This window comes from Microtetraspora sp. NBRC 13810 (assembly GCF_030268685.1).
GTDB lineage: Bacteria > Actinomycetota > Actinomycetes > Streptosporangiales > Streptosporangiaceae > BSRQ01.
Genome location: NZ_BSRQ01000012.1, coordinates 57672 through 114960, shown reverse-complemented (window position 1 = coordinate 114960; position 57289 = coordinate 57672). Strand labels below are relative to the sequence as shown.

52 protein-coding genes and 1 tRNA gene (2 of these 53 only partly in view) are annotated in these 57289 nt (G+C 69.9%); 22 read left to right on the top strand and 31 right to left on the bottom strand.

What is annotated here, in order from left to right:
• Positions 1-57, top strand: partial view of an HAD family hydrolase gene (locus tag QSK26_RS23755; protein WP_285777444.1) — the end only. Its footprint begins 594 nt before the window's first position; 57 of the gene's 651 nt are visible here — the last part of the coding sequence; its start codon lies beyond the left edge, outside the window; its stop codon occupies positions 55-57.
• A 46-nt stretch (positions 58-103) separates the two neighbouring features.
• On the opposite strand, the gene QSK26_RS23750 is transcribed toward QSK26_RS23755, so the two are convergent.
• Positions 104-2770: a DUF7824 domain-containing protein gene (locus QSK26_RS23750; protein ID WP_285777443.1), complete on the bottom strand. Its 2667-nt coding sequence runs from the start codon at positions 2768-2770 to the stop codon at positions 104-106.
• 254 nt (positions 2771-3024) lie between these two features.
• On the opposite strand from QSK26_RS23750, the gene QSK26_RS23745 reads away from it, so the two are divergent.
• On the top strand, positions 3025-4011 hold the full coding sequence (locus QSK26_RS23745) for an outer membrane protein assembly factor BamB family protein (RefSeq protein WP_285777442.1): 987 nt from the start codon (positions 3025-3027) through the stop codon (positions 4009-4011).
• Between the two features lie 79 nt (positions 4012-4090).
• Here the strand turns inward: QSK26_RS23745 and QSK26_RS23740 are convergent, their stop codons facing one another.
• The 8 genes from QSK26_RS23740 to QSK26_RS23705 form a co-directional block, all read right to left on the bottom strand.
• Positions 4091-4432 carry a hypothetical protein gene (locus tag QSK26_RS23740; RefSeq protein ID WP_285777441.1) on the bottom strand — a complete coding sequence of 114 codons (342 nt, stop codon included), beginning with the start codon at positions 4430-4432 and terminating at the stop codon, positions 4091-4093.
• 165 nt (positions 4433-4597) lie between these two features.
• Positions 4598-5269, bottom strand: a complete 672-nt coding sequence (locus QSK26_RS23735; protein ID WP_285777440.1) for a response regulator — start codon at positions 5267-5269, stop codon at positions 4598-4600.
• Positions 5270-5278: 9 nt separating this feature from the next.
• The gene (locus QSK26_RS23730; RefSeq protein ID WP_285777439.1) at positions 5279-6586 is read right to left on the bottom strand and encodes a sensor histidine kinase; all 1308 of its coding nucleotides are present in this window, start codon (positions 6584-6586) and stop codon (positions 5279-5281) included.
• A 1-nt stretch (position 6587) separates the two neighbouring features.
• On the bottom strand, positions 6588-7736 hold the full coding sequence (locus QSK26_RS23725; protein ID WP_285777438.1) for an acyltransferase family protein: 1149 nt from the start codon (positions 7734-7736) through the stop codon (positions 6588-6590).
• Positions 7729-8706 carry an alpha/beta hydrolase gene (locus QSK26_RS23720; protein WP_285777437.1) on the bottom strand — a complete coding sequence of 326 codons (978 nt, stop codon included), beginning with the start codon at positions 8704-8706 and terminating at the stop codon, positions 7729-7731. Before QSK26_RS23720 ends, QSK26_RS23725 begins: the two co-directional genes overlap by 8 nt.
• A 742-nt stretch (positions 8707-9448) precedes the next feature.
• Positions 9449-9952 carry a profilin gene (locus QSK26_RS23715; protein ID WP_285777436.1) on the bottom strand — a complete coding sequence of 168 codons (504 nt, stop codon included), beginning with the start codon at positions 9950-9952 and terminating at the stop codon, positions 9449-9451.
• Between the two features lie 613 nt (positions 9953-10565).
• On the bottom strand, positions 10566-11912 hold the full coding sequence (locus QSK26_RS23710; protein WP_285777435.1) for an aspartyl protease family protein: 1347 nt from the start codon (positions 11910-11912) through the stop codon (positions 10566-10568).
• 759 nt (positions 11913-12671) lie between these two features.
• Complete coding sequence (locus QSK26_RS23705) at positions 12672-13337, bottom strand: hypothetical protein (protein WP_285777434.1); 666 nt, start codon at positions 13335-13337, stop codon at positions 12672-12674.
• Positions 13338-13511: 174 nt separating this feature from the next.
• Between QSK26_RS23705 and QSK26_RS23700 the strand changes: the two genes are divergently transcribed.
• From QSK26_RS23700 to QSK26_RS23685, 4 genes are all read left to right on the top strand, one after another.
• Positions 13512-17027 carry a DEAD/DEAH box helicase family protein gene (locus QSK26_RS23700; protein ID WP_285777433.1) on the top strand — a complete coding sequence of 1172 codons (3516 nt, stop codon included), beginning with the start codon at positions 13512-13514 and terminating at the stop codon, positions 17025-17027.
• Positions 17024-18457, top strand: coding sequence for a restriction endonuclease subunit S (locus QSK26_RS23695; RefSeq protein ID WP_285777432.1), 1434 nt, complete (start codon positions 17024-17026; stop codon positions 18455-18457). Before QSK26_RS23700 ends, QSK26_RS23695 begins: the two co-directional genes overlap by 4 nt.
• A complete protein-coding gene (locus QSK26_RS23690; RefSeq protein ID WP_285777431.1) occupies positions 18454-20013 on the top strand; it encodes a class I SAM-dependent DNA methyltransferase in 1560 nt (519 codons plus the stop codon). The genes QSK26_RS23695 and QSK26_RS23690 overlap by 4 nt, the downstream gene beginning before the upstream one ends.
• Positions 20014-20122: 109 nt before the next feature.
• Positions 20123-22249, top strand: a complete 2127-nt coding sequence (locus QSK26_RS23685; RefSeq protein ID WP_285777430.1) for an AIPR family protein — start codon at positions 20123-20125, stop codon at positions 22247-22249.
• A 1123-nt stretch (positions 22250-23372) separates the two neighbouring features.
• Here the strand turns inward: QSK26_RS23685 and QSK26_RS23680 are convergent.
• The 5 genes from QSK26_RS23680 to QSK26_RS23660 form a co-directional block, all read right to left on the bottom strand.
• Positions 23373-23448: transfer RNA gene (locus QSK26_RS23680), tRNA-Ala, on the bottom strand.
• 198 nt (positions 23449-23646) lie between these two features.
• Positions 23647-24486: a carbon-nitrogen hydrolase family protein gene (locus QSK26_RS23675; RefSeq protein WP_285777429.1), complete on the bottom strand. Its 840-nt coding sequence runs from the start codon at positions 24484-24486 to the stop codon at positions 23647-23649.
• A 399-nt stretch (positions 24487-24885) separates the two neighbouring features.
• Complete coding sequence (locus tag QSK26_RS23670) at positions 24886-25614, bottom strand: HAD family hydrolase (protein ID WP_285777428.1); 729 nt, start codon at positions 25612-25614, stop codon at positions 24886-24888.
• A 59-nt stretch (positions 25615-25673) separates the two neighbouring features.
• Positions 25674-25793, bottom strand: coding sequence for a DLW-39 family protein (locus QSK26_RS23665; RefSeq protein ID WP_218061633.1), 120 nt, complete (start codon positions 25791-25793; stop codon positions 25674-25676).
• A 171-nt stretch (positions 25794-25964) separates the two neighbouring features.
• Complete coding sequence (locus QSK26_RS23660; RefSeq protein ID WP_285777427.1) at positions 25965-26450, bottom strand: methylated-DNA--[protein]-cysteine S-methyltransferase; 486 nt, start codon at positions 26448-26450, stop codon at positions 25965-25967.
• 166 nt (positions 26451-26616) lie between these two features.
• Between QSK26_RS23660 and QSK26_RS23655 the strand changes: the two genes are divergently transcribed.
• The 3 genes from QSK26_RS23655 (at position 26617) to QSK26_RS23645 (ending at position 29917) form a co-directional block, all read left to right on the top strand.
• Positions 26617-27576 carry a sporulation protein gene (locus QSK26_RS23655; RefSeq protein ID WP_285777426.1) on the top strand — a complete coding sequence of 320 codons (960 nt, stop codon included), beginning with the start codon at positions 26617-26619 and terminating at the stop codon, positions 27574-27576.
• A 274-nt stretch (positions 27577-27850) separates the two neighbouring features.
• Complete coding sequence (locus QSK26_RS23650) at positions 27851-28834, top strand: alpha/beta hydrolase (protein ID WP_285777425.1); 984 nt, start codon at positions 27851-27853, stop codon at positions 28832-28834.
• A gap of 69 nt (positions 28835-28903) precedes the next feature.
• Positions 28904-29917 carry a helix-turn-helix domain-containing protein gene (locus QSK26_RS23645; RefSeq protein WP_285777424.1) on the top strand — a complete coding sequence of 338 codons (1014 nt, stop codon included), beginning with the start codon at positions 28904-28906 and terminating at the stop codon, positions 29915-29917.
• On the opposite strand, the gene QSK26_RS23640 is transcribed toward QSK26_RS23645, so the two are convergent.
• The 3 genes from QSK26_RS23640 to QSK26_RS23630 are packed head-to-tail and all read right to left on the bottom strand — an operon-like array spanning position 29864 to position 32519.
• Positions 29864-30691 (bottom strand): alpha/beta fold hydrolase, encoded by an 828-nt coding sequence (locus tag QSK26_RS23640; protein ID WP_285777423.1) that lies wholly within the window; start codon positions 30689-30691, stop codon positions 29864-29866. The genes QSK26_RS23645 and QSK26_RS23640 overlap by 54 nt on opposite strands.
• A 20-nt stretch (positions 30692-30711) precedes the next feature.
• Complete coding sequence (locus QSK26_RS23635; protein ID WP_285777422.1) at positions 30712-31371, bottom strand: response regulator; 660 nt, start codon at positions 31369-31371, stop codon at positions 30712-30714.
• Positions 31368-32519, bottom strand: coding sequence for a sensor histidine kinase (locus tag QSK26_RS23630; RefSeq protein WP_285777421.1), 1152 nt, complete (start codon positions 32517-32519; stop codon positions 31368-31370). The genes QSK26_RS23635 and QSK26_RS23630 overlap by 4 nt, the downstream gene beginning before the upstream one ends.
• A 196-nt stretch (positions 32520-32715) precedes the next feature.
• Between QSK26_RS23630 and QSK26_RS23625 the strand changes: the two genes are divergently transcribed.
• The 3 genes from QSK26_RS23625 to QSK26_RS23615 all read left to right on the top strand — a co-directional run bounded on the left by QSK26_RS23625 (position 32716) and on the right by QSK26_RS23615 (position 35944).
• Entirely contained in the window at positions 32716-33144 is a 429-nt protein-coding gene (locus QSK26_RS23625) for a hypothetical protein (RefSeq protein WP_285777420.1), read from the top strand.
• The gene (locus QSK26_RS23620; protein ID WP_285777419.1) at positions 33141-34682 is read left to right on the top strand and encodes a multicopper oxidase family protein; all 1542 of its coding nucleotides are present in this window, start codon (positions 33141-33143) and stop codon (positions 34680-34682) included. Before QSK26_RS23625 ends, QSK26_RS23620 begins: the two co-directional genes overlap by 4 nt.
• Before the next feature lie 71 nt (positions 34683-34753).
• Entirely contained in the window at positions 34754-35944 is a 1191-nt protein-coding gene (locus QSK26_RS23615; RefSeq protein WP_285777418.1) for an acyltransferase family protein, read from the top strand.
• A gap of 28 nt (positions 35945-35972) precedes the next feature.
• Here QSK26_RS23615 and QSK26_RS23610 read toward each other — a convergent pair whose 3' ends face one another.
• On the bottom strand, positions 35973-36812 hold the full coding sequence (locus QSK26_RS23610) for a fumarylacetoacetate hydrolase family protein (RefSeq protein WP_285777417.1): 840 nt from the start codon (positions 36810-36812) through the stop codon (positions 35973-35975).
• Between the two features lie 76 nt (positions 36813-36888).
• Here QSK26_RS23610 and QSK26_RS23605 point away from each other — a divergent pair, with 76 nt between their 5' ends.
• From QSK26_RS23605 to QSK26_RS23595, 3 genes are read left to right on the top strand one after another with little or no spacing between them, the layout of a single operon-like run.
• Positions 36889-37671 (top strand): FadR/GntR family transcriptional regulator, encoded by a 783-nt coding sequence (locus QSK26_RS23605; protein ID WP_285777416.1) that lies wholly within the window; start codon positions 36889-36891, stop codon positions 37669-37671.
• Between the two features lie 21 nt (positions 37672-37692).
• Positions 37693-38919 (top strand): acetate/propionate family kinase, encoded by a 1227-nt coding sequence (locus QSK26_RS23600; protein WP_285777415.1) that lies wholly within the window; start codon positions 37693-37695, stop codon positions 38917-38919.
• On the top strand, positions 38916-39914 hold the full coding sequence (locus QSK26_RS23595; protein WP_285777414.1) for a DNA topoisomerase IB: 999 nt from the start codon (positions 38916-38918) through the stop codon (positions 39912-39914). The genes QSK26_RS23600 and QSK26_RS23595 overlap by 4 nt, the downstream gene beginning before the upstream one ends.
• On the opposite strand, the gene QSK26_RS23590 is transcribed toward QSK26_RS23595, so the two are convergent.
• Entirely contained in the window at positions 39885-40877 is a 993-nt protein-coding gene (locus QSK26_RS23590; protein WP_285777413.1) for a GlxA family transcriptional regulator, read from the bottom strand. The genes QSK26_RS23595 and QSK26_RS23590 overlap by 30 nt on opposite strands.
• A 99-nt stretch (positions 40878-40976) precedes the next feature.
• On the opposite strand from QSK26_RS23590, the gene QSK26_RS23585 reads away from it, so the two are divergent.
• Complete coding sequence (locus QSK26_RS23585) at positions 40977-41378, top strand: hypothetical protein (RefSeq protein WP_285777412.1); 402 nt, start codon at positions 40977-40979, stop codon at positions 41376-41378.
• 16 nt (positions 41379-41394) lie between these two features.
• On the opposite strand, the gene QSK26_RS23580 is transcribed toward QSK26_RS23585, so the two are convergent.
• Positions 41395-41859, bottom strand: coding sequence for a hypothetical protein (locus QSK26_RS23580; RefSeq protein ID WP_285777411.1), 465 nt, complete (start codon positions 41857-41859; stop codon positions 41395-41397).
• 7 nt (positions 41860-41866) lie between these two features.
• On the opposite strand from QSK26_RS23580, the gene QSK26_RS23575 reads away from it, so the two are divergent.
• Positions 41867-42787: a helix-turn-helix domain-containing protein gene (locus QSK26_RS23575; protein WP_285777410.1), complete on the top strand. Its 921-nt coding sequence runs from the start codon at positions 41867-41869 to the stop codon at positions 42785-42787.
• Here QSK26_RS23575 and QSK26_RS23570 read toward each other — a convergent pair.
• From QSK26_RS23570 to QSK26_RS23555, 4 genes are all read right to left on the bottom strand, one after another.
• Entirely contained in the window at positions 42715-43086 is a 372-nt protein-coding gene (locus QSK26_RS23570; protein ID WP_285777409.1) for a DUF4345 family protein, read from the bottom strand. The two genes, QSK26_RS23575 and QSK26_RS23570, sit on opposite strands and share 73 nt — an antisense overlap.
• Before the next feature lie 195 nt (positions 43087-43281).
• Positions 43282-43512, bottom strand: a complete 231-nt coding sequence (locus QSK26_RS23565; RefSeq protein ID WP_285777408.1) for a DUF6343 family protein — start codon at positions 43510-43512, stop codon at positions 43282-43284.
• A gap of 243 nt (positions 43513-43755) precedes the next feature.
• The gene (locus QSK26_RS23560) at positions 43756-43968 is read right to left on the bottom strand and encodes a DUF397 domain-containing protein (protein WP_285777407.1); all 213 of its coding nucleotides are present in this window, start codon (positions 43966-43968) and stop codon (positions 43756-43758) included.
• The gene (locus QSK26_RS23555; protein WP_502888736.1) at positions 43965-44261 is read right to left on the bottom strand and encodes a DUF5753 domain-containing protein; all 297 of its coding nucleotides are present in this window, start codon (positions 44259-44261) and stop codon (positions 43965-43967) included. The genes QSK26_RS23560 and QSK26_RS23555 overlap by 4 nt, the downstream gene beginning before the upstream one ends.
• Positions 44262-44374: 113 nt before the next feature.
• Between QSK26_RS23555 and QSK26_RS23550 the strand changes: the two genes are divergently transcribed.
• The gene (locus QSK26_RS23550; RefSeq protein ID WP_285777405.1) at positions 44375-45754 is read left to right on the top strand and encodes an acyltransferase family protein; all 1380 of its coding nucleotides are present in this window, start codon (positions 44375-44377) and stop codon (positions 45752-45754) included.
• Here the strand turns inward: QSK26_RS23550 and QSK26_RS23545 are convergent.
• The 3 genes from QSK26_RS23545 to QSK26_RS23535 all read right to left on the bottom strand — a co-directional run bounded on the left by QSK26_RS23545 (position 45741) and on the right by QSK26_RS23535 (position 48246).
• Positions 45741-46664, bottom strand: a complete 924-nt coding sequence (locus QSK26_RS23545) for a GlxA family transcriptional regulator (RefSeq protein ID WP_285777404.1) — start codon at positions 46662-46664, stop codon at positions 45741-45743. The two genes, QSK26_RS23550 and QSK26_RS23545, sit on opposite strands and share 14 nt — an antisense overlap.
• A gap of 7 nt (positions 46665-46671) precedes the next feature.
• A complete protein-coding gene (locus tag QSK26_RS23540; RefSeq protein WP_285777403.1) occupies positions 46672-47253 on the bottom strand; it encodes a cysteine hydrolase family protein in 582 nt (193 codons plus the stop codon).
• 69 nt (positions 47254-47322) lie between these two features.
• Positions 47323-48246 carry an AEC family transporter gene (locus QSK26_RS23535; RefSeq protein WP_285777402.1) on the bottom strand — a complete coding sequence of 308 codons (924 nt, stop codon included), beginning with the start codon at positions 48244-48246 and terminating at the stop codon, positions 47323-47325.
• 217 nt (positions 48247-48463) lie between these two features.
• Here QSK26_RS23535 and QSK26_RS23530 point away from each other — a divergent pair, with 217 nt between their 5' ends.
• Positions 48464-49564: a sialidase family protein gene (locus tag QSK26_RS23530; RefSeq protein ID WP_285777401.1), complete on the top strand. Its 1101-nt coding sequence runs from the start codon at positions 48464-48466 to the stop codon at positions 49562-49564.
• A gap of 4 nt (positions 49565-49568) precedes the next feature.
• Here the strand turns inward: QSK26_RS23530 and QSK26_RS23525 are convergent, their stop codons facing one another.
• Together QSK26_RS23525 and QSK26_RS23520 are read right to left on the bottom strand one after the other, a co-directional pair.
• Positions 49569-50564 (bottom strand): DUF742 domain-containing protein, encoded by a 996-nt coding sequence (locus QSK26_RS23525; protein WP_285777400.1) that lies wholly within the window; start codon positions 50562-50564, stop codon positions 49569-49571.
• Between the two features lie 86 nt (positions 50565-50650).
• A complete protein-coding gene (locus QSK26_RS23520) occupies positions 50651-51427 on the bottom strand; it encodes a TetR/AcrR family transcriptional regulator (protein WP_285777399.1) in 777 nt (258 codons plus the stop codon).
• Between the two features lie 76 nt (positions 51428-51503).
• Here QSK26_RS23520 and QSK26_RS23515 point away from each other — a divergent pair, with 76 nt between their 5' ends.
• On the top strand, positions 51504-52484 hold the full coding sequence (locus tag QSK26_RS23515) for an ATP-binding cassette domain-containing protein (protein WP_285777398.1): 981 nt from the start codon (positions 51504-51506) through the stop codon (positions 52482-52484).
• Between the two features lie 231 nt (positions 52485-52715).
• Positions 52716-53309, top strand: a complete 594-nt coding sequence (locus QSK26_RS23510) for an ABC transporter permease (RefSeq protein WP_352244379.1) — start codon at positions 52716-52718, stop codon at positions 53307-53309.
• 6 nt (positions 53310-53315) lie between these two features.
• On the opposite strand, the gene QSK26_RS23505 is transcribed toward QSK26_RS23510, so the two are convergent.
• On the bottom strand, positions 53316-54005 hold the full coding sequence (locus QSK26_RS23505; protein WP_285777397.1) for a hypothetical protein: 690 nt from the start codon (positions 54003-54005) through the stop codon (positions 53316-53318).
• 739 nt (positions 54006-54744) lie between these two features.
• On the opposite strand from QSK26_RS23505, the gene QSK26_RS23500 reads away from it, so the two are divergent.
• The gene (locus QSK26_RS23500) at positions 54745-55572 is read left to right on the top strand and encodes a hypothetical protein (RefSeq protein WP_285777396.1); all 828 of its coding nucleotides are present in this window, start codon (positions 54745-54747) and stop codon (positions 55570-55572) included.
• Between the two features lie 200 nt (positions 55573-55772).
• On the opposite strand, the gene QSK26_RS23495 is transcribed toward QSK26_RS23500, so the two are convergent.
• Positions 55773-57289, bottom strand: partial view of a DUF5682 family protein gene (locus QSK26_RS23495; protein ID WP_285777395.1) — the 3' portion only. Its footprint extends 1270 nt past the window's final position; 1517 of the gene's 2787 nt are visible here — the last part of the coding sequence; its start codon lies off the right edge, out of view — the gene reads right to left on this strand; it ends in the stop codon at positions 55773-55775.

The following is a 57289-nucleotide window of genomic DNA, read 5'->3' as shown; positions in this document are numbered from 1 at the left end:
CCGGATCACACGGCAGCCGACGCGGCCGAGGCCATGGCGATTCTCCTGCGGTCCTGAGACGCTTGATCGTGCGTGCGGACTGCACCCAGCAGGCGGCGGGCCTTCATCTCGTGTTGATCGTCCGCAGGAGACGGCGAGCTTCCTCGACCACGCGGCTGCCGCCCTTGCGCGCGGCCGTCTCCGCCAGTCCTGGGACATCGGCCTGCGCCCCCGCGAGCGCGGCGGCCTTGACCGCGACGGCCAGGAGGGCCGCCAGGCCGGTCAGCGGCCGTTCTCCGGCGGCGGGCAGCAGAGCGGGAAGCGCGTCGGCCAGGACGGCCCACGTTTCGTGATGCGCCCCTGACAGCGCGAGGTCCTCCAGGGCCGGTGCGACCCGGTTGAGCTTCACGACGTCCGCGCGGACCAGTCGCCCCAGCGCCCAGCCGAAATCGCCTCCGACGAGTTCTCCACGCACGGCGAGGATCTTCGCCGCGTCGACGGCCAGTGCCCGCTGTGCGGGTTGCCTGTGCCCCAGCACCGTCACGATGGCGCTCGCAGTCGCCCGCCCTACCGGGCCCTCACCCTGAACCAGTGGGATCAGCACCTCCGGTTGGGCGCGATTGACCTGGAGGCCCACGGCGAAGCATTCAAGCACATGGGCGGCGATCACCTCCCGGTGCGACGGCATGGTCACCGGCCACCACTCCGTCTCGTCCGAATGCCCCGCCCACCACTCCTTCGGCTCCAGGACACACAGGTCGCCGATCGCTTCCGGCAGATCCTGCGCCGGTGGATTCATGCGGACGTGCATCGCGGGGATCCGGGCGTAGGTCTGGTACGACACGCTACGGCTCGTCGCCTCTATGCCGTACTCCATGACCGGATCGGCCAGACCGCCGTCCCGCAGCCACGCGGCCAGTCGCCGGCCCGCCGGCGAGGTCAGGTTCTCGGCGCGGGCGACAACCTCGGGGGCGACGGATCGGGGCAGGCGGAGCAGAGCCTGACAGAAGTCGAGGGGAAGCGGTTCACTGTCTCCCAGGAGTTCCAGGCGGCTGACCAGCGTTCCGGGGTCGAGGTGCCCGGTGGGAGCGGTCGGGGTGGCCAGCAGCACCGGGATCGTCCGGCCGGACTCCAGCAGGGCGATGACCTCGCGCAGCCGGTCCCGGACCAGCCAGTCGAGCACCGTGCGGTATGGCGGATTCTTGTCCAGATATTCAGTGATCTGCCCGGAGCACCGGACACTGTCCGCCGGGGACACGATCGCGAGCGCGCAGTGGCGCAGCAACGAGTAGGGACTGTAGGCGACGTGGCTGTCCACGTAGGGGTAGGCCGTGCGGCCCCATCGCGCCCAGCTCTCCTCCCACCAGGGTCGCAGGGCTTCGGCGGTCGCGGCGCGGTCGCGGTGGGTCCACTCGACCATCGCGGCCAGGATCCGCTCGATCTCCATGGGTCCGTACGAGAGCCGGCCAGGGGATATCTTGCCGGCCAGCTCGGCCACGGAAACGATCTCCGGCGGCAGATCGGGAAGCGAGACCGTCGCCGGCAGGGTGCCGGCCACCGGTGACTCGGGCAGCGCCGGAACGACCTCGCCGAAAGCGCCGGCGATCTGACCGAGGAGTTCCGCCGGGAGAGCCGCCGCAGCCTCGCGGATCACGTCGGCGGTCGCCGGGCTCGCGTGCGGCGCCAGCTTGAGCGCCAGCCGTACCGCCCGATCGCGCAACGCAGGCGTTTCCTGGCCGAAGATCAGCGCGAGCGCGGCCAGGGAGCCGTCGGCGCGCTCGGGCGCCGCCCCGGCGATCCACTGCAGCGCGGTCGTGACGAGTTTCTTCTCCGGCCGGAACGCCAGCGCTCCGACCGCCTCGGCGAACAGATCCTGGTCCAGTCCGGCAGCGTCGTCGACGCGGCGCAGCTCGTCGGCGGCCAGCCGGGCCAGCGGGGAGGCGGCGACCGGCAGCACCCGGACCAGGTCCACCACGGGCACCTCGGTGAGTGCCGGCCGCAGCTCATTCCACAGGATCACGAACGGCTCGATGTCCCGGGCCTGGCCGGCGGTCAGGAACCGTGCCGCGCAGCCGTTGAGCAGGCTCCGCCGGTCCACCCGGCCCTCGGCCGCCAGGTCGGCCAGCGCACCGATGACGGAGAGGCTGCCGTCTCCGTTGTTCCATCGCCAGTCCTGGGTCAGTGCGACGGCGACGCCCTCGGCGTGGAACAGCCGGGGAACCATGGCGTCCAGGAGGGGATGCTCCCGGACCACGTCGATCTTCGCGCCCACCCGCAGCTTGCGGTGAAGGTCCCAGACCCAGCCCACGACGAAGGCGTCGTTCTCCGGAGGCGCGATGCCCGTCTCGATCACCAGGGAGGCGGCCAGTTCCCAGCCGGGCTCTCCCTCCGCATTCGACCAGCCCCCGCGTGTGCTTGGCCGCAAACCGGCGACCAGCCGGTGGGCCAGATCCCGGCGCCACTCCTCCTGCCGGTCGCGAACCACGCGCAGGATGCGCTCGGCGTCCACCTTCGGCGCACGCGGGTCACGGAACTCGCGGCGATTGAGCCACGCCGCGACCTGAGCGGCACCGGACAGGCAGGCGGCTCCCACGATACGGAAGGCGGGGGCCTGCTCGACGACCTCCCAGCGGGACGCGCCCTCGCCGCGCAGCCGCTCGGCCAGGTATCCGGGCAGTTGCACAGCGATCGCCTTACGGCCCAGATCACTGAGGCCCGCCAGGAAGGCCGGCAGTCCGGCGTTGTTCTCGCCGGTCTCGATCCAGTCGCGGACATGCTGCCACGGGTTCACGCCGATACCTCCGCCGAACCGCGAGCCCGCCGGGCGGCGGGCGCGTCTTTACAGGGACCACGCGTGCCCCGGCAGTCCGTCCACCACGTCCAGGCGCACACGAGACCGGCGACGACACCGCACCAGCCATGCGCGGGACAGTATCGATGGGTACCGACAAACCAGTACGACGCAGATCCTGCAGCCATCGGGTCGCGTTGGTCGCCCCGCGCCTGCGGTTGATGGCACCGGCGCCTGCCTGGTGCACTGGTCAGATGATCGGGACGACACTGTGGGAGCGGCAGCTCCATCAAAGGGGTGACGCCGGCGCGCTGGCAGCCGGGGAAGACTGCGTCGTCGTCCACGAACGCCACACTCGGCTTGTCTGCCTGAATCGCCATGACGGCTCGGTCCGCTGGGACGTACCCATGGGAACGTGGCCACGTGGCGTGGCGGTCACCGACGAGCGCTGTCTCTGTCTACCCCAGAACAGCGACCAACTGTCCTGCGTCGATCTCACGACGGGATCATTGATGTGGCGCGCCGGCCTGCGAGCGTACTCGGGGCATGTCGTGGCGACCCCGGAGACGGTCATCGTGGGCGGCTGGCGCGGGTACACGCCCATGACCGGTTTCAACTTGGACGACGGACGGCTGCTGTGGTCGACACAGCGCGCCACGGACACGGTGCTTCCTGTGCCGTGGAGCGGCGGCGTGCTGCTGGGAAGCGGCACGGACGCATGGCTGATCGATCCGCGAGAGGGCCGGGAACTCGCCCGCTGGCGACTGCCGGAACCACTGGCGTGGAGCGACAACCACTCGCCGTTCACTCTCATCGATCATGACCGTTGCCTGGTGTTGTGCGGCTCCCGGTCCGTCGCAGTCATCCGGCTCTCATCGGATCTCGTACATCCCCTCTTCCGGCATGACGCCGACCTCGTGACCTCGGCTGCCGAGTTCACCGGTGGCGTGGTGTTGTTGAGAGAGCGGAGGGGCGGTTATGTCGCCGTCGACCCTGAGGACGGATCGGCGTTGTGGAAAATGGATGCCGGGCAGCCGTTTGCCGAGGGGGTCGGTCACGACGACAAGGGTTTTGTGCTCGTCAGCCAACCTGGCGTGCTCTTCCGGCTGCGACCCGACGGCCACCTCGTGGAGCGGTCCTCTTTGCGCTCCAGGGTCAGCGCACTGGTCGACCTTGGCATGGGGGAGATGATCGTGGTGACGAAGGGAACCCTGAGAATGATCGCCGTCGACACGCGTTAGGCCGGTGCTACGGCGACGGACGTGGAAGGCAGCGATGATCTCCGCCCTTATCTGTATCAGCGGCTCAGGGGGCCGTCGTTCAAAGAGACATCATGGTGAGGCTCAGCGAGCCGAGCAACAGGGCCACCGAGACCAGCCAATAGGACCGTGCGGGCAATCTCAAAAGTGCCCGGACCGCGAGATTGACCACCGCCCATAGGGCGATGAAGAGTCCCACGCCGCCAAGCATGATCAGGTGGGGCAGGATTCCGTCATTGTCGGTAGGGTCCCGTTCCGTCAGGCCCAGAGCGGCCAGCGGGTAATTGGCGAGGAAGTACCAGACGAGAAACAGCGGAACAATTGCCAGGTAACCGAACAGGGCGTTGACGGCGAGCGGGGCCAACCACGCGATTCGCTTCAGGGATGCGATGGTGCCGGCCATGACCCTCCCTATAGCAGCGCACGATGGCGGAGGTTCATCTTGGACACGTCATGAAACCTCCGGTCGTGCGGGAAACCCGGAGGTTTGCAGCACTGCCATCAATATGGCCGAGAGTCTACAAGCGTCTCCATCGGCGGATCGACCCCCATCCCTCCAGGCGAGCCCTTAGTGTCCGGACGGGCGCACCAGTCCCGTTTCGTACGCGAAGACCGCGGCCTGGGTCCGGTCACGCAGGCCCAGCTTGACCAGGATGCGGCTCACATGGGTCTTCACCGTCTGTTCCGCCACCACCAGCCGCTCGGCGATCTCCGCGTTGGACAGGCCCTGCGCGATCAGAGACAGCACCTCGGACTCGCGCTCCGTCAGGTCGCCGACGCGGTCCTTGCTCGGGGTGCGGGGGGCAGCGGTCATCCGGGTGAACTCGGCGATGAGGCGCTTGGTGATGTTCGGGGCGAGCAGGGCGTCACCGGCCGCCACCACACGTACCGCCTGAGCGAGGTCGGCGGCCGAGGCGTCCTTCAGCAGGAAACCCGAGGCACCCGCGCGCAGCGCCTCGTACACGTACTCGTCGAGATCGAAAGTGGTCAGCACGAGGACCTTGACGGCGGTGCCGGCCGGTTCCGTGATGCGGCGGGTCGCCTCGATGCCGCCGAGCTGGGGCATCCGGATGTCCATCAGGACGACGTCCGGGGCGAGTTCGGCGACCTTGGCGACGGCGTCGAGGCCGTTCACGGCCTGGCCGACGACCTCGATGCCGGGTTCGGCGTTGAGCAGCACCGTGAAGCCCTGGCGGACCATCATCTGGTCGTCGGCGATCAGCACGCGGATGTTCCTCAAGAGGAGTCCTCAATCGGGTCGGCGGGGCGGTTGGGGAAGAGTGGCGGGCAGGACCGCGGTCACTTCGTAGCCTCCGCCGGGGGTGGGACCGACGGCCAGTTCGCCGCCCAGCATGGCCGCGCGCTCGCGCATGCCCAACAGCCCGTGTCCGGCGGCCGGACAGGACGGGGCGGGCGCGTCCGGCGCGGTGTTGGTGACTCGGATGGTGAGGGCGTCCCGCCGGTACCCGACCTCCACCCGTGCCTCCGTCCCGGGCGCATGCCGCATCACGTTGCTGAGCGCCTCCTGGACGATCCGGAACGCCGACAGCTCGATGCCCGGTGACAGCGGACGTGGTTCGCCGGTGATCCGGGTGGTGATCGTCTGCCCGGCGCCGCGCACATTGTCGACCAACTCGCCCAGCCGGTCGAGGGTGGGCTGCGGGGCGTGCCGTACCTCCTCCGGCTCGGCTTCCTCCGAGCGCAGCACGCCCAGCACCCTGCGCAGCTCGGTCAGCGCCTCCACCGCGTTCTCCCGGATTCCCGCGAGGTTCTCCTTCAACTCCTCGGGCGGGTCCTGGACCAGGTGCGGAGCCACCTGCGCCTGGATGGAGATCAACGACATGTGGTGGGCGAGCACGTCGTGCAGTTCACGGGCGATCCGGTTGCGCTCCTCCAGCAGGGTGCGCCGGGCCCGCTCCTCGGCCGTGAGCTCCTCCTGTTTGACCAGCTCCGTACGAGCCACCCGGCTGCCGCGCAGCGCGGCGCCCACCACCACCACGGCGGCGAGGATCACGGCGGCACCGCCGACGTTGTCGCCGTGCGCCTGGGAGATGAACGTGCTGCACACCAGGCCCGCCAGGACAGTGATCACCAGCGCCTCGACCGCGGCCCGGGAGCGGACCCGCAACGCCAGCAGGAACAGCACCCCGGCCTGCAGGGCGAGCCCGGGGCTGGTCCACGGAAACAACACGGGGACGCGGGGCTCCGAGAGTCCCGCGATGACGACCATGGCGATCGTCACCGCCCACCAGGCCGGCACCGGCTGGACGAGCGCGAGGAGAAGCGCCACCGCCTGGAGCCCGCCGAGCAGCGCGGCGTACGACATCTCAAGCCCGTACTGGTCGCCGAGCTGATTGATGTTGAGAGCGGCGAGGGCACCCGCGGGCAGCAGCAACAGCATCGCGAACGCCGGAAGCCAGTCCCGCCAGCTGGGCCGCCCCGTACGCGGCAGCGGTTCGTACGCCGTCGTCCACAGGTCGTCGCGCAGGTTACCCGGTGCCGCCCGCAGCGCCGCCTTCAGCCGCCTCATGGCGCCGATCTCCTGCACGGAAGTCACCCTAGACACGCTCCACCTCCGGCGCCCCGGCGGGCCGCCTCTCGCGTTCAGCACCTGCTCTCTGCTCGTGGACACGAAATGCGGCACAACACACCAGCAGGGCCAGCGCGAACGCCGGAAGCCAGGCCAGCCGGGCGAGCACCCAGCCGAAGTCATCGGGGACGGTGTGCAGGCCCGGCAGCGGCCCGCTCGCGACCATGCCGATCGCCGTCACCGCGATCATCGCGGTCTGGTGCCAGAGGAAGACCGTCATCGCGGACAGATTGACCAGTGCCACCGCCACCCATACGGCCGGGCGGCGCAGCACCCGCCGCAGCGGGCCGAGCAGCAGCAGGGCCGCCCCGCACTGGGCGAGCCCGAAGGTGACGACCGCGAGGGTGGGCGGGTCGAGGTTCGAGGCGGCCGCGCCGGGCACCCCGACCATGGCGGCCGGGTAACCGGCCCACAGGACGAGCCCTGAGGCGGCTGCCGCACCGCCGAGCAGCAGCGCCCACCCGGTCACCCGGCCGCACAGGCTGCCGCGGGCCCGGGCCGCGCCCAGGCAGTACGGCACCGACCAGCCGGCCACCACGTTGAGCCAGCCGAGCCAGGCGGGCCCGTCCAGGCCGTACCGGACCAGGTCGACGAGCGTGACGGCGGCGAGCGGCCACAGCGGGTGCAGCTTGGCGGCCAGCGGGGTCGCCGCCGTCAGCGCCACGAAGACCAGCAGGAACCACAGCGGGGAGTACACCAGTTTGACCAGCGTGCGTATGGTCTCCCAACTGGCCCCGGAGGCGAGCATCGCACCCGCCGCCACGCTCCACACGACCAGCACAGCGGCGACGGGCCGAACCAGCCGGGCCAGCCGGGCGCCGAGCCACCGCCCGTACCCCGTGCCCCGGGCGCGAGCCGAGGCGTGACTCGCCGCCCCCACCTGCCCGCCCACCAGGAAGAAGAGCGCGAGCGTCTGGAACAGCCAGGAAACGGGGGCGAGCTGGGGCATGTGCCGGAGCGGGCTGGTGGTGTGCAAGGTGCCGCTGTCGGAGACCAGAGCGGTCACCAGCCAGTGGCCGAGCACCACGCCGAAGACGGCCAGCGCGCGTAGTGCGTCGACGGCGCGGTCGCGTTCGGGCGGGGTCGCCGCGTCGATGCGCCGGATGAGGTCACGCACCCCTGCCCGCCTCAGAGGGAACCTGTCCGGAGACGATCCTGGCGATGTTCCGCAGCGACAGGGACCCGGCGGACAGGTAGGCGCTGTGGCCGCCGTCGCCCGCCGCGAAGACGCGGGCGCCGAACTCCGGATCGACCGGATCGGCGCCGAGCCCGATGGTGGCGAAGGGCAGGCGAAGCCGCGTGTGCGGTACTCCGCCGACCCAGTCGCCGGTGCCCCGGGCAGCCCAGACGGTCGCCCGGGTGCGCAGCGCGGCGACATTGTCGGCGGTGGTGCCGGCGCTGCCGTACAGGACGATGTCCGCGACGTCCAGCCCGGGGGCGGCCCGGGCGCAGACCGCACTCCCGTAGGAGTGGCACAGCAGCGAGATCCGGGCAGCCGGTTTGGCAGTGCGCAGCTCCCGCACGAAGGCGCGGAGCCCGGGGGCGGCCTCCTCCGCCCGATCGGGTGTCATCGCTTCGAGACTCACCGTGCCAGGTGTCCGGTAGCCCAGCCAGGCGATGACGGCCGACCGGTCGCCGAGCATGCGCAGCAGTCGCATCGAGCCGCCGCGCAGGGGTCCGTACTTGTCGAGGTTGGTGTCGGCCCCGGGGACCACCACGGCGATCCGCCCGGCCCCGGAAAGTTCGCCGAATACCTCCGCGGTACGGCCGCCGTCGCGGCCGTCGAAGAACAGGAAGTGACGCGCCGGGTCCGCCATGGCGCGCAGCATCGAGGCCCGCCATCGGTCACCGTGACGGGTGGCTGTCCGTCCGGCCGCGCGGATGGCGGCACGGCCGGCGGTGTACCGCCGGTCCAGAGCCGCGAGGGTCATGGCCGGCAGCGGGGCCGAAGCGGCAGAGGCGCCGGGAACGGGCGCGGGTACGGCCGCGGCACGGGCCGCACCCGACACCGGCACGGCCACCGACGCGGCGACGAACGAGGCGAGCAGGGTGCGGCGCAGACGACTCCCGGGCGAGTGGGACCCCATGGGGGACGGTCCTTCCGTAGTGGATCTCTCATGCTTCGGGTGCCGAAGCTATGGATCCCACTTCGTGGTCGGCGTCCTGCCGAGGAGCGCACTTCTCCTGTAGCTCTGGAGTACTACGGGTAGGGGGCACGCCTGCCCGGTCGGCGGAGGCGCGGTTCACACCGGGACCCCCGCGTACGAGCGGTCCGGAGTCTCACTGTCGCGGGCCGCACTGCCAAGCGGCCCTGCCGCTGGAGAGCTGCTGCCGTGGTATCTCCGATGATCTGTAGCGCCGATAGACAGGTGTCGTCCACACAGTGATCAGCCCCATTACCCGGCGAGCCGAGGTGAGGAACGAACCCCGGCTCGCAGATCGCCCCCGACCACGGCAGACCTGGGCCACCCCGTGGCGATCGTCGTGCTGCATGGGGGCGGCGGCGCGACCCAGGGCCCGGTGGATGGCGTAGGTACGGCGCGGCGGGCGTGCGGCGACGGCCCGAAGTCCTGCGCGCCGCCGGGACCGGCCCTCAGGCCGCACGTCCCAGATCGCCCCCAGATCGCCCTCAGCAGCACGAAGCCAAGGCCGAGCATGGCGCTCTGACCTGAGCTTATGGTCGTGGAGAGCCTAGGAGATTCGAACTCCTGACATCCTGCTCGCAAACGGGAGCCGGTCACCCAGCGCTTGACGTGATGGACCCCTGCTCTGCCGTGCCGGCTGGGGCCCTTCGTCGTTTCAGGTGGATTGGTGTTGGCGGTTTCGCTGCTATGAGTGCCAGAGGTGTTTGTCGAGCGCGAGCGCGGCGTCGCGCACCAACTGCTCACCTTTCTCAAAAAATTCCCCCGTAAGCACAGCATCCCCGGGGGTGGAGTCGATGAAGCCGGGAGGTCGGGAGTGTACCGCGATGACGCCCATTGTTCGCCTCACTTGTTCATTCCCCACGTTGGCCACCAGGCAGAAGGCTCCACCGTTATCCTCCCGGCGACCATGAAAGAGGCCGTCATCAAGCCACTCCGGGTGGTGAATGCTCCATCCGGGTAGCCAGTACGTTTGGCCGGCGATGTCGACGCTATAGGGATTTATCATAGATTCACAGGCTCTCATGATGGTGTCCACCTCCTCCTTCGAGGGAGTGAAATCGTCAGAGCTGTGGGCCCAGAGCTTAAGTCCCCGGATCGTGCCGATATGAATGGATGTGTAGTCGAAAATACCGCCACTCATGAGGTTGTCGGTCAACCACTGCCTACGCTCAGGATAAACTGCCGCCATACTCCAGCCCCTTCCCGCTCCGTCCCTCGCATTAGAGGGACTGCTGGCTTCGTGGTCCCGTGCTTCGGCTCGTGAGAGCGTCTTTGCCATCGTCAACCAAGACGGGCATGCGTTCAAGGGAGGGCCAGGACCACAGGGCTGTACCGGCCCTTTGTCAGCTCCCCGGTACTTCGCAGGTCAGGACACGGATGTAGTACGAGCACCGCGGGCAGTCTCGTACCACTGCTGACCTGGTAACTTTCGGCGAAGCTTCACCGATGCCGGCGTCCGCAAGGTACACGCCCACGCCACGCGGAAGACCTGCTCGTCCCCCTCGATGTCCACCCACGAGTGGCGTTGCAGATTCTCCGGCATAGCCGATCTCGGTAAGCATGAACATCTACAGCGAGGTCCCGTCGGAAGAGATAGCGCTTAAAGACCAGGCGATCACCTAATTCCTTGGATGCGCCCACAGCTCAGAGAGGCCGCCCAATTTTCAGGCAGGGCGGCCGCTGTGCGCACGCCGCCCTCAGATACCTGGAGAGGCCGTAATGCTGCGTTCGCCGTACAACACGTACCGCCAAACGCGGCCTACCTCCGGGGCCCATCTCCAACCCCAGGCCGCCCTCCACCCCTAGCGGCCCATGTCCGGGTTCATGGAGTCGCCGGTGATGTACAGGTTCATGTGGGCGTAGTCGAAGGTGATGGCGAACGGCTTGAAGAAGTCGTGGGTGAAGTTGGCGATCGTGTCGAACTTCATCCCAGCGCCGACCTTGGGCCTTTCCTCCGCCCACCCCTTGACCCGCCGCCGCGTCGCCTTGCCGAGGCTGATCCGCTCGGGAGCGATGGGGTAGCGCACCCCGCCCCGCCCCTGCTCGGGCTCACCAAGCTCGATGCCGGCGCGTCCGGCGAGGTCGAGCGAAGTGCCGACGCCCCGGCCGGGGCCGCCGGTGTCGAAGGTGACGACCCGGGGCCCGAAGTCGTTGAGCGAGCCCAGCGTGCAGGGGAAATGGTCCTTCGCCAGCCACAGCGGCAGGACGTCACCCTTGAGCCGTGCGGCCTCGGTACGGACCCTGCGCAGGTTGGCCTCGGTCTTGCGGCGCATGATGAACTGCTGGTGACCGTAGTCCATGGTGGTCAGGAAATGGTAGAAGTGCACGGTGCCGATGGTGCCCTGCGCCTCGGTGCCGTCGGGCAGGTCCGGCCGGTCGGCCTCGTTCCAGTGGACGGGCGCGTTGCGGACCTCCAGGTCGCCGATACGCACCGACTTGGCGATGCCGTAATACATCGTGAACTGCTGCCCGTCGGCGCTTCCCCTGCTCTCGGAGATCACCTCCAGGCCGGCCTCCTTCGCCAGTTGCATGCTGAGGCCGGCCGTCGTCGCTCCCGTGTCGAGTTGGAAGATCCTCGGCTGTGTCCCGTTGATGGAGATCATCATGTGCGGCAGGGGTTCGAGCCCGAGGAAGGGGATCCGGGTGGTCTGCGGGCCGTGCACCTGCCAGGGGGTGCCCCGGATCGTCTCGTACAGCTTGGCGAAGGCGAGGTCGGTCTGCGAACCGGTCAGCTCGCCGCGTTTGCGCAGCCAGGGCACGGCTTCCGAAAGCCTGTCCTGGCGGACGTAGCAGTCCGCGAGCTGGTAGAGGGAGAATTCGTCGTCGGGCTTCAGGCTGACGGCGCGTTTGAGGAACTTCTCGGCGTCGGCGAACCGGTTGGACAGCAGAGCGATGTAGCCGATCTGCGCGGCGGCCTGCGCGTTGTCCGCGTTCTCCTTCAGCCGGCGCCGGTAACCTTGCTCGGCACGCTTGAAATGACCGTCCTTGAACAGTTGGTCGGGGTCGTCGGCGGACCACGGAGCGGCGGCCATGGCGCTCGCGCCACCCATGCCGAGCAGCGGCAGCGCCGCACCTACTCCGGCGGCCAGCCCCGCGCGTCGCAGGAACTGTCGACGATCCAGTCCCGGAAGAGTCTCTTCGTCGTGCATGGCCGGGCTCCTGAGGGTCGTGGCGATTTCGGCGGCGATCTGCCCGGCCCGTTTCCCCGGCGGTCGCGGTGGAGGAGTCCGGGCAGAGCCTGCGTCAGGAAATCAGCTCCGCCGTTTCCTCTGCGTTTGCGCTCGCCTTCGGCCGCATCGAGCATGCGAGAGCCGCGCCGGGCACGAAGCCTTCGAAAAACCCCTGGTCAACGCCCAGACGGAGGATATGGCCTCTGACCTGAGCTTTCGTTTGAGTGGAGCCTAGGAGATCCGAACTCCTGACATCCTGCTTGCAAACGGGAGCCAGTCACACGTTGTTGAGGCATCCCCCATGCTCAGGCGTGCGCTGATGGGTGTCAGAGTGAGGCGCTGCGCGGCCCTGTTGCTGTACTTCTCTGCTGTACAGCAACCCACCTCATCAGGGGCCCTCCTCATCCTCCTCCAGGTGCCGGCGATCCTCTTCATTCGCCAGGTTGTTCCGATCGGCACCTGACTGGGCGATCCGGCCGAGGTCTCGCTGGGCGCTCGGACTGTCCGGGTCCCGCGCCACCTTGGACATGATCCGTCTCTTGGCACCTGCGTCCTCGCCTTTGCTCCTTCCCACAACACGATCTACGCGTTTGGTCGCCGTGGCCTCAAGTAGCCGTGCATCCACCATTTCGGGCGTGATCGCCTCGTACGCTGTCGACGGGACGTCCGCATCCGATCCGTACCCAGCTAGAGATCGTCCATCAGTGTCCATCACTGGAAGAAACTCCTGCTCAGCCGCTATGAAGGCGCCCCGTCGATGGCCACGAGTATTGCGGCGGCGATCATTTCGAGCGTCTCGACGGCCTCCATGGCCTGCGCGGCGTTGATGGGGCGCTTCTCATCGTTGTTGTCGTGGTCGCGATCTGACTCGTGAGCGATCTTGTTTCGCCGCCAGACGATTGAGCCGAGCAACTTGCGAACCTGGTTGACACTCAGCTTCTCGGCACCTGCCTCGCGTTCATCGTTGACGATTCGGGTGACCGTAGCCCAGAGGGAGACGTCGCTGACGATGGCGAAGCCGTCCTTGATGTCGTCAGGGCCCTGGTAGGTCTTCCGCCCGATGACCGTGCGCAGATGGCGGCGGAGGGCGACGTCCAGGGGGAGATCCGAGTGGTGCACCTTCTCAAACAGCTCCATGGGGATGCTGAATTCGAGGAACTTGCGTGGCTTGGTGATGCCGGGCTGTTGAGCGAGCAGGATCGTGCGGTGATAGACCTCCTGGTGCACCCAGTGGTCGAGCGCGGCCACGCCCTGGACCCAAGCAGCCCTGTGCAGGTCATCGACATCGCAGGATGTGACTCCCATAGCCGCCAGGTGACTGCCCGCGTGGATGAGCTGCTTGGCGTAGGCCAAGTTGCGCTCAAAATCAACAAAGGCCTGAGTCTTCTGCGGGTATTGGGGCACGCGGCGTCCTTCGGGGGTGGCTGCTCCAGCTGGGCAGTTATGCCCACGGCGACACGGGAGAACCCGTGATCAGATTGTGCCCTACCTTGCGCGCACGAGACGCGCATTTTATTGCCGGTCGCACGATGTGCGTCGGGCACACTTAAGGAGACGGGCCGGACGGAGGGTGTACGGGTGGCGGTTGATCCTCGCTTGCGGGTTCTCGCGGAGCATTCGGCGAACTTTGGCTTCCTCCTGCAGCATGAATCGCTGCTTGTGGCCTATGGCGCTGGCGCGGAGTCGATCGTCTTCACCGACCCGAACGGCGCGCTGGTTAAGTGCCGGCAGTTCATCGAAGTCTTCGCCTCGGTGCTGGTGCGAGCAACGGGGATCCCCGTTGAGGGAACTGACCTGGTCGATCAGATCCGGGCGCTGAGCCGCGCAGATGTGATCACCCCAGGTGTCGCTTCCGCCCTGCACGAGATCCGCAAGACCGGCAACGCCGCGGTGCACCGGCACATGGCTGAGGCCGCCAGCGCCCTGCGCTGTCTGGAGCGCTGCTTCCAGCTTGGGTTGCTGCTACACCGCGCCATCAGTGGTGCACGCGAACTGGTCGCGTTCGTACCACCCCAGCCGCCGTCGGCCGCCATCACCACCCCAGACCTCGCCGCCGAACTGGAGCGGCTGAAGAACGAGCTGGCTGACGCCAAGCTCGCGATGGACGGCACCCGAACGCGTCAGCAGGCCGAGGCTGAAGCACGTCAGCAAGCCGAGGCCGAGCTCGCCAAGGCACGCGCCGAACGCCAGACGGCGGCGGATCAGGTGCTGGCGATGGAGAAGCAGCTCCAAGGCCTACGCAAGGAGTTCGAGGGTCGCGAGCCGGTCAAGGTACGGCCCAGCCAGCGAGAGGCCATTGCTCAGCGGGCACGGCGGGCCGCGCCACTGACCGAGGCTCAGACCCGTACGAAGATCGACCAGGCTCTCGCTGAATCCGGCTGGGTGGTCCAGGACCTAGATCAGATCGACCACTCCGCCGGGCGCGGCATCGTGGTGCGTGAGTTCCCCGTTGGGCGCAAGCGCGCAGACTACGTCCTGTTCGTCGACCGCAAGCTTGTCGGCGTCATCGAGGCCAAGCGTGAGGGCACCTCGCTCATCGGCGTGGAATGGCAGTCGGGCGACTACGCCGGCGCGATTCCTGGTGATTACCGGATGGCAGTGTGGCGGCGCGACGAGCCGCTGCCGTTCCGCTACGAAAGCACCGGCATCGAGACCCGCTTCACCTTCAGGCTCGACCCGGACGCCGCCTCGCGCGAAGTATTCTCCTTCCACCGGCCAGAGACACTCGCCCGTTGGATGGCCGAGGCCGACGACAACCCTGAGGCTCCGACCTTCCGCGCTCGGCTTCAGGCCATGCCCACGCTGGATGAGTCGAGTCTGCGTCCCGCCCAGGCGACGGCAATTCGAAACACGGAAGGCCATCTGAGCAGCGGCCACCGCCGGGCGATGGTGCAGATGGCTACGGGCGCTGGCAAGACCTTCACAGCGGTTTCGCTGGCCTACCGGCTCTTTGAGTACGGTGGAGCCAAGCGTGTCTTGTTCCTCGTGGATCGCAACAACCTAGGCGATCAGGCAGCAGGAGAATTCGCCCGCTATGTCACCAACAGCGGGCAGACCCTGGGCGAGGACTACACCGTTCAGCGCCTGTCCTCAGGCACGGTGCTGGATTCGGCCAGCGTGGTCGTCACGACGATTCAGCGGCTGTACCGGGCGCTGTCCGGCCAGCCACTCCCCGCGGGGGATGCCGATGATGAGGCTATCGACGAGTTCGAGCCGCCGGCCCCGGTCGACGCCGTCTACAACGAGGGGCTGCCACCAGAGGCATTCGACCTGATCGTGGTAGACGAGTGCCACCGCTCGATCTTCGGCCGCTGGCGGGCGGTCCTGTCCTACTTCGACGCCCCGGTGATCGGCCTGACCGCCACGCCGAGCGTGCAATCGCGAGCCTTCTTCGGCGAGCCGGTCAGCGAATACACCTACGACGAGTCGGTGCAAGACAAGGTCAACGTCGACTTCGCGGTGTTTCGGGTTAAGACGAAGATCGGCGAGTCGGGCTCGACCATTCCAGGGCTGGATGAGGAGGGCACCCGGACGGTGGTGCCGCGCCGCGACCGCCGTACGAGGCAGCAGTGGTACGAAGAGCTCGATGAGGACCTCACGTACGGCGCCGAGGAGATCGGCCGGTCTGTTGTCGCCCGTGATCAGATCCGCACGGTGATCACCGCCTACCGGGATCGCGTGTTGCCCGCACTCTTTGAGCAGTACACCACCTCGGTGCCTAAGACGCTGATCTTCGCCAAGGACGACTCCCACGCTGATGACATCGTGCAGATGGTGCGTGAGGTCTTCGGTAAGGGCAACGACTTCTGCGCGAAGATCACCTATCGCTCCAAGGCGGCCGGCAACGACCCAAAGGAGCTCCTGCGTCGCTTTCGGACCACCTCGGAGATGCGCATCGCGGTCACCGTGGACATGATCGCGACGGGGACTGACGTTAAGCCCTTGGAGTGCGTGTTCTTCATGCGCAGCGTGAAGAGCCCGATCTACTTCGAGCAGATGAAAGGCCGCGGCAGCCGGACGATCGATCCGGACGACTTCCAGGCGGTCACTCCTGACGAAAGGGTGCTCCGCAAGGACCGGTTCGTCATTGTGGACGCGGTCGGCGTCACCGATCACCCACTGGTCGATGCCACCCCGCTCAACCGCGACCCCGATAACCGCCTCAGCCTTCGCCAACTGTTGGCACGTGCCGCCCGCATGGGTCTGGACGAGAACCAGACCGCAACCTTGGCATCTCGGCTGGATGCTCTGGATCGGCAGATCAGCGACGTTGAGCGTGACGAGCTGGCTGCTGTTGGACAGGGGACTTCGCTACGCGACCTGGTACGGCGACTCGCCTCGGCGGTGGACACCCAGACGCTCACCCTGTTGGCTGACGAGGGTGGGCAGGGCGCCGTGAGTGAACGGCTACGCCAGGCTGTTCAGCCCCTGGCCGACAACCCTGAGCTGCGCGAGCGCATCGCGGAGATCCGGACCAAGCATGATCAGACGATTGACGAGATCAGCCAGGACGAGGTCACGCACACCGTGATCTTCACCAGGGAGCAGCTGGCGCAGCAGACGGTTGAGTCGTTCCGCGCCTATCTGGCGGAGCACCATGATTCGATCATGCTTATTCGAGCCGTCGAGGGTGGCGGCACTGCCAAGTTGTCCTGGGGGGAAGTGACGGACCTGACCAATCGGATCGAGCGGCTTCCCAAGGTCGGCAACGTGACTCGACTGTGGACTTGTTACGAGGCGTCAGGCACTCCGATGGGAACGCGCGGGCATGAGGCGAAGCCCACGGACCTGGTCTCGATCCTGCGCTACGAGCTTGGACTGGACTCCGAGCTGAAGCCGTTCCGTACGGTCGTTGAGGAGCGCTACACTGCCTGGCTGACTCGTCACGAGTCGGCTCAGGGGCAGTTCTCGCCGATGCAGAAGTGGTTCTTGGACCGACTGTGCGAGATCGTCATTGGTAGCGCCGAAATTGCCGATGACACGCTGGATTGTGCGCCGTTCGACTCACGCGGGGGTGAGGACGCCTTCTACGATGCGTTCGGCGACCGCGCCACAGCACTCCTGGACGACCTGACGAAGGAACTCACCGCATGACGCCATTGCTCCCGACTCCTGACTCGTGGGCGTGGACAACTCTCGGTGAGATCGCCGATGTCGTCGGAGGCGTCACGAAGGATGCCAAGAAGCAGTCGGATCCTAATCTCCCGCTTGTCCCGTACCTGCGTGTCGCTAATGTCCAGCGAGGTCGTCTTGATCTGACGACCGTGACTGAGATCCGAGTACCCGAAGCGACTGCTGAACGGCTACAGCTGTTGCCCGGGGACGTGTTGCTGAACGAAGGGGGCGATCGAGACAAGCTCGGTCGCGGCTGGGTGTGGGACGGCGAGATTCCGAATTGCATCCATCAAAATCACGTTTTCCGAGCACGCGTCATCGACGGGATTCTTGATCCGAGGCTTCTGGCGTGGTTCGCCAACGAGTGCGCTCAAACGTGGTTCGAGACGAATGGAAAGCAGACAACAAATCTCGCCTCGCTCAGTCTCTCGCGAATCAAAGAACTTCCCCTTCCTATCCCGCCTCTGGCAGAACAACAGCGCATTGTCACGATCCTCAACGATCGCTTGGTGGAGGTCGACGCAGCAATATCAGCTCTGACGCAGGCGAATGGCCGAGTTGGAAGGTATCTGGAGGCTGTGGTTGCGCGTGAGCTTGACCATATCGAGTCAGTTGAACTGGGCACTATTCTCGCCGAGAAGCTCATCAATGGACGCTCTGTCCCTACACGTGACGACGGCTTCCCAGTCTTGAGGCTTACTGCGATGGCTTCCGGCTATCTTGACCTCTGTGAGCGAAAAGGGGGCGACTGGACGGAGCGCGAGGCACGCCCCCATTTGGTGAAGCGCGGCGACTTCTTCGTGAGCAGAGGCAACGGCTCGCTTTCGCTGGTCGGGCGAGGCGCGCTTCTGATGGATGAACCCGACCCAGTTGCCTTCCCGGACACCATGATCCGAATCCGTGCTAATCGTGAGCGTATCGATTCTGAATTCCTACGTATCGTCTGGCAGTCATATCTAGTCCGTCAGCAGATCGAAGGTGCGGCTCGAACGACTGCCGGAATCTACAAGATCAACCAGTCCATCTTGGAGGGGATCAGGATTCCCCTCCCACCGCTGGAGAAGCAGGCACAGATCGTGGCCACGATCCAGGAGGCAGAAGCCCTCGTTGGAACGATTGGTGGAGCAGCCACTGTCTCGATAAGTCGATGCCGCGATCTCCGGCGCCGCCTTTTCGGAGAGGCATTCCGAGGTCGATTGACGCAGCCAGAGGTCGGTGACGAGCCGGCGGAGGGGCTGCTCGATCGAATTCGGCTTGAGCGGGCGGCGGAGGCGATGCCTCGCAATCGCACCAAACGTGGCGTAAGTCGTACTAGGATCAAGAAGATCTCATTCCCCGCTGATGCTGGAGGGGTTGTCTCGGCCGGGGGCCAGGAGAGTCTGTTCGAGCAGGGAGAGGTGTCGTCGTGACGCAGGTGGATGTGATTGATCCGGAGTCTGTGGAGACGGCGGCGCACACCCGAGCGCTAGTGGACAAGCTGTGGAGCTACTGCGATGTCCTCAGGGATGCCGGAGTGCCCGCGATCGACTATGTCGAACAGCTCACATTCCTGCTCTTCCTCAAGATGATGGACGAGAAGGAGAAGAAGGCCAAAGAGAAGGCGGAGCGGCGCAAGCTGCCCACGCCACCGCCGATTCTCCCCGTGGGGATCAGCTGGGACCTCTTGGCCAGCAAGAAGGGTCCAGACCTCAAGGACTACTACGAGCATCTGCTGCGCGAGCTCGGCAAGCGCAAGGGAATGTTCGGCCTGATCTTCGCGGGAGCGCAGAACAGGATCCAGACGACCTCGCTGCTGGAGCGCCTGATCAAGGAGCTGATCGGCAAGATTCACTGGTCCCGGGAAGGCGTTGACGTCAAGGGTGACGCCTACGAGGAGCTCTTGTCGCGCAGCGCGAGCGACGTCAAGTCCGGTGCGGGGCAGTACTTCACGCCGAGGCCGTTGATCCGGGCCATGGTGGACGTGATGCAACCCACCCCGGACGACATGATCGTTGACCCTTCCTGCGGAACTGGTGGCTTCCTGCTGCTGGCCAACGAGTACATCCGCCGAGAGTTCCGGATGGAAGCACTCAACCCGGACCAGCGGAATCGGGTGACCAAGGGATTGGCGTTCCATGGGGTTGAGCTGGTGCGGGCGACCGCCCGTCTCGCGGCGATGAACATGCTGACGCATGGGGTGGTGCCGGACGAGCACTACGAGATCATCAAGGTCGGCGACGCCCTGGTTAACGAGCCGACAGTCCACGCGACTCTGGTCCTGGCCAATCCGCCGTTCGGGCAGAAGACCGCCATCAACGTGGTCGACGAGAACGGCAAGGTCGTCAAGGACGAGGCGATCTACTCCGAGCGCGATTTCTGGGTGAAGACGAAGAATAAGCAGCTCAACTTCGTGCAGCACATCGCCAAGCTGATGAAGATCGGCGGTCGAGCGGCGGTGGTCCTGCCCGACAACGTTCTCTTCGAGGGTGGCGCCGGGGAGAAGATTCGCCGGGAACTGCTCAAGGACTACGACGTGCACACCATGCTGCGTCTCCCCACCGGGATCTTTTACGCAGGTGGCGTCAAGGCCAACGTACTGTTCTTCGAGCGGAAGCGACCTGCGGCTGAGCCGTGGACCAAGAAGCTTTGGGTGTACGACTTCCGCACGGGGGAGCGCTTCACTCTCAAGCAGCGCCCACTCCGTCGCGAGCACCTCCAGGAGTTCGTCAACGCCTATCTGCCGGGCAAGGATCGAGAGGAGCGCGTCGAAACCGAACGCTTCAAGCCGTTCACATACGAACAACTCCTGGCACGGGACAAGGTCAACCTCGACATCTCCTGGCTTAAGGACACGTCGGCTGACCTCGATGAGGAGTTGTCGCCATACGAGATTGCCAACTCCATTGCCGCCGACCTTGAAGCCGCCCTGGAGCATATCCGAACAATAGCCGAATCCTTGTCGATACCTGCCAGGGAGGGGCAGTAGCGCCCTCGGAGCTATGGGTCGGGATGTCCGGGGATAAACATCCGGATGGTCTAGATTTGCACCCCGCCGGTGCCATGATCTCTTTGTCACGTTCCGACAAGGGGAGATCATGGCCAAGCCAGGCGGGATGCCGTTGCGAGTTCAGCACGTCGCAGGCGCGCTGCACAAGGAGTTCGATGGCCTGATCCACATGGCCGACTCGAAGAAGATGGCGCCCGAGGAGTTCGAGCGAAAGTTCCTCAGCCGGGCCTTGGCGGCCTTCGTCGCCCGGCGACTTGCCGATCTCACGCCAGAGCAAGCCGCTGAAGCCGTCATTGATGGCGCAAACGATGTCGGCATCGACGCGATCGCGTTCGCGGACAACGGCCTGCATTTGCTCTTGATCCAGAGCAAGTGGAAGGACAAAGGAACCGCGGGCTTCGGCATCGACGACGCCCGTGCGTTCTGGGATGGGCTCACCTCAATCGACCAGCAGAAGTTCGAGCGGTTCAACGAGCGGTTTGAGGCACATGCGGAGCAGGTCAAGACGGTTCTCACAGATCCGCGAGGCCGCATCACGCTCGTGGTCGTGCTCATGGGTGAGGGGGCTCTGTCCGCGGCGGTGTTGGAACGCTTCCACGCCCTAGAGGATGAGTTCAACGTCGGCTTCGACAAGAAGCTCGACCATGATGTTTGGTCGCTCCAGCGCGTCTGGGAAGCCGTGCGAGACGGGCTCGCGGAGCCACCGATCCATCTGAGCGCTCACATGGACGAATGGCTCCGCATCGGCGAGCCCTACGATGCATACCAGGGGCGGGTGTCGGCTGTCGAAATCGCGCAGTGGTACGTGGCGAATGGAGATCGGCTCTTTTCGAAGAACATCCGGCGCTCGCTGGGTCTCACCGCAGTGAATCACGAGCTGGTGAACACTCTCCTCACCAGCCCTGACGACTTCTGGTACTTCAACAACGGGATTACTGTCTTGTGCGATCGCGTCGACCGGAAGGCATGGAGCCTGAGTCACAAGGGTCCTGCCGAGGTGCTCATGGATGGCGCGAGTGTGGTTAACGGTGCCCAAACTGTAGCGGCCATCGCAGAGGCCGCGCGTAGGAATCCTGACCAGGTCGCGGAGGCGTATGTCGCGGTCAAGGTCATCAGCACGGGTAACTGCCCAGCGGGTTTCGGCAACTCCGTCACACGGGCGACGAATGTTCAGAACCGTGTTGAACAGAGGGACCTTGTCGTCGCGCTGGATCCAGCACAGGTCGAGATCCGCGAGGACTTCGCCCTCTCGCTTGACAAGACCTATACATTCCGGCGGGGTGAGCCCGACCCGCTTCCCGAGGCCGGCTGTTCTGTCGTGCAGGCGGCGACCGCGCTGGCGTGCGCACACCGCAAGGTCGACCTAGCCGTTCGAGCGAAGCGAAGCACAGATCTCCTGTGGGAGGCCGAAACCTACGCGCTCCTGTTCAAGCCCGCGCCCAGCGCCTTCCAGATCTGGCACTCCGTCGTCATCATGAGGGCTGTAGGCGCGGCCCTCCAAGACGCCAAGATCCAGTGGACAGGACGCGCCCGGTCTGTGGCTGATCAGGCAGATTTTCTGGTCACTCACATCGTGTTCAGATGCATTGATCTAGAAGGCATCGACACGCCCGACTATGACCTCACGTCGGTGCTCGCGAGAATCCCGGACCTGGTTGCTTCCATCCTGACCTGGTTGATCGTTGCGATCGACTCCGAATTTGGAGTCACATCCTTTATCAGCAGCACGATCATGAACCCTTCTCGCTGCGTGCAGCTCGTCGATCTCGTTGTAGCCCATGTGGCGGATACCGCACTCGTCCCCGACCTGCCGGCCGACTACAGGCCCGCACCCCGCCCGAAGCGTCCGAGACGACCGAACGCGGTCCCCACCCTCGTGGATGCTGGACGAATCCAAGAAGGCGCCATCCTGGCGTTCGAGTGTGCCACCAAGCCTGAGCGTGAGGCTATCGAGCGTTGGCTGGCTGAAGATTCTCGCCGAGGCCAGGCGGCATGGACCAACGATCGCTCCAAGCCACTCGTCTGGGCCGTTGATGGCAAGAACTACTCGCCGACAGGCCTGGTGACGGAGATCTGGAACAGAGCGAGCTGGGATCCCGAGGTGCGTCCGGTCGCGGTTCAAGGACCTTCTCGTTGGGCGATCAAGGGGGAAGGCACCCTCTGGCAACTGGCGCTCGATGTCCTCGCGCAACGCGAAGAAGGCTATGACGAGTAGGTTGCCAGCAGCGTCATGCTCTTTAGGACGATAGGGGGTCGGCCGCTACAGCGGATCTGTGCGGGTCCATTCGTTACCGTGGCCGACCGGGAGCGTGGGGAGGTGATCCTCGTTCCCGCTGCTGCCCGTAAGCCTCCGGCCGCTGAGTCTCCTGACGTCTCGACTCTGCTGTAAGCGACGATTTCGAGCGGGCTCGGGTGTCTGGGCGCATCCCGGACCTAACACGAGTTGCCGGAGCGTTCGCGCAGAGCTTCCGCCCCACGGGACTTTCGGTCGCGGCTCACGCCTTCATTCGATGGCAAGTGGACCCGTACCGCAAGGCCGCCAGGCCTGAGGAACGGAAGCCGCGCGGCAGCCTTACGGACAGGACATCCAGGCTGCCGAAAGTTTTCTCACCTGAGGCTGCCGCTTGGCATTCCTCAGCGCGTGAGCGGCGGCGGTCGCGACCGGCCGGAGAGCCGCAGCGCGGCCGCCGACCGTTCACGCGCGGTGGGCCCCGCCTTTAAGGACGTAGAGAAAGTTCTCATCCAGCAGACCGGGCGATTTTGTGATCTTGAGTCGCCTGCTCGTGTCCCCGTTGGTCCGAAGCGCGGCAACGGCCTCGATGCAGCGCTCGTCCCGCTGTAAGTTCTACGCTGCTTGCCCTGTCAGAAGCGCGAGCCACATGCCCCAGCCCTCGCAGACGGATACCCGGTGAGTTTCGTGTGTGGAGAGCCGGCCTTGATTTGTACGCCTGAGGTAGCTGAGCCCGCCGGCTGTGCACACCTCAAACACGACGTCCTGACAATGGCACGTCCAGGCGATCACCCTGTGCCGCGTATCCCCTCGTGGCTGGATCCAGTCCAGCCGGACACACCCGGCCTGCTCAAGAGCGACGTGCGGCGCCAGACAGGAACTCACGAAGACCCCGTACGGCCTGCGCCTCTCGGCACTGGCCACCTCACGTCCCGAGTGCGTCGCGCTGCTTGATGACCTGGTCGCGCTGACGGCACGGCGACGTGCCGAGCAACCTGCGCCGGGAGGAGGCAGTGGCCGTTGCTGTACTTCGCTGCTGTACGGCTCTCAGATCGCCGCAGCAGCACGAAGCCCAGGCCGACCGTGGTGCTCTGACCTGGGCTGATGGTGGTGGAGCCTAGGAGATTCGAACTCCTGACATCCTGCTTGCAAAGCAGGCGCTCTGCCAGCTGAGCTAAGGCCCCGCGGGAGCCGTGGCCTGGCGTGATGGTTCTGGGCTCCGGTCGTACACGGTAGCAATCGGGCCGTCTTCGCGCCACTTGATATGCGGGGGCGCGTCCTTGGCGGGTGCGTTCTGGGAGGGGGCTCGGGGTGATCTGTGAGAACCGGTGCCGGGGGGGTGACGGCGGCGAGTCTGTCTTGGGGGCGGATGGGGGGCGGGGTCAGGGTCGGGGGTGAGGGATTGCGTGGTGGGTGCGTGGGGTGGGGGGCAGGGGGTGGTGGGTGAGGTCGTGGAGGAGGGTTTCGGTGGCGCGGGTGGTTTGGAGGGTGTGGGGGTCGAGGGTGGCGGTGATGATCTCGGGGTGGGTGGGGGACGCTTCGGTGATCAGGTGGCCGTCCGGGCCCCAGATGGCGCTGGCGCCGCAGGTGTCCCAGCCGCCGGTGCGGCCGATGTGGTTGGAGAGTACGGCGTAGCAGGTGTTGTCGAGGGCGCGGGCGGGGAACCACGTACGCGACTCGTGGTAGCCGTGGCCGACGCTGAACAGGGCGCCCACGACGTAGGCGTGGCAGCCGTCGAGGGCGGCGGCGCGGGCGTGTTCGGGGAAGCCTGAGTCGTAGCAGATACCGAGGCCGAGGCGCCAGCCATCCACATCGAGGGTGCAGCCCGCCTTGCCGGGGCGGTAGACCTGCTGCTCGTGCTTGAAGAGCATCTGCTTGTCGTAGCGGGTGACGAGGCGGCCGTCGCGGCCGATCACGAGGGCGGAGACGTACAGGTCGTCCTCGTCCAGGACGGCGGCCCCGACGATGGCGACGGTGGCGGTCTCCCGGCAGGCGGTGGTGATGGGGGTGAGGCGGGGGTCGTCCCGCTGTACGGCGTGGCGGGTGGGGGCGGATTGGATGAGGGCGGGTTCGTAGCCGGTGAGGAACTTCTCGGGGAAGACGATGACGTCGGCGCCGGCCTGGGTCACCATCGCGGCCACGGTTGCCGCGTTGGCGTCTACGTCGCCTGGCATCGCCTGGGCCTGTGCGGCGGCGATGCGGATGGGGTGTGTGGGGGTCACGGGGCCGCACGTTAGCAGCCGGCTTCTGTGCCGCCTTTGGGGCGGTCTCTCCCTGGGCGCCGTACGGGGGCGCCGGGCACCGCCGTACCACGTCTCACCGTCGCGGCGCCCTTGTTGATTGCAGCGTGGAGGCTTTGGGGTGGCGGCTGCCTGTGTCCACGTCTCGCCATCCGCGTCTCGCCGTGCACGTCTCGCCCTCCACATCTCGCCGCCGACGCGGACCCCGGTGTGGAGGGTTCGTGGCCCTGGAGCTCCGCCGTGCCACGTTCGCCGTCGTGGTGCCCTCGTGGAGTGCAGTGTGGAGGTTTTGGGTGCAGGATCCCTGTGTCCGCGTTTCGCTGCCGCCGCGGGCTCCGAGTGTGGAGGTTTCGCTGTCTGAGGGTCCCGCTGTGCTGCGTCTTAGCTTCGCCGTGCCTCTGTATGGGATTCGGCGGGGTGGGGGGTGTCGAGGAGGAGGGTGGGGAAGTCGGCTATGGAGTCGAGGATGTGGGTGGCGCCGCCTTTGAGAAGGCGGTCCTTGCTGTGGACGCCGGTGAGGACGCCGGCGACGATGGGGGCGCCTGCGCGTCTGCCGCACAGCATGTCGCTCTCGGAGTCGCCGGCGACGGCGACCTCGCGGACGTCGGCGATGCCGAGGCGGAGGACGGCGGTCAGCACCATGTCCGGCCAGGGGCGGCCGCGGCCGGCGTCTTCGGGGCAGATGGCCAGGTCGACCTTGTCGAACCAGTCGATGTTGGCGAGGACCCTGCCCAGGGTGCCGCGGCTGAAGCCGGTGATCAGAGCGATCTTGATGTCGGCGCCGCGGAGCTTGTCGAGGGCTTCGACGGTGCCGGGCAACGGGACCAGGCCGGCTCGCTCGATCGCGCCCTCGTAGGATCGCTCGAACGTCAGGTTGGCCGCCTGGGCCTGCGCCTCGTTGCCGGGGAAGATGCCCCGGAAGACGTCGATCTTGGGGCATCCCCGGGCCCGGTGCACGTGCACCATGGCACGTGCGTAGGCCCCGGTCCCGGGGACGATGCCCTGCGTGGCGATCGCCTCGGTGAACGCGCGTTCGACCATGGCGATGTCACCGATCGTGGTGCCTGCGAGATCCAGACACGCCAACCTGACGGGCGTGGCCGTGGTCATGCCTACCCCTCCGTCGCGTTCGTGGATCAGGGACACCCGCGTTACGGCGGCCGAGACGGTCAGTTGTCGCTGCCGGTCGCCTCGGTCCACAGATCAAGCTCGGCGCGGTCGGCCTGCACCTTGCGCCAGACGAGCAGCCCCCCAAGAGCGACCAGCGCCAGAACGAGCAGCTTCTTCACGGTGTGACCCCACTTCTTCGACGGTCTCACCTGCCGGGGTGAGACGACGCCCGGTTCTAACGGTTCTTTGCAGCCTAGCAAGCTATCCGGGTGCCGCCCGGTTTGCCACAGAACACGTTCCCGAGTTTCCGCCATCCGGAGCGCGCCTTGCCACGGTCCGCGTTCGCCCGGTCACGGTGTGCCGCCGCGCCGCTCGAAGGCGAGGAGGCGTTCCTTGCGGTCGATGCCGCCGCCGTAGCCGCGCAGCTCGCCGGTGGAGCCGACCAGGCGGTGGCAGGGCACGATGATGCCGGCGGGGTTGCGGCCGTTGGCGTGCCCGACCGCCCTGGCCGACCCCGGCCGGCCGATCCGCGCGGCCAGCTCGCCGTACGTGGCGGTCTCGCCGTACGGGATCTCCTGCAGGGCGGCCCAGACCGTGCGCTGGAACGGCGTGCCGGACAGGCGCATCGGGAGGTCGAAGACGGTCCTGCGCCCCTCGAAGTACTCCGCCAGCTGCCCGGCGGCCTCGGCGAGCGGCTCGTCGTCGCGCACGCCGAAGGTCTCCTGCGGCGGGCGGTAGAGCTGGGAGTCCATGTAGACGCCCGCGAGCGCGCCGCGGTCGGCCACGAGGGTCAGCGGCCCCATCGGGCTGTCGATCACGGTGTGCACCCGGTCCATGCTGCGCTTCCTTCCGTGCGTCAGGGCCAAGTCGTACGCCAAGCATTCCGGCTTCTCGGACATCCTGCTGGCGGAAATCCGACACCTTCACGATCTGGGAACCGGAGCCCTTCCCCGGCCGTTTCCCAGTCGGTCAATGCAGGCTCTGCGAGGGAGAGAGGAATCCGTGGTCTTCAAACGGATGTTGGGCGCCTTCGGCGTCGGGGCCCCGTCGGTGGACACCGTGCTGTCCACCCCGCGTGTGCTGCCGGGGGGCATCCTCACCGGTGAGGTGCGGATCAAGGGCGGCGATTTCGAAGCCGAGATCGAGCGGGTCACCCTCGGGCTGGTCGCCAGGGTGGAGGCCGAGCACGCGGAGGGCGAGTCGTCCGGTGTGCTGGAGTTCTTCCGCGGTGACGTCTCGGGGCCGTTCCGGCTCGCGAAGGGCGAGGAGCGGACCGTCCCGTTCCAGCTCCCGGTGCCGTGGGAGACGCCGATCACCGAGGTCGACGGGCAGCCGCTGCACGGCATGGCCCTGGGCGTGCGCACCGAGCTGGCCATCGCCAAGGCGGTGGACAAGGGCGACCTCGACCCGGTGTCGATCAGCCCGCTGCCCGCGCAGACCCGGGTGCTGGAGGCGTTCGGGCAACTGGGGTGCCGGTTCAAGGGGGCCGACCTGGAGGTGGGCCGGCTGCACGGCGTGCACCAGCAGCTGCCGTTCTTCCAGGAGATCGAGTTCTACCCGCCGGCCGACTTCGCCGGGCGGGTCAACGAGATCGAGCTGACCTTCGTCGCCGACCCCGGCTCCGTGGAGATCATCCTGGAGGCCGACAAGCGGGGCGGCATGTTCGGCTCCGGCGGCGACTCCGTCGGCCGCTTCCACGTGTCGCACGACGACGCCCTGCGGATGGACTGGGCGGGCGAGATCCACGCCTGGCTGTCCAGGCTCTCGCAGCAGCACCATTACGGCGGTGACCACGGCGGCCACAGCCACTACCACCACGACGACGACCACCACCACCACCGCCACGGCGGCCCGGGGATGGGGACCGTCGTCGCCGCGGGCGCGGCGGGGGTGGTGGCCGGATTTGTCGCGGCGGAGGCCATCGACGAGGTCGGCGACTTCTTCGAGGGCGACGAGGACTGATCCAGGCCACTCGAGGGCGACGAGGACTGATCCAGGCCACTCGAGGGCGACGAGGACTGATCCAGGCCACTCGAGGGCGACGAGGACTGATCCAGGCCACCACGAGGCGCATTCCGCGCCGCCCCGAAGCCCTCTGCCGTGCCCGGCGGGGGGCTTCGCGGTCTTCGCGGAGGACCGCCAAATGGCGGGGCAGGCCCTGCGGGTGGCGCTCGATGTCCGCGGCCGGCGTGTTTCACGATGGAGTCGGAACGTCGTCACCGCACCGGAGGCCCCTATGAGCATCGACCTGCCTGCCACCCCGGCTCCCGTGGGGCCGCCGCCGCCCTTCGACTCCGAGCTGGCCGCGGCCCTGACCCTGATGGGCGAAATGCCGGCGTTCACCCTGGAGATGCTGCCGGCGATGCGGCAGGGGGTGACTCTCCCGCACGAGGAGCTCAGCCGGGACGGGGCGTTCCTGGTGGAGGACCGGACGGTTCCCGGGCCGGCGGGGGAACCGGACATCTCCCTGCTGATCTGCCGTCCGGCGGAGGTCACCACGCCGCTGCCGGCGATCTACCACACGCACGGCGGCGGGATGATCATCGGGGACAACCGGACGGGCATCCCCGACATGCTCGACATCGCGCGGGAGCTTCAGCTCGTGGTCGTGTCGGTGGAGTACCGGCTCGCGCCCGAGCACCCGCACCCCGCCCCCGTCGAGGACTGCTACGCGGGTCTGACGTGGACCGCCGAGCACGCCGAGGAGCTGGGCATCGACCCCGATCGCATCGTGGTCGGCGGCACCAGCGCGGGCGGCGGGCTCGCGGCGGCGATCGCGCTGCTCGCCCGCGACCGGGGCGGCCCCGCGCTGATCGGCCAGCTCCTGCTGTGCCCGATGCTCGACGACCGCAACGACACCCCGTCCGCCCTGCAGATGGCGGGCGTGGGCGTGTGGGACCACAGCGCCAACGAGACCGGCTGGACGGCGCTGCTGGGCGACCGGCGCGGCGGCCCGGACGTGTCGCCGTACGCCGCCCCGGCGCGGGCCACCGACCTGTCCGGCCTGCCGCCCGCGTTCATCGACGTGGGCTCGGCCGAGACGTTCCGCGACGAGGACGTGGCCTACGCCTCCAGGATCTGGCAGGCGGGCGGCCGGGCCGAGCTGCACGTGTGGCCGGGCGGTTTCCACGGTTTCGACCTGCTCGCCCCGCAGGCCATGGTGTCCCAGGACGCCAAGGCGGCCCGGGTGCGCTGGCTGCGGCGGCTGCTCGACGCCTGACCGGTACCCGCGGCCGGTCGGGAGGCATCCGGCCGCGCCCCCGGCCGGGAGGCGAGGCAGGATGGGCTGATGAAGGAGCTTGCCGGCCGGCTGTCCGCGCTGGATCCGGACGCCGGCGCAGCGATCCAGGTCATCGCCTACTTCGACCGGCTCGTGGCGGATCGTGCCGGTCTGGAGGCGATCGTCCGTGGGGCCGCCGTGCTCGCCGGGTGCCCGGCCCGTCTGGTCGACGCCGACCGCCGGGTGCGGGTCCGGGTGCTGGCCGACGGGCTTCGGCAGGACGCCGGGCCGCCGCCGGATCCGCAGTGGCCGACCGTGCCGGTGCCGGGCGGGACGGCGCGGCTGTGGCTGGAGCGTCCGGGCCCGGCCGGGCCGGTGGGCGCGATGGTGCTGGAGCGGGCCGCCGCCGCGGCGCGTGAGGTGCTGGACCGCACCAGGGGCCGGGCGCCGTCGAAAGGTCGCCGTGAGGATCCCGCCCTGGTCGAGCTGCTGCTGGACGCGTCGGCGCCGCGCGAGGCCCGGCTCCAGGCGGCCCGCGACCTGGGATTGGCGAAGACGGCCCCGGCCCGTGCCGTGGCGCTCGAAGGCGGCGAGGCGCGGATCGTGCCAGGTTCGCCCCCGGCCGATCCGTCCGGCGACCTGGGCGGGCGGCGGGCCGGGATCGGGCCGGCCGTGCCGGTGCTGGACCTGCCGGATTCGTGGCCGCCGGCGCGTACGGCGTTGCGGCTGGCCGCGGAGGGGACCGACCAGGATCCGGGGCCGCGGGTGGTGTACGCGGACGAGCTGGGCGGGCTGGCGGTGCTGGCCGCGGCGGTCGGGCCGGGATCCGAACCGCCGCCCGACGTGCGCTCCCTGGACCACGCGGGTGCCGCGGCCCCCTGGATGCTGCCCACGTTGCACGCGTTCGCGTATGCGCCGAGCCTGCGTACGGCGGCGGCGGAGCTGACCGTGCACCATTCGACCTTGCAGGACCGGCTGGCGCACGCGGAGCACCTGCTCGGCTGGAGCGTGCGCACCCCGCGCGGGCGGCTACGGCTCCAGCTCGCGTTCGCCCTGCGCCGCCTGCACCGCCACCCCGTCTAGGAAGGCGGCGATCGCGGCCCGTACGGCGTCCGGCTGTTCCAGGTGCACGTCGTGGCCCGCGCCGGGCACGCGTACCACGGTCGTGTCCGGCCGGCGACGCACCATCTCCCGCACCTCCTCCGCCGGGATGATCCCGGTTTCCGCGACGACGAGCAGGGCCGGGCAGGTCACCCTTTCCCACTCGGCCCAGTACGAGCGCCGGGACAGCTCGGCCACCGAGGCGACCATGAGCTCGGGCTCGAACCGCGGCCACCACCCGCCGGCGCGTTCCTCCAGCCCGGCCGCCCATCCGGCGCCGGCCGGACCGCCGCCGAAGAACTCGGCCGCGGCTGCCACCGACGGGAAGGGCACCGGCCAGGACGCGAGCCAGCGTTCGATGACCTGGGGATGGCCGGGTCCCGCGCCGCCGGGACCGGCCTCGACGAGGACCAGCGCGCCGACCCGGTCCGGGTGGGCCGCCGCCGTCAGCAGGGCCGTGTGGCCGCCGAGCGACTGGCCCGCGACGATCGCCTCGGCCACGCCCAGGTCGTCCAGGACGGAGACGACGTCCGCGACGTACGCCGCCCTGGACATGTCGGCCGGGTGGCGCTCGCTCGCCCCGTGGCCGCGCTGGTCAAGGGCGATCACCCGGTGCCGTTCGCGCAGCCACCCTGCCGCGTGCGCCCATTCGCCGGCGTGCCCGGCCAGCCCGTGCAGCAGCACGACGGGCGTCCCCGGCCCCTCGTGCACGTGTGCCGTGAGGCGTACCCCGGCCCCGGCCACCGCGCGCTCCACCCGGTGTCCTTCCTTCCTGGTCAGCGGCCCGGGACGACCAGGCCGGATTCGTAGGCGAAGACGACGAGCTGGGCCCGGTCGCGGGCGCCCAGTTTGAGCAGGGATCTGCTCACGTGCGTCTTGACCGTGGCGTGGCTGATGGAGAGGTGCCCGGCGATCTCCTCGTTGGACATGCCGGACGCCACCAGCGCGGTCACCTCGCGCTCCCGGCCGGTCAGCCGGTCCAGGGCCGGTACGGCGGGCGGCCGGGGCGGGGTGGCGACGTACTCCTCGATCAGCCGCCTGGTGACGGCGGGGGACAGCAGGGCGTCGCCCCGGGCGGCGACCCGCACGGACTGGAGCAGTTCGACCGGTTCGATGTCCTTGAGCAGGAAGCCGCTGGCCCCGGCGCGCAGGGCGGCGAAGACGTACTCGTCGAGGGCGTAGTTGGTGAGGATCACCACCTTGACCGTGTCGAGCGCGGGGTCGGCGCCGATCCGCCTGGTCGTCTGGATGCCGTCGAGGCCGGGCATCCTGACGTCGAGCAGCGCGACATCCGGGATGAGCTCCCTGGCCCGCTCGACGGCCTGGAGGCCGTCGCCGGCCTCGCCGACGACGGTGATGTCGGCCTCGGAGTCGAGGAGCGCGCGAAAGCCCGCCCTGATCAGCGGCTGGTCGTCGGCGAGCAGGACCCTGATCACGGCGTCTCCGGCAGCGGCAGCTCGGCGTGCACGCCGAAGCCGCCCTGCGGGCGTGGCCCCGCGGTGAGCGTGCCGCCCACGGCGACCGCGCGCTCGCGCATCCCGATGATGCCCATGCCGTCGGCTCCCGCCCCGGCCACGGAGCGGCCGTCGTCGTCCACGGTAAGGATGATCTTGTCTGGATGGTAGGCGGTCGTCACGGTGACCGACGCGGGGCCCGCGTGCCGGAGCACGTTGGTGAACGCCTCCTGGAGGATCCGGTAGGCCGCGCGGTCCACGTCGCCGGGCAGCGTGCGGCGCTCGCCGGTCGCGACGACGGACACCGGCAGCCCGACCGCCTCGGCCCTGGCCACCAGGCGCGGCAGCCGGGCCAGGCCGGCCGGCGGGCCGTCCCCGTCGGCCTGCCGGAGCACGCCCAGCGTGGCCCGCAGCTCGCGCATGGCCTCCTGGCCCGACTCCTTGATCGCGGCGAGCGCCTCCCTGGTCTGGGCCGGGTCCCGGTCGATCAGGTGCATGGCGACGCCGGCCTGGACGTTGATGACGGAGATGCTGTGGGTGAGGCTGTCGTGCAGTTCCTGGGCGATCCACAGCCGCTCCTCGCCGGCCCGGCGCAGGGCCGCCTCCTCCTTGGTGCGCTCGGCCTGGCACAGCCGCCGCTCGACCTCCTCCAGGTAGGCCCGCCGGTTGCGGACCACCTCGCCGGCGACCACGGACGCCACCAGCCAGCCCATGATCCACTGGAAGCCGTCGTCCGGGCCCGGATCGGTGTCGGCCAGCGCGATGATGACGTAGACGCCCGTCGTCATCGCGACCGCGACCAGGATCGCCTGGAGCCTGCGGCCCCGGGTGGTGAGCGTGTAGATGCAGATCAGCGCGGGCGCGGCGGCGAAGACCCCCGGGTAGCCGAGGCCGTAGTAGACGACGCCGCCGGACGCGGTGACCAGCGCGGCGGGCAGCGGCGCGGCCGTGCGCGCGGCCAGGGCCAGCGTCAGCACCGTGATGACGACGAGCCCGGGGGCGTCCATCGGCCGGAAGGCGATCCCGCCGCGGGGCACGCCGGCGTAGGCCCCTTCGAGCATCGCGCCCAGCGCGACCACGGCGACCAGCGCGTCGAGCCGCCACCCGTCGATCCTCCACCGGCGTGTCACACCTTCACGGTAGATCAGTGTCCCCGCCCCGCCGCCCCTCCCGCGGCGGAGCCCCGGTCTACTCCGCACGGTGTACGGCGGGGCCGTATCTCCTCCGGCGTACCCCACGAGATGTACGGCGTGACGCCTCACCGGGCTGACGACGGGAGCCCGTCCCGGGACGAGCATGGGCACCGCACATCGATCGGAGGTTTCCATGAACTCGCCCCCTACCGCGGTCCCCGGCTGGATCGTGTGGTCGCTGCGGATCGTCGCCGCCGTGAACGTGGTCGCGGTGCTCGGCCAGGCGATGACGGCCGGGATGTTCGTCACCGGCGACGTCGCCCTGCTGGAGACGCACGCGCTCAACGCCGGCGTGCTGCTCGGCCTGGCGCTGTCGATGCTCGTCCTGCTGGTGCTGCGCTGGCGGCCCGGCCGTGGCAGCGCCCGGTGGATCCTGCCCGCCGTGGGGCTGCTCGTGCTGGAGGGCGCGCAGTCGGCGTTCGGCTACCTGCGGGTGCTCCAGGTGCACTTCCCGCTGGGCGTGCTGATCTTCGGCCTGTCGGTGGGCCTCGCGGTCCAGTCCTGGCGGAGTGAGGCGGGCAGGGCCGCCGCCCCGGCCGCGCGCGCGGGGAGCCCGGCGTGAGCGGCCTGACCCGCCGCGGGTTCCTCGGCACGCTCGCCGGAGCGGGCCTCGCCGGAGCCGGGCTCGCGGGCTGCGGCGTCGCCGGGGCCGAGGTGTCGGGCAAGGCGCTGTCCAGCGCGCTGCCGCTGCCACGGGCCTTCACGGTGCCGCTGCCGATCCCGGCGACCGCGAGACCGGTTAGCCCCGGCCGGTACGAGGTGACCCAGCGGGCCGCCAAGGTGGAGATCATCCCCGGGACGACGACCGAGGTGTGGGGGTTCGAGGGGACCTTCCCCGGCCCGACGTTCGACGTGCGGCGCGGTGCGACGGCCACGGTCCGGGTGCGCAACGAACTGCGCGTGCCCACCTCGACGCACCTGCACGGCGGGGTGACGCCGCCGGAGTCCGACGGCTACCCGACCGACGTCGTGGTGGCGGCGGGCCGCGGTTTCCGGCCGCCGCCCAGCGCGCACGGCCACCACGACCCCGGCCAGTGGACGTTCAACCCCGGGAGCAAGGACTACGTCTACCCGCTCGACCAGCGGGCGGCCACGCTCTGGTACCACGACCACCGGATGGACTTCACCGCGCCGCAGGTGTGGCGGGGGCTCGCCGGGATGATGGTGGTGCGCGACGACGAGGACGACGCGCTGCCGCTGCCCAAGGGGGAGCGGGACATCCCGCTGATGATCTGCGACCGGGCGTTCGAGGAGGACGGCTCGTTCCGCTATCCGTCGCTGGATCCGAGCCTGCTGGTGCGGGCCGGGGTCGAGGGCGGGTACATGGCGGGCGTCGAAGGGGACGTGATCCTGGTCAACGGCGCGCCGTGGCCGGTGCTCGACGTGGACACCGCCCGCTACCGGCTGCGCCTGCTGAACGCCTCCAACGCCCGCAGGTACCGGCTGGAACTGACCGGCGGCGGCCGGTTCGTCCAGGTGGGCAGCGACCTCGGCCTGCTGGCGGCGCCGGTCACGCACCAGTCGATCACGATCGCGCCGGGGGAGCGGTTCGACGTGGTGGCGGACTTCTCCGATCGTCCCGTGGGCGCCGAGATCACCCTGGTCAACACGCTGGGCCAGGGCCGGGCCCGGGACGTCATGCGGTTCCGCGTCACGCGTGCCGTACGGGACGACAGCAGGGTGCCCGCGCGGCTGTCGGACGTGGAGCCCGCCGACCGGGCCGGCGCCGCGGTGACCCGGGTGTTCGACTTCCGCCGCACCGGACAGGGGCCGGACCAGGCGTGGACGATCAACGGGCGGCCCTACCGCCCCGGGGTGCCGCTCGCCGAACCGCGGCTCGGCAGCACGGAGGTGTGGCGCTTCGCGAGTGACTTCCACCACCCGGTGCACGTGCACCTGGGCCACTTCCAGGTGCTCTCCCGCGGCGACAAGGGCCCTTCCGCCACGGATGCCGGCTGGAAGGACACCGTTGACGTGCGCCCATACGAAATTGTCGATGTCCTTGTGCGCTTTACCGGATATCGGGGACGATACATGCTGCACTGCCACAATCTCGAACACGAGGACATGGCGATGATGGCGGATTTCCAGGTGGTCTGATCCTGGAAGAGGTCAAACCGCGGCCACCGCCCGACCAACATGATCATGCTCAGGTAGATAGGTTGGGTGGAATGGTTAGAGCTCTACCGGTCACGGCGCCGTCTCAGACCTCCGGCACCGCCCGCCTCGGCTGGCTGGACGCGCTCCGGGGCATCGGCGCCACGGCGGTCGTGACCGAGCACATGCCCGCCGGGCTCCTCCCCTTCGACCGGCCTTACTCCTTCAGCATCGGCACCTACGGCGTGCTGGTGTTCTTCCTGGTCAGCGGCTACATCATCCCGGCCTCGCTGGAACACCGGGGAGACGTCAGGGCCTTCTGGATCGGCAGGGTCTTCCGGCTCTACCCGCTCTACCTCGCCGTCATCGCGCTGACGCTGGCACTGTCGTGGTGGATGCCGGTGCGCGACGCCGTGCCGCGCGACCTGTCCGCGGTGGCCTCCCACCTCACCATGCTGCTGGACGCCGTGCACATGGGCGGCGTCGTCAACACGATGTGGACCCTCTCCTACGAGATGGTCTTCTACCTGGTGGTCACCGCGCTCTTCGTGGGCGGGGTGCACCGGCGCAGCGGGCTCTTCGCGATCTGCTTCGGGGTCGGCGCCGTGGTGTGCGGGCTGCTGGTCATCGGGCCGATGATCCCGCAGACCTGGCCGGTGTACGCGTCGTGCGCGCTCTTCCTGGCCGGGATGGCGTGCCTGCTGACCGGGTGGGGCAGCACGTTCGCCGCCTACGCGCTCGGCCTGATGGGGCTCGTGCTGCTGGTCGCGACGAGCTTCATCCCGTGGTTCTCCGCGGCGATCCTCGCGGTGATGTTCACCGGCACCGCGATCTACCGGTGGGAGCGGGGCACCGGGCCGCTGTGGCCGGTGCCGGTGACGGCGGTGCTGGTGGTGGTGAGCCCGTTCTTCTCCGGGCAGGCGGGCTGGTGGTGGGTGCAGCCGGGGCCGTGGATCGCCACGATCGCGCTGGCGGCGGTGACCTTCGCCGGGGCGATGGCGCTCCGGCGAAGGCGGGTGCCGCGCTTCCTGACCTGGCTCGGCCTGGTCAGCTATTCGCTCTACCTGGTGCACTATCCGATCCTGCGGGCCGCCGGCATGCTCGCCGACGACCTGGGCGAGCCGGGCCTGGTGGTGCAGCTCGCCGCGATCGCGGTCTGCGTCGGCCTGGTCCTGACGGCGAGCTGGCTCAGCTACCGCTACGTGGAGAAGCCGATGCAGTCCCTCGGCCGGCGGCTGGCCCGGCGGAGCGCCGTCCGGGCCTGAGGCACCCGGGCGTGCCAGGCGGGCGGTGTCAGGGGGCCACGAAACGGTGGCGCATCTCGCCGATGCCCTTGACGTAGGTGACCAGCTCGTCGCCCACGGAGATCCACCGCGCCGGGGTGCGGCCCATCCCCACGCCGGCGGGGGTGCCGGTGAAGATGATGTCGCCGGGGAGCAGCGGCATCACCGCGGACAGCCGCTCGATCAGCACCGGGATGCTGAAGATCAGGTCGCTGGTGCGGCCCTTCTGCACGCTCTCGCCGTTGAGCGTGCAGCCCAGCTCGATGTCGTCGCGGTCGTCGAGCTCGTCCGGCGTGACCAGGACGGGGCCGAGCGGCCCGAAGCCGGGGAACGACTTGCCCATGTTGAACTGCGCAGGCGGGGCGTTGAACTGGCTGATCCGCTCGGAGACGTCCTGCCCGACGGTCAGCCCGGCCACGTGGTCCCAGCCCTGCTCGGCGGACACCCGGTAGGCCCGGCGGCCGATCACCGCCACCAGCTCGACCTCCCAGTCGACGTTGCCCTCGGGCAGCGCGATGTCGCCGGTCGGGCCGGTGAGCGAGGAGACGAACTTGGTGAACACCACCGGGTTCTGCGGGATGTCGAAGCCGGACTCGGTGGCGTGGTCGCGGTAGTTGAGCCCGATGGCCAGGATCTGCCGGGGCGCGGGCACCGGCGCCCCCAGGTCGCCCACCGCGTACGGCTCCGCGCCGCTGACGTCGGCCTGCCCGGCCCACGCCGTGAACTCGTCCCAGCGCTCGAACACGGCCTGCGGGTCGGCGGAGAACACCCCGCCGCTCGCCCGCTCGACGTCCACGGCGCCGTCGCCGGAGAGCAGCACGAGCCGACCGGCCAGATTGGCGATACGCAAGGGAAACGCCTCCTTATTCACCATGATGAATACGGTGGATTCTTGCCGTCGCCCGGAAGGTATGTCAAGCTCGGTGATGCTCAAGGAGGGAGGCGTGGTGCGCGAGGTGTCCCCTGCCCGTCAGGAAGCCGTTCCCGCACAGGTCTCCGCACAGGTCTCCGCGCAGGAGCCGTCGCCGCGGTCGCGGCCGGAGATGGCGGCCGAGCGGATCGCCGAGCTGGCCCGGCGGGCCGAGCCGGGCGCGCGACTCGGCACGAAGGAGGAGCTCCGCGCCCACTGCGGGGTGTCCGTCGGCACGTTCAACGAAGCCCTGCGGCTGCTCCAGGCACGCGGCCTGGTGGCCGTGCGCCCCGGGCCGGGCGGCGGCCTCTTCGCGGCCGAGCAGTCGCCGATGGTCCGCCTCGGGCACGCGGTGCTCTCGCTGGACGCCGCCCACACCTCGGTGGCCGACGCCGTGCGGATCCGCGACGCGCTCGATCCGCTGCTGGTGCAGGACGCGCTGTGGCACGCCTCCCCCGCCGATGTCGCCGGCCTGCGCGAACGGCTGGCGGTGATGGCCGAGGCGGCGGGCGCCGCCGACGCCACCGCCTTCACCAGGGCCAACTGGGAGCTGCACGCCGCCATCGCCGCGATCAGCCCCAGCCACGTGCTGCGGTCGATCTACACCGGCCTGCTCGACCTCATCGAGTCGCACACGCTGGCCGTGCTCCCCGGCAAGGACCAGGACTCCATGCCCGACTACCTGCGCGGACGCCAGCTCCTGCACACCGCCATCGTCGACGCCATCGCCGACCGCGACGAGGCCAGGGCGCTGAGCCTGATCAGAGAGCACAACCTGTCCCCGGACGGCGTCACGTAGGCGGCCGGGCGGATCTCCCCGGTGGCAGAGGCGCTCGCCGGGCTCGGCGCCACCGCCACTCCCCTCACCCGAGGATTCGATGCCGCCTGCCTGGGCAGACGGCGTCTCATGCCACGTGTTGTGCTGACCGTCAACGCCGGCTCCTCCAGCCTGCGGCTGAACCTCGTCCGCGACGGCCGGGTGGTGCGGAGTTCGCACAGCGAACAGGCACCGGACCCGGATGTCGCGCGCAAGACGCTGTCCGAGTTCCTGGGTGACGGGTCATCGGGGTTTCTTGGGAACGGGTCCTCAGGGGACGGGCCGGAGGGGAAGGTGGCGGCCGTGGGGCATCGGCTCGTGCACGGCGGCGACGCCGTACGGGGGCCGACGGTGGTGGACGACGAGGTGCTGCGCGCGGTGCGGGGGTGCGCCGACCTGGCGCCGCTGCACGTGCCGCCCGCGCTGGCGCTGGTGGCGGCGGCGCGGTCGCTGCTGCCCGGCGTGCCGCACGTCCTGTGCCCGGACACCGGCTTCCACCGCGACCTGCCCGAGGTGGCCGCGACGTACGCGCTGCCCGCGGAGTGGCGCGCCCGGTACGGCCTGCGGCGCTACGGCTTCCACGGGCTGTCCTACGCGTGGAGCCTGGGCAGGGCCGCCGAACTCCTCGGGCGACCGGCGGGCGAACTGCACCTCGTGCTCACCCACCTGGGCGGCGGCGCCTCGGTGTGCGCGGTGCGGGAGGGGCGCAGCGTGGACACCTCGATGGGGTTCACCCCGTTCGACGGGGTGCCGATGAGCAAGCGCTCGGGCAGCGTCGATCCCGGGATGCTGCTCTGGCTGCTGTCCGGGCGGCTGTCCGCGGAGGAGCTGCGGGACGGGCTGGAGCACCGGTCGGGACTGCTCGGGCTGTCCGGCGGGAGGTCGGGCGACACCCGGGACCTGGTGGCGTCCGACGACCCGGCCGCGGCGCTGGCGCTGGACGTGTTCGCCTTCCGGGTGGCCAGGGAGATCGCGGCGGCGGCCACGGCCGGGCTGGACCGGCTGGACGCGCTGGTGTTCGCCGGCGAGATCGGCTGGGACCAGCCGGAGGTGCGCGAGGCGGTGTGCCGGCGGCTCGGCATGCTCGGCGTCACCCCGCCGGTCACCGGGAACCTCGACGAGGACGGCTTCGTCAGCGCCCCCGGCGCCGCCGTACCGGTGCTCGTGGTGGAGACCCGCGAGGAGCTCCAGCTCGCCCGCGAGACCCTGGCCACGCTGGCCGGCGGATGAACGGCGACCTGCGCCGCAGCGACCCGAACGAGCCCGGCATCGTACGGCGGCGCCACGGCAGGGGGTTCGGCTACTACTCCGGCGGCGAGCAGATCAAGGACGCCGAGACGCTGACCAGGATCAGGGCGCTGGCCATCCCCCCGGCGTGGACGGAGGTGTGGATCTGCGCCACCCCGGAAGGACACCTCCAGGCGGTCGGCACCGACTCCGCTGGACGGCGGCAGTACCGCTACCACGACCTGTGGCGGGAGCAGCAGGACAGGGACAAGTTCGAGCACGTGCTCGACCTGGCCACCGAGCTGCCGAAGTTCCGCGACACGGTGGCCGGGCATCTCGCCGGGCGCGGGCTGACCCGCGTCCGCGTGCTCGCCGCCGCCGCGCGCATGCTCGACATCGGCTTCTTCCGGGTGGGCGGCGCCGAGTACACCGACTCCTTCGGCCTCGCCACCCTCCGCTCCGAGCACGTCACCTGCCGGAAGGGGAAGGTGATCTGCTCCTACCCCGCCAAGGGCGGCAAGCCGCGCGAGCAGGTCGTCGCCGACGAGGCGGTCTGCAAGGTGATCCGGTCGCTGCTGGCCCGGCCCGCCCCCGAGTTGCTGCGCTACCGGGAGAATGGGGAATGGCACGACGTGACCAGCAACGACGTCAACGAGTACCTGCGGGAGGTGTTCGGCCGCGAGGTGTCCGCCAAGGACTTCCGCACCTGGCACGCCACCGTCCTCGCCGCCGTCGGGCTCGCCGTGTCGGCCAGGGCGCGCACCAGGACGGGACGCAGACGCGCGGTGACCAGGGTGATGAACGAGGTGGCGGGCTACCTGGGCAACACCCCGGCGGTCGCCCGCGCGTCGTACGTCGACCCGCGGCTCATCGTCCTCTACGAGAAGGGCCGGACGATCGACCTGTCCGGGCTCGGCAAGGGCGACCCGATCATGGCGACCCAGGGGGCGGCCGAGCGGTCGGTCATCTCACTGCTGCGCGACGCCCAGTGGCCGTGACGTGGTGCCGTGCGCGACCCGGTACCGCGAGGGCGGGATGCCGTAGCGGTCCACGAACACCTGGCGCAGGTTCTCGGCCGTGCCGAGGCCGCAGCGGGCCGCCACCGCCGCCATCGGCAGCGAGGTCGAGGCCAGGAGGTGGGCCGCCGCCTCGGCGCGGGCCTGCCGGACGAACCGGCCGGGGGTGTGGCCCAGGTGCTTCAGGAACAGCCGGGTCAGGTGGCGCTCGCTGACGCCCGCGCCGGCCGCGAGGGCGGCCGTGGTCAGGTCGCCGGCGAGGTTGCCCGTCACCTGCTCGACGACCTGCCTGACCAGCCGGTTGCCCGGTTGCGGGACGGTGGCGGTGAACATGCTCATCTGCGCCTGGTTGCCCGGCCGCTGCATGTAGGTCACCTGGCTGCGCGCCACCCGCCGCGCCACCTCGGCCCCGTTGTCCTCCTCGACGAAGGCGAGGGTCAGGTCCAGCGCGCTGGTGACACCGGCCGCCGTGGCGACGTTGCCGTCCCTGATGAAGATCGGGCCGGGATCGACCTCGACCTCCGGGTACCGGGCGGCGAGGAGGTGCGCCGACTCCCAGTGCGTGGTGGCACGCCTGCCGTCGAGCAGGCCCGCCGCGGCCAGGACGGCGGCCCCGGTGCACACCGACGCGATCCGCCGGCTCTCCCTGGCCAGCCGGCGCACGTGCGCCACGATCACCGGGTCGGCCGCCGCGTCCTCGGAACCGATGCCGCCGGACACGATGAGCGTGTCCAGCGGCCCGGTGACCTGCTCCAGCGCCTTGTGCGACTGGAGGGTGATGCCGCTGCCGCTGTGCACGGGCCGGCCGCCCGGCGTCACCAGGCGCAGCTTGTAGGGCGGCGCGGCGCCGTGCCAGTTGGCGGTCTCCAGGGTGGAGGCCACGCACGCGATGTCGAGCAGCGCCGCCGCCTCATAGCCGACGAGCGTCACACGCCGTACGATCATGCGGCGACCATATGTCGGAAAGGACAGACAGCCCAAGTTTCCGGACACGCACACTGTGCTCACCTAGGCGCGGCGCGACCGCCGCCACACAGTGGTGCCATGACTCAGATCAGCTCGGAAACCCGCCACGGATGGGGCAGATTCGCCCGGCACTACGTGGAGATGATCATCGCGATGTTCGCCGGGATGATCGTCCTCGGCATCGCCTGGGACGCCGTCGGCATCTCCTTCTCGTACGCGACGCAGCCGGAGCTCGCCTACCTGCTCATGGCGTTCGACATGTCGGTCGGCATGGCCGCCTGGATGCGCTTCCGCGGCCACCGGTGGGCGCCCACGCTGGAGATGTGCGCCGCGATGTTCCTGCCGGTCGTGCCGCTCTTCCCGCTGCTGTGGCTGGGATTCGTCGACGGCGACGCGGTCATGATCTTCTCGCACGTCGCGATGTTCCCGCTGATGCTGGCGGCCATGCTGTGGCGCAAGGACGAGTACCGCTCCTGCTGAGCCCCGGCGCACGGGGTCATGCCGTCCGGCCCGGAGTCGTCCGCGCCTCAGCCGTGCGTGCCTCGGCCGTGCGTGCCTCAGCCGTCCGTACTTGGGTCGTCCGTGCCCGGAGGAGGAAGGCGGCCGTGCCCAGCGCGACGAGCGCGCCCACGTCGGCGAGGGCGACCGGGGTCAGCTTCGGGTGCGCTCCCGGGGTCGTCCAGACCAGCGCGATGAACGACAGCTTGCCGACCGCGGCCACGATCACCACCGGCGTCCGCAGCCGCGGCATGACGGCCGCGGCCAGGAGCGCCACGCCGAGCAGGGCCAGCATGACCGCGCGGTGCCGGAGCAGCAGAGTGCCGGTGACGTCGTCGGACATCACCCCGTATACGGTGGCGAGTTGCGACGGTGTCAACGCGATGAGCCCCGGTGCCACGTTGAGCAACCCCACGGCCCCGAACAACAGCTTGCCGATCGTGCGGGCGGAAAGGCGCATCATGTCCTCCATGAAGGTTGTCGATCCGCCAAGAGTGTGGGAGACGCAGGCGACGGCGCTTCCACGAACCCGTCGCGACGGGCCCGGGGCGGCGGTGTGGGTGTGGTCCGGCGGAGCGCTGTACGCGGGCCCTTCGCTGCGGCTCGGCCCGCACTCCGGAGCGGTGGCGTGCCTGGTCGTCGGGGTGGACGGGCCGTTCGCCGTCGATCGCGCGGCCACCGGACGGCTGGCGGCGCGGACGGCCCTGGTCGCGCCGAGGGTGCGGCACCACGTCACGGCGGGCGGGGGCCGCATGGTCTTCCTCTACCTCGATCCCGGCTCGGCGGCCGACCGGGCCTGCCGTACGAGGTTCACCGCCGGGGACCGCGGTGTCCTGGTCGGGCACCGGGCCGAGGCGGCCGTCGTCGCCGGGGCCGCCGGACTGTCCGCCGGGAGTACGTCCGCGGAGGTCGTCGGGTGGATCGCCGAGGCGGCCGGCGGCGGTACGGCGTCGTGCGCGGACCCGCGGATCGGCACGGCTGTCAGACGTCTGCTCGACGCCGACGAGCCGGTGCCGGCCGGGGTGCTGGCCGGGCAGGTGGGGTTGTCGGAGTCGCGCTTCCTCCGGCTGTTCAGGGAGGGCACCGGCACGTCGTACCGGAGGTTCCGGCTGTGGGCGCAGATGCAGCGGGCCGCCCGCGCGCTGGCCGCGGGGGGCAACCTGACCCGGGCCGCGCAGGACGGGTACTTCGCCAGCCCGTCCCATCTCAGCAGCGCGTTCCACGCCCTGTTCGGCCTGCCGCCGAGCGACCTGCTCGCCCACGACGTGACCATCCGGCCACTGGACTCCAGGACGCCCGCGGAGGACTCCGGCCGTTCTCACCAGCCGGCGACGGCCAGCAGCGCGCCGCCACCGGCGATCTCCACCCAGAAGTACAGCCAGGAGGGGTAGAACGCCGGCGGACGCTCCACCGCCCGCGCCACCAGCCGTCCGAACGCCATGCCCAGCAGGGCGACGGCGACCGCGATGACGGCGCCCCTGCGGATCCCGCCGGCGTCGATCATCGCCGCCACGAGCAACCCGGCGACGGCCACGCCGAAGCCCCCGTACACGGCGCGGATCTCGGTCCGCGCCAGGCCCGAGTCCGCCACGATCCGGAACGGCCTGATCAGCGCGGCGGGCGCGACCAGCCCGTAGACGCCCATCGCGAGAAAGAAGACCGCCACGACGGCGATCACGGCAGTGGCCATCCCCTGTGCTCCCTGCGTGTCATGAAACCGGCTCGGAGAGCACAGAATGCCGCCGCGCGTTCCGCGCCGCTTTCATGAACCCGCCGCGCCGATCGCCTTTCGGGCGGCGTGACCGGGTCAGCTACGCCGGCCGTCGTCCGGGCGGTGTGGCCGGGTCAGCTACGTCACGGCCGTCGTCCGGGCGGTGTGGCCGGGTCAGCGCAGCCTGCGGCCCAGTACCACCAGGTCGGCGGCGGCGACGGCGACGACCACGAGGGCGATCGCCGTCTCGGCCCACCAGACCGCCTCCCCCGTGCCCACCGCCCGCATCCCGAAGAAGACCGCCGCGGCCAGCGCCAGTGGCAACGCGATCCCGGACAGCACGGCCCGGGTGCGCAGCGCGCTGCGGGCGTTACGCGGCTCGGTGCCCCGCCGATCACCCCACATGCCGGCTCACCACCCCTCACCTCCATGCCCCTGCCCGCACCCCCGGCGGAAAACCTGACACAGGACGGCAGGAACGGCCCGTAGGGTCGCCTGCGACATCCCGGTGGAAGGAGAGTGCCGATGCGGTACGTCGCCCTGTTGCGCGGTATCAACGTCAACCCCGGTACCAGGGTCGAAAGTCCAACAAAGCATCAGCGCCCGATCGCACTGGGCAATCGGGCGCATGGTCTGCTCATCCATGGATCACGTCCAGTCGAATTGGCCTGCCTTGATCCCGGCGACGAAGGTCTGCCACTCGCCGGACGTGAAGATCAGCGCTGTCCCGTGCGGGTCCTTGCTGTCCCGCATGCCGATGCGTCCGGAAGACAACTCGGCGATCTCTACACAGTTCCCGCCGTTGTTGCTGCGTGCGCTCTTGCGCCACACCGCGTCGGATAGCTCATCGATGTTGGTCATCGCAAGTCCCTGGCTTCCGCTGAGAGGAGACGGCGGCTCTGGACCGGGTCCAACGCTGCCGCTCTGAGGTGGTTGAAGACCACGTTATGCCGATCCACGTGCGATTGTTCCTCTAGGTAGAGGCTTCCCACCTGGTTCTCCAGGTAGATCACGTCGGGGTCAGGTGACTCGAACCCCAGGACGACGAAGCCACCATCCATCGCTACGTGGCCACCTGCGGTGAAGGGGAGCACCTGCAGAGTGATGTTCGGCCGTTTGGACATCGTGATCAGTTGCTCTAGCTGGGCTTTCATCGTGGCCTTGTCGCCTACAGATCGGCGTAGCGCTGCTTCAAACCCCGCACAGAACGCTGTCATCGGGGTAGAAGTCTGGTCGTCGCCCTGGTCAGGAAGGTGCCCCGGAGGACATGCACGGTATCGGCGCCCCGCTCCGCGGGCTCCACCTGCTGGTGGATCGGACGCCGCCCGCGAGGGAGCGGTTCATCGACCTGCTGCGGGCGGTGGCCATCGTCTCGGTCGTGCTCGGCCACTGGCTGGCCACCGTGATCGGCCACGACGCGCAGGGCCGGCTGACCGGCCGCTCGGCGCTGCCGGACCTGCCGTGGGCGCATCCGCTCACCTGGGTGGTGCAGGTGCTGCCGCTGTTCTTCCTCGTCGGCGGATACGCGAACGCGGTGTCCCTGGAGTCGCGCCGCCGCCGGGGCGGGGACACGACCGGCTGGCTGCTCGACCGGGGCGGCCGGCTCGTCCCGCCGACCACCGCCCTGGTGCTGGTGATGGCCGGCGCCGCGCTCGCCGCCCGGCTGTTCCCCGTCGATCCCGGCTGGGTGCGGACGGTGGTGTGGTTCGCCTCGATCCCGCTGTGGTTCCTGTCGGTCTACCTGATCGTGGTCGTCCTCACCCCGCCGATGCACGCCCTGCACCGCAGGTACGGCCTGGCCGTCCCGGTGGTGCTGACCGGCCTGGTCGCCGCCGGGGACGTGGCCCGGCTGAACGGCGCGGAGTCTCTCGGGAACGGCAGCTTCGTGTTCGGCTGGCTGGCCGTTCACCAGATGGGGTTCGCCTGGCGGGACGGCCTGCTGCCGGCCCGGCCCCGGGTCGCGCTGCCGCTGCTGCTCGGCGGGCTCGGCGCATTGCTGCTGCTCACCCTCGCCGGCCCCTACCCGATCAGCATGATCAACGTGCCGGGGGAGCGGCTGCACAACATGTCGCCGCCGAGCCTCGCCCTGCTCGCGGTGGCCACCGTCCAGATCGGCCTGGCACTGCTGGTGAAGGACCGGGCCGAGCGGTGGCTGCGCCGCAGGGGGCCGTGGACGGTGGTGGTCGCGGTCAACGCCGTCGTGCTGACGATCTTCCTGTGGCACGTCACCGCCGCGATCCTGCTCACCGGCCTGCTCGACCTGCTGGGCGTGCTGCCGGTGCAGCGGGTGGGCTCGGCGTCCTGGCTGGCCTGGCGGATCCCGTGGCTGGTCATGCTGGTGCCGGCGCTGGCGGTGCTGGTCGCGATCTTCGGGCCGGTCGAGATACGGGCGGCCCGCCGCCGCCCGGTTCCCGCCGTGCCGCGTTCCGGGGCGCTCGGCTGGGCGCGCCCGGCGGCGACCGTGGCGGGGCTGGCCGCGGTCGCGCTCGGGCTGCTGCTGAACAGCCTGTTCCCCAACACCGAACCCGCGCTCTTCGGGCTGCCCGCCGTCGCGCTGGCGGCCTTTCTGGGCGGGGCGGCGACCCTCCGGCTGCTACGGTCGCCGCCGCGCGCCGAACCCGGCGGCGGGCGGGTCACGGACGGGTGATCTCCCTGCCCCGGCCCCGCAGCCTGCGGAGCATGCGGGCGTCGGTGAAGCCGACGGCCCGGGCCGCGGACTCCACGGTCGCGCCCCTGCCGATCAGGTGCTCGGCCCGCTCCACGCGCAGCGTCTGCTGGTAGCGCAGCGGGGTCATGCCGGTCGCCTCGCCGAACAGCCTGGTCAGGGTACGCGGGCTGACCCCGGACTCGGCGGCCAGGCCGTCCAGCGGCAACGGCTCGGCGAACCGCGAGTCGATGAGGTCCTGCACCCGGTGCACAACGTCGCTGAGGTGCGCCCGGTGCCGCAGCATGGCGCTCGCCTGCCGTTCGTCGCCGTTGCGCCGGGTGTAGACGACCATCGCGCGGGCGACCCTGGCGGCGGCGCCCGGCCCGTGCCGCACGGCGACGAGGTGCAGCGCGAGGTCGATACCGCTCGCGATGCCCGCCGAGGTGACCACCCGGTCGTCCACGACGAAGAGCACGTCACGCACCACGGTCGCCCGCGGGTACCGGACGGCCAGCTCGTCCTGGAGGTCGTGGTGGGTGGTGCAGCGCCTGCCGTCCAGCAGCCCGGCCCGGCCGAGCGCCTCGGCGCCCGCGCAGACGCTGGCCACCGTGCCGCCCGCCGCGTGGTGGGCGGCCAGCCGGGCCGCGCCGGCGGCGCCGACCCGCGAGCTCTCCCGCAACGTGGGCGCCCGCCAGCCCGGCACCACCACGAGGTCGGCGGGGCGCAGCTCGGGCCAGCTCAGCCCGGCGCGCACCGGGAGCCCCTGCGCGGTCGGCACTTCCTCCTGCTCCCCCACGTAGCACAGCTCGTAGTCGTAGCCGAGCTGGGCGGCCATGGAGAACACCTGGGCGGGACCGGCGAGGTCGAGCAGGTGCAGCCCGGGAAGCAGCAGGAAGGCGACTCTGAGCACGATCCGGTCAGCCTACCAAGTCGTCCACGGAGGCGATGGCGGCGAACCGGCCGGCGAGCGCGTACTCCGTCCTGGCGACGATCTCCCGGACGCCCAGCGTGCGCGGGTCGGCGACGATCTCCTCGACGGTGCGGCCCTGCGGCGCGTCGCGGTGCGGGATCGGGAAGGTCGCGGTGGCGTCGACGACGAACGTGACGTCGAACCCGAGGTCGGCGGCCAGCCGGGTGGTCGTCTCGCAGCACTGCTCGGTCTGGATGCCGCAGACGACCAGGTCGCGGATGCCCTCGGCGGTGAGGAGCTGCTGGAGGTTGGTGGTGGTGAAGGCGTTGCGGGACGTCTTGGTGATCACCGGCTCGCCCTCCCGGGGATCCAGCCCGTCCATCATCCGGACGAAGCCTGCGGGTGGGTCGAACACCGTGCCGCTGCCCGGCTCGGCGTGCAGGACCCAGACGACGAGGTCCCCCGCCGCCCTCGCCCGGTCCACCAGGCGGTTCACCTGGGCGACGATGCCGGGGTTGGACACCGCCCGCCAGGTGTCCCGCCGCCGGAAGGACTCCTGGACGTCGATGACGATCAATGCGCGTCTCATGCCTCCAGCCTGGCCTGGGGAGGGAGCCTGCGATAAGACACCATCGGGGCTCCCTGCGGAACGATCCGGTCAGGCGAGCAGGCCGCTCACTGTCAGCATGACCGGGATGGAGATCAGCGTGCTGAGGAAGACCGCGCCGCGGGCGAGCCGCTTCCCGGTGTCGTAGTGGACGGCGTAGACGTAGACGTTCTGGGCCGTGGGCAGGGCCGCGAAGAGCGTGGCGGCCAGCAGGGCGGGACCGTCGAGGCCGAGGGCGTACCGGCCGATGAGGTACGACACGGCGGGGTGCGCGAAGCACTTGAGGGCGACGACGAGCGCGACGTCCGCGCTCCGGCCCTCTCCCCCGAGGCGGGCGGCGCCGCGGCCGCTCAGGCTCAGGCCGTAGGAGATGAGCGCGACCGGTACGGCGGCGGCGCCGACGAGTTCGATCGGCCGGGTGACCGCGGCGGGGATCGTCAGGCCGCTGAGGGCGACCGCCAGGCCGAGCAGGGAGGCGACCGAGAGCGGGTTGGTCAGCGGGCGGCGCAGCGCGGACCGGAGCGACGCCCCGGCCGCGCCGCGCCGGTCCAGCCGGTGGAACGCGACCGGGGCCATGACGAGGAGCTGGAAGAGCAGGATCGGCGCGATGAGCGCGCCGTCGCCGAGCACGTAGACGCCGAGCGGGACGCCGAGGTTGCCGGCGTTGACGTAGGAGGCGGCGAGCACGCCGATGGTCGTCTCGGCCCCGTCCCTGCGCCGGAACACCGCCACCACGACGACGACCGCCTGGACCACGGCCAGGCCCGCCACGTGGGCGACCAGCACCGGGGAGAAGATCGAGCCGAGGTCGGCGGTGGCCACGGTGGTGAACAGCAGCGCGGGCGTGGCGACGTAGAACGCGAGCCTGGACAGCACCAGCTCGTCCTGGGCCCGGAGCACCCCGGTGCGGCCCACCAGGTACCCGAGCAGCGCGACCGACACCAAGGCGGCGAACGCCGCGACGACCCCCGACATCGATCCCTCATCACTATGGACAACTAATCGCGATAATCCCCCATTTATCATTTTTTGTCGTGATGCATAGGGTTTAGCCGGTTCACCGGCGCCGGGCTGAACGGGCCCGGTCGGCGGGCTGAACACGCGCGGGCGGATCGGCGAACGCACGTGGCCGGGCGGGCGGCGGTGGGTAGCGTGCCCGGGACCGGAGTCCCGCCCCCCGATCGGAGCCCCGATGCCCGCCCCCTACGTCACCTCAGTGCCCTTCCGCTCGGGCGCCGAGGGCTACCACACCTTCCGGATCCCCGCCGCCGTCGCCACCGTCTCCGGCACGCTGCTCGCCTTCGCGGAGGGAAGGCGCGGCTCGGCCGCCGACACGGGACACATCGACCTGGTGCTCAAGCGCTCCACCGACGGCGGGCGCACCTGGGGCGCCCTCCAGGTGGTCGCCGAGCACGGCCGCGACGGCACCGCGGGCAACCCCGCCCCCGTGGTGACGGGCGCCGGGCGGATCGTCCTCGTCTCGGTGCAGAACGCCGCGACCGCCACCGAGGCCAGGATCAGGCGCGGCGAGGTCGCCGCCGCCGACGGCCGCCGCGTCTACGTGCAGCGCAGCGACGACGACGGCGCCACCTGGACCGCGCCCCGGGAGATCACCGCGACCGCGAAGCGGCCCGAGTGGCGCTGGTACGCCACCACCCCGGGGCACGCGGTCGAGTTGCGCCACGGGCCGCACGCGGGCCGCCTCCTCGTGCCCGCCAACCACTCGCTGCCGCCGGGACGCGGCGACGACGGCACCGAGGGCAAGTACAACGGCGGGCACGGCCTGCTGAGCGACGACGGCGGCGAGACCTGGCGGATCGGCTACGTGGACGACAATCCCGACGCCTACGTGAACGTCAACGAGACCACCGCCACCGAACTGCCCGACGGCCGCGTCTACCTGAACACCCGCAACGACTCCGCCGCCCCCGGCACCCGGGCGGACGCCTACTCCGGCAACGGCGGGCAGAGCCTGGAGCTGCCGTTCCGCCCGCAGAGCGGCCTGGTGGGACCGGTGGTCGAGGGCAGCGTGCTGCAGTGGCCCGACCCGGACGTGCTGCTCTTCTCCGGCCCGGCCGCGCCGGACGCCCGCGCCCTGATGACGATCAGGGCGAGCCGGGACGGCGGCGTCACCTGGCGCCCGGTGCACACCGTCTCCGGGCTGCCCGCCGCCTACTCCGACCTGGTCCCGGTGGACGCCGGCACGGTGGGCCTGCTGTACGAGACGGGCGACTTCGGCCCCTACGAGACGATCGCCTTCCGCCGGATCCCGGTGGCCGAGCTGGCCGGCTGACCGGTCACAGTTTGCGCAGGCCGTTGAGGACCTTCTCCAGCAGGGCGTGGTCCAGGCTGTCCTCGTCCGGGTCCGGTTCGTGGACGTGGACGAGGGCCTCGGCGGCCATGTCGGCGATGAGGATGCGGGCCACCGCCAGCGGCATGCCAAGCAAAGCCGATATTTCGGCCACCGACCGAACTTGCTGACATAAGCGCTGAATATCGTGATATTCAGGCATCATCAGCGACATATCCCTGTCGGTCAGCGCGACGGCGGACACCAGCGCCTCCACCGCCAGGTCCGTACGCGGGCTGGAACGGCCTTTCGTCACCATGTAGGGCCGCACCAGCGGAGCCGAATAGGGCGGGTCGTCCGGCAGCCACCCGGCGTCCGGCTCCTCGCTCTCCCATGCCGCCTGGTCGGGGATCCCGCCGCGCAGGCCCGCCGGCGCGGCCCCGGCCGCGCCGGGCTCCAAATCCTTCAGCGCCCGGCGCATCTCGGCCAGCTCGCGGTCCGCGTCCGACCGGGTGCGGTGCAGCAGCTCGCGCAGCCTGTCGGTCTCCTGGGACAGGGACTCGCAGCGCGCCGCGAGCTGGTCGATGATCGTCGCCGACCGGCCGAGCACGAACAGCAGCCCGGACACGAGGTCCTGTTCCCTGGGCGTCCCGCCCCACTCGGCCGGCTCCCTGCCCGGCGCGACCGGCTCCCCCGGGGGCACGCTCTTGCGCTGCTGCCTGCGCTCGTTCCTGGTCTGCTCGGCGGCGGCGTGCAGGGTCCGCCAGTCCTCGCCGGGCGCCACTCCGAGAGCGGTCAGCAGCACCTGGAACCTGTCCCACGAGGGCACCACGGTCCAGGTCCTGAACCATCCGGCGACCGTGCTCGGCGCCAGCGCGTGACCGTGTCCCGACGCCAACCGGTCAATGGCGTGCGGAGTGGGATTGCCCCTGTCCTCCAGCACTTCCCGCACCCGCTCCCACAGTGCGGCGATCGGGTCGGGCGCGTTCTCTAAGCCGGTCATGAAAACCCATTGTGTGCAGTGGCCCATATGGAGGGAAGGGAATGAGAAAAATCAGCATCGGACACCATAAAGGATAATGGGTCCCCTCATCCGTCCCGCCCGGAACGGCCGCGCACGAAAACCTCGATGCCGTCGAGAAGGCGCTGGAGACCGAACTCGAAGGACCGCTCGGGCGCGTAGGCGGCGCCGTACTCCCGGCCGGCCGCCGAGCCGACCCGGGCGGCGACCGGGTGCCGGCCCTCGTCGAGGACCTTGCCGAGCACCGGCGCCCACGCCTCCCACCACTGCTCGTCGGTGAGCCCGGTGCGCTGCTCGACCTGGGCGGCCTCCACCGCGGCGCGCACCGCGCCGTGCACGTAGTTGGTGACGAGGCCGAGCACGAGGTCCATCTCGACGTCGGCCAGGCCGATGCCGTCCACCGCGGACAGCTCGTGGTCGTACTTCGCGATCATGTGGGGGCCGAGCACGGGCCTGCCGACGGCGGCCACCTGGAGCAGCCACGGGTGGCGTAGATAGAGCGCCCAGTTGTCCCTGGCGACCGCCTCCAGGCCGTCTCGCCAGCCGGACGCCGGGTCGCGGGTCCGGTCGGTCTCGGCGTACACGGTGTCCACCATGACGTCGAGCAGCTCGGCCTTGCCCGGCACGTAGGAGTAGAGCGACATGGCGGTGACGCCGAGCCGGTCGGCCACCCGGCGCATGGACAGCGCGGCCAGCCCCTCGGCGTCGGCCAGCTCGATCGCGGCCCGCGCGATCTGCGGCACCGAGAAGCGCGGCTTCGGCCCCCGCCTGGGCCCGTCGCGCAGGCCCCACAGGAGCTCCACGCTGCGCCTGGGGTCTCCGCTCCCGGTGTACTCCGTCGTCACGCCTCCATTGTGCACACCAAACTCTCTACAGTGTAAGCTAAAGTAATTCCATACGGTGTAGAGAGTTAGGAGGGCCATGACTGTGCGTCCGACCGGCCCCGCGGTCATCGCGGAGGAGCTGCGCAAACGCTATGGAGACCGGGCCGCGCTCGACGGCCTCGACCTGACCGTGCCCGCGGGCACCGTGCACGGGCTGCTCGGCCCCAACGGCGCGGGCAAGACCACCTGCGTGCGGATCCTGTCCACCCTGCTGCGCCCCGACGGCGGCCGCGCCGAGGTCGCCGGCTTCGACGTCGTACGGCAGGCCGCCGAGGTCCGCTTCCGGATCGGCCTGGTGGGGCAGAACGCCGCGCTGGACGAGCTGCTGAGCGGCCGGCAGAACCTCGCGATGTTCGGCCGGCTGTACCACCTGGGCGGCCGGGAGGCCGACCGCCGGGCGGCGGAGCTGCTCGACCGGTTCGACCTGGCGGACACCGGCCGCAAGCCGGTCGCGGACTACTCCGGCGGCATGCGCAGGCGGCTCGACCTGGCGGCGGGCATGATCCTCTCGCCGCCGGTGCTCTTCCTGGACGAGCCGACCACGGGCCTCGACCCGCGGGCCCGCAACGAGGTCTGGACCGCCGTGCGCGGACTGGTGGCGGGCGGCACCACGGTGCTCCTCACCACCCAGTACCTGGAGGAGGCCGACCAGCTCGCGGACCGGATCTCGGTGATCGACGCCGGGCGGGTCGTCGCCGAGGACACCCCGGACCGGCTCAAGTCGCTGGCCGGCGGCGACCGGCTCGACGTCGTGCTGCGCGACGCCGCCGACCTGCCCCGCGCGGCGGCCCTGGTCGGCGAGGTCACCGGCGCGGCCACCGAGACCGACCAGGACCGGCGCGCGGTCGGCGCCCCGGTACGGGACCGGATGACCGCCCTGACCGCCGTGGTCCGCGCGCTGGACGAGCACGGCATCGTCGCCGAGGACGTCGCGCTGCGCCGCCCCACCCTCGACGAGGCGTTCCTGCACCTGACCCGCCCGTCCGCCCTGGCGGCGGGCACCGGAGGAGAGGCATGACGGCGACCATTCACGCGCGGCGCGGCGGACCGGCCGAGCGGCTGCGCCACGCGGTGCTGGACAGCTGGGTCATCACCCGCCGCGACCTGACGCACTGGGCCAACCAGCCCGCGCAGATCCTGATCGGACTGCTCTTCCCGGTGATGATCGCGCTGATGTTCGGCTACCTGTTCGGCGGCGGGATGTCGGTGCCCGGGGGCGGCGGCTATCGGGAGTTTCCTCGTCCCCGGCATGTTCGCCATGACCATGGTCTTCGGCCTGGAGACCACGTACGCGGCGGTGGCCGGGGACGCGTCCAAGGGGGTGACCGACCGGTTCCGGGCCATGCCGATGGCGTCCTCGGCGGTGGTGACCGGGCGGTGCGCCGCCGACCTGCTGAACTCCGCGCTCGGGCTGCTCGTCATGGCGCTGTGCGGGCTGGCGATGGGCTGGACCTGGGACAGGGGACTGGGCTCCGCGCTGCTCGCCTTCGGGCTGCTCCTGCTGCTGCGCTTCGCCCTGCTGTGGGTCGGCATCTACCTCGGCCTGGCGATCGGCAAGCCGGACATGCTGGTGGCGCTGCAGATCCTGGTGTGGCCGCTCGGCTTCCTGTCCAACGCCTTCGTCTCGCCGGAGACCATGCCCGCCTGGCTCGCCGTGGTCTCGGAGTGGAACCCGCTGTCGGCCACGGTGTCGGCGGCCAGGGAGCTCTTCGGCAACCCCGGGTGGGGCGGCGACTCCTTCGCGGCCCGGCACGCGCCGCTGCTGGCGGTCGCCTGGCCGGTGCTGCTGGTCGCGGTCTTCTTCCCGCTGTCCGTACGCCGCCACCGCGACCTGGGCCGCTGAGCCGGGTCAGGACAGCCAGGCCGGCAACCGGAGCAGGATCCCGGAGCAGGTGAGAAAGAGCGCGGCCAGCGCCACGAAGAACAGCGCGTCCTTGTTCCGTGCCAGGAAACCGGGGCGGCGCTCGGTCGGCACGTTGTAGATGCGCGTCCTGCCCACCAGCCGGCGGTCGAGGAAGCGGCGCGCCCGCCCGGCCACGAGCAGCGCGCCGACCAGCACCGCCGCCGGGAGCTGCCACCACACCAGGGCGCCGTGCGAGGCGATGTAGCCGACGCTCACCCCGGCCGCCGGGGCCGCGACCAGGCCCCGGCGGACCCACTGGTGGTCGATCGCGAACCGGGTGACCGCGCAGACCGACGACCGGCACACCCGCCGGATGCCGTCCGCGGCGACGCGGGCCGCGCCGTTCCCCGCGTCGAAACGCAGCTCGGCGCGCTCCTTGCTGAACTCCGCGGAGATGACCGGTCTGCCGCCGGCGTCGAGCGCGGTGACGCTGACGTACTCCAGCTCCTCGGCGGCCCTCCCGGCCAGCCCGCCGGCGAAGTCGTCCGGCGAGGTGACCATGTACCAGGCGCCGGCCGCGTCCCGGACCTTGCACCTCATGGCACCGAGCCCGGCGACGAGACGGGCGATCTCGGTGAGCTGGGCTTGACCGAGGTGCGCCGGGGCCAGGTCACGATAACGGGGATCCTCTTCCAACGAGATTCTTGTAATCGACATGGAATCCATGAATTCTTACGGGCCGTCCTTTTTACGGACGTCCGAGCGGAGGGAAGGATGTGCGCCGGCGGGAGGAAGAAGTTACGCCGGGTAGGACAGGAGTTCACCGTACCGGCCAATCGGCTTTCGCCGTTCTTAAGAATGCAATAGCGTACGTGCATCGGGCGACGTCGAGGGGGCGGAGAAATCCGCCCGGCGTGCAGACGGCGAGCCCGTGCATTATGCGCGATCCTTTCGGTTGTCCAGAGCCGGTGGGGTCGGGCGACGGGGACCGTCCCGAGATCTCGTCAAGGTTCTGTTGGCGCAGTCAAGACGAGGCCGAAAGGGCGGTCCCTGGCAAGGATTCGGCGAGCGGGTGGATCACTTTCCTGTCGAACGGCCATGCAAAGCACCTGATCGACCATGTCGCATTTTCCGGGCATGGTCTTTGTCGTGCTGATCGGCGATTACGGGTCCGGCCAAACAGCGTGTACTCAGGTGAAAGATAGCATCGCGAGCCGGGGCCCCGGCAAGATGCGCGGGATGTTGCGCCGGTTTGACGACGAGATTGCCACTCGACACATCTTCACTTATCCGGAAATATGCCCTGATAGCGGCGACACCACCCCCAGAGCCGGGGACAACAGGGACATCTGCCGCTTTGTTCAATGTGCGTGTCTTTCTTGTCCCAGGCGAAGTGGTCGGATAATTGTGGGTTATCTCGATCTTGGGGGCAAATATGAAAAAGACACAACTTCTGGTGTGGCCGCTGTCCGGCCTCGCCCTCCTCGGAGCGGGCCTCCCGAACGCCGACAACACCACGCCCGCGCCGGCGGGCGAGACGGCGACCGAAACGGCGACCGGAGTGGCGGACGAGGTGGGGGGCGAGGTGGCGGGCGCCCAGGACCACCCGGCGCGGGTCTACGCCGACAAGTGGGGCGTCATCGGCCGCAACACCATCGGCAGCCCGAGCGCCACCCTGCGCTTCGGCCCCTACGGCCGGAGGAACCCGGCCGCCTTCGCGGCCACCCAGCCGCCGCCCTTCGGCGTCGGCAGCCTGGGCATCATCGTCGGCAGCGGCACCGAGAAGATCAACTTCGGCAACGAGACGGACTTCGCCGGCCGCCGCCTCGCCCAGATCTTCACCCTGGGCTACTGGATCTTCGCGGGGCACAACTCGCTGGCCGGGGTCAGCCTGCCGGGCATCGCCCTGGAGGTCGACCCCAACGTGGGCCCCTCGGACTACGCGTCGCTGGTCTACCTGCCGGACGACGCCACGGCACCGTCGGCGCCGGCGACCGCCGCGCCCAACGTCTGGCAGCGGTACGCCGCGAGCGCCACCGGCAGCGCGTGGTACGCCACCGGGGTCACCGGCAGCACGATCGGCTGCACGCCGACCACGCCCTGCTCCTTCGCCACGCTCAAGAGCCTGCTGCCCAACGCCGTGATCAGCTTGAGCGTGGGCATCACCAAGGGCCGGGACAACGCCTTCATCGGCGCCGTGGACGGTCTCCAGATCAACCGGGAGATCTACGACTTCGAGCCGTTCGCCGTCTTCCGGAGGTAGCACTCGCCGGACGTCTGTCCACAGCCTGTGCACAACCGCGGCCTCCGACACGCGGCACTCTCAGCGGGACCCGCACAGCAGCGGACGGCACGACAATGACGGCCCGCGGCTCCACCGGAGCCGCGGGCCGCTCGTCACCCCGCCGATCGAAAGCGTCACCCCGGACCGGAAGAGTCACCCGAGCCGAGAGGCCGAGAGGGTCACCCCGCCAGGCCGAGGAGTTCGGCGACGGCGTCCGGCGTGCCCGGATGCCGGGCGAGCAGCGCGGCCGTCTCGCCATGACCGGCGGCGGAGTCCGCGGCGGGAGCGGCGACCTGCCACCCGGCGTCGCAGCCGAGCAACGCGGCCACGGCGTCGCAGGCCGCCGGATGCGCGGTCAGCAGCCCGGTCACCGGACCGGCCGCCACCGCGGCCACCGCGGGCGCCTTCGGCAGGGCCGGGGCCGACCACGGCGGCACCCAGGAGTCCACCGCGGCCAGCCCGGCGGGGAAAGTACGGCCCGCCTCACGGATGAGCACCGGCACCAGCTCGGGCGCCTGGTCGCGCAACGTGGTGATCAGCTTGGGCAGCCAGGGCAGCAGGACCGGGTCGGGCAGCCGGGCGAACGCCTTGGACATCGTCTCGACCACGAAGGCGGTCATCGCCGGGACCGGCTCCAGCGCCTGCACGAAGCCACCGATGTAGAGCGGGAACGACGGCACGACCAGCGGGTTGGCCAGCAACTCGTCGCACCGCGACCGCAGCTCGGCCATGGGCAGCAGGCCGAGCTGGGACTGCGCGGCCCACAGCAGCGCCACCTTGGCGGGCGCCTCCGGATGCGACTGCCGTACGGCGAGTTCGAGCTGCGTGTGGTCGCAGCCGAGGGCCAGCGCGAAGCTCTCCATGCTGAACAGGAACCCGAGCATCGCGGCCACCTGCCGCCCGCCGGTGTCCTCGTCCACGAACGCGGTCGGCAGCAGCGTGCAGTACTGCGCGTATCCGACCGTGACGAACGCCTCGCACCACGCGGGCAGCGCCGGCTCGGTGGCCCGGTAGTGCGCCAGCAGCCTGCGGATCCGGCGCAGCACCTCGGGCGCGTCGTCCACGGTGCGCTCGGCGGCCAGCAGTTCCACCGCCCGCGCCCCGAGCTCGTCGGCGACCCGCCGGCCGCCGAGGAACAGGATGGCGTCCTCCACCGCCCGGAGCGCGACCGCCGCCGTGGCCTGGGAGTCCCACACGGTACGCCGCAGGCGCTGCTCCAGCACCTGTTCGACGCTGACCCCCTCGTACCCCAGCTCGATGATCTCCCGCTGGTGCCGGCCGATCCACAGGTCCCAGCTCTCCTGGACGGACCGCTCGCCGAGCCGGCGCGACCCCATGATGGGCTTCAGCGCGCCCTCGGGCAGCAGGTAGTGCAGCATCCACAGCAGCCGCGAGCAGGGGACCAGCTCCGGCTGGGCGTCCAGGTTCAGCAGCGCGCGCTGCAACGTGCGCTTCGACAGGTCGAGCCCGAGCGGCTCCAGCCGGTCGAACACGTCGCGGGCCAGCGGCGGGAGTGCCTCGTAGCCGACCTGGCCGATCCGGTCCCCGCCGAGCAGGATCTCGCACAGCCGGCGCACGTCGCGGCGGCCGGGCACGGTGTCCTTCTCGATGCAGGTGACCGCGGCGTCCTGGAAGTCGTAGGGCGTGGGACGGCCCCGGTTACGCAGCCCGGCGAGCAGGATGGACGTCTCGAACA

What these genes read in the sequence shown, in the direction of transcription:
- QSK26_RS23745 (WP_285777442.1), top strand. Translation starts at nt 3,025, where the DNA reads ATGATCGGGACGACACTGTGGGAGCGGCAGCTCCATCAAAGGGGTGAC.
- QSK26_RS23740 (WP_285777441.1), bottom strand. Translation starts at nt 4,432, where the DNA reads ATGGCCGGCACCATCGCATCCCTGAAGCGAATCGCGTGGTTGGCCCCG.
- QSK26_RS23720 (WP_285777437.1), bottom strand. Translation starts at nt 8,706, where the DNA reads ATGGGGTCCCACTCGCCCGGGAGTCGTCTGCGCCGCACCCTGCTCGCC.
- QSK26_RS23715 (WP_285777436.1), bottom strand. Translation starts at nt 9,952, where the DNA reads ATGGCGGCAGTTTATCCTGAGCGTAGGCAGTGGTTGACCGACAACCTC.
- QSK26_RS23710 (WP_285777435.1), bottom strand. Translation starts at nt 11,912, where the DNA reads ATGCACGACGAAGAGACTCTTCCGGGACTGGATCGTCGACAGTTCCTG.
- QSK26_RS23695 (WP_285777432.1), top strand. Translation starts at nt 17,024, where the DNA reads ATGACGCCATTGCTCCCGACTCCTGACTCGTGGGCGTGGACAACTCTC.
- QSK26_RS23685 (WP_285777430.1), top strand. Translation starts at nt 20,123, where the DNA reads ATGGCCAAGCCAGGCGGGATGCCGTTGCGAGTTCAGCACGTCGCAGGC.
- QSK26_RS23670 (WP_285777428.1), bottom strand. Translation starts at nt 25,614, where the DNA reads ATGACCACGGCCACGCCCGTCAGGTTGGCGTGTCTGGATCTCGCAGGC.
- QSK26_RS23660 (WP_285777427.1), bottom strand. Translation starts at nt 26,450, where the DNA reads ATGGACCGGGTGCACACCGTGATCGACAGCCCGATGGGGCCGCTGACC.
- QSK26_RS23650 (WP_285777425.1), top strand. Translation starts at nt 27,851, where the DNA reads ATGAGCATCGACCTGCCTGCCACCCCGGCTCCCGTGGGGCCGCCGCCG.
- QSK26_RS23645 (WP_285777424.1), top strand. Translation starts at nt 28,904, where the DNA reads ATGAAGGAGCTTGCCGGCCGGCTGTCCGCGCTGGATCCGGACGCCGGC.
- QSK26_RS23625 (WP_285777420.1), top strand. Translation starts at nt 32,716, where the DNA reads ATGAACTCGCCCCCTACCGCGGTCCCCGGCTGGATCGTGTGGTCGCTG.
- QSK26_RS23615 (WP_285777418.1), top strand. Translation starts at nt 34,754, where the DNA reads ATGGTTAGAGCTCTACCGGTCACGGCGCCGTCTCAGACCTCCGGCACC.
- QSK26_RS23605 (WP_285777416.1), top strand. Translation starts at nt 36,889, where the DNA reads ATGCTCAAGGAGGGAGGCGTGGTGCGCGAGGTGTCCCCTGCCCGTCAG.
- QSK26_RS23595 (WP_285777414.1), top strand. Translation starts at nt 38,916, where the DNA reads ATGAACGGCGACCTGCGCCGCAGCGACCCGAACGAGCCCGGCATCGTA.
- QSK26_RS23590 (WP_285777413.1), bottom strand. Translation starts at nt 40,877, where the DNA reads ATGATCGTACGGCGTGTGACGCTCGTCGGCTATGAGGCGGCGGCGCTG.
- QSK26_RS23585 (WP_285777412.1), top strand. Translation starts at nt 40,977, where the DNA reads ATGACTCAGATCAGCTCGGAAACCCGCCACGGATGGGGCAGATTCGCC.
- QSK26_RS23580 (WP_285777411.1), bottom strand. Translation starts at nt 41,859, where the DNA reads ATGATGCGCCTTTCCGCCCGCACGATCGGCAAGCTGTTGTTCGGGGCC.
- QSK26_RS23575 (WP_285777410.1), top strand. Translation starts at nt 41,867, where the DNA reads ATGAAGGTTGTCGATCCGCCAAGAGTGTGGGAGACGCAGGCGACGGCG.
- QSK26_RS23570 (WP_285777409.1), bottom strand. Translation starts at nt 43,086, where the DNA reads ATGGCCACTGCCGTGATCGCCGTCGTGGCGGTCTTCTTTCTCGCGATG.
- QSK26_RS23565 (WP_285777408.1), bottom strand. Translation starts at nt 43,512, where the DNA reads ATGTGGGGTGATCGGCGGGGCACCGAGCCGCGTAACGCCCGCAGCGCG.
- QSK26_RS23560 (WP_285777407.1), bottom strand. Translation starts at nt 43,968, where the DNA reads ATGACCAACATCGATGAGCTATCCGACGCGGTGTGGCGCAAGAGCGCA.
- QSK26_RS23555 (WP_502888736.1), bottom strand. Translation starts at nt 44,261, where the DNA reads ATGAAAGCCCAGCTAGAGCAACTGATCACGATGTCCAAACGGCCGAAC.
- QSK26_RS23550 (WP_285777405.1), top strand. Translation starts at nt 44,375, where the DNA reads ATGCACGGTATCGGCGCCCCGCTCCGCGGGCTCCACCTGCTGGTGGAT.
- QSK26_RS23540 (WP_285777403.1), bottom strand. Translation starts at nt 47,253, where the DNA reads ATGAGACGCGCATTGATCGTCATCGACGTCCAGGAGTCCTTCCGGCGG.
- QSK26_RS23535 (WP_285777402.1), bottom strand. Translation starts at nt 48,246, where the DNA reads ATGTCGGGGGTCGTCGCGGCGTTCGCCGCCTTGGTGTCGGTCGCGCTG.
- QSK26_RS23530 (WP_285777401.1), top strand. Translation starts at nt 48,464, where the DNA reads ATGCCCGCCCCCTACGTCACCTCAGTGCCCTTCCGCTCGGGCGCCGAG.
- QSK26_RS23525 (WP_285777400.1), bottom strand. Translation starts at nt 50,564, where the DNA reads ATGACCGGCTTAGAGAACGCGCCCGACCCGATCGCCGCACTGTGGGAG.
- QSK26_RS23515 (WP_285777398.1), top strand. Translation starts at nt 51,504, where the DNA reads ATGACTGTGCGTCCGACCGGCCCCGCGGTCATCGCGGAGGAGCTGCGC.
- QSK26_RS23510 (WP_352244379.1), top strand. Translation starts at nt 52,716, where the DNA reads ATGTTCGCCATGACCATGGTCTTCGGCCTGGAGACCACGTACGCGGCG.
- QSK26_RS23500 (WP_285777396.1), top strand. Translation starts at nt 54,745, where the DNA reads ATGAAAAAGACACAACTTCTGGTGTGGCCGCTGTCCGGCCTCGCCCTC.